General features: G+C 68.6%; 54 protein-coding genes and 2 tRNA genes. 34 read left to right on the top strand and 22 right to left on the bottom strand.

Going from position 1 to position 53,235, the window contains the following annotated elements; all coding sequences use genetic code 11:
- The 4 genes from DK459_RS10720 to DK459_RS10705 form a co-directional block, all read left to right on the top strand.
- Positions 1–640: HesA/MoeB/ThiF family protein (locus tag DK459_RS10720; RefSeq protein WP_053532873.1), on the top strand; the 640-nt coding region annotated here is incomplete at its 5' end.
- A gap of 138 nt (positions 641–778) precedes the next feature.
- Positions 779–1,969 carry a GGDEF domain-containing protein gene (locus tag DK459_RS10715; protein ID WP_070540092.1) on the top strand — a complete coding sequence of 397 codons (1,191 nt, stop codon included), beginning with the start codon at positions 779–781 and terminating at the stop codon, positions 1,967–1,969.
- An 88-nt stretch (positions 1,970–2,057) separates the two neighbouring features.
- A complete protein-coding gene (locus DK459_RS10710; RefSeq protein WP_070540089.1) occupies positions 2,058–2,777 on the top strand; it encodes a FadR/GntR family transcriptional regulator in 720 nt (239 codons plus the stop codon).
- Positions 2,774–4,186: an FAD-binding oxidoreductase gene (locus DK459_RS10705; RefSeq protein ID WP_070540085.1), complete on the top strand. Its 1,413-nt coding sequence runs from the start codon at positions 2,774–2,776 to the stop codon at positions 4,184–4,186. Before DK459_RS10710 ends, DK459_RS10705 begins: the two co-directional genes overlap by 4 nt.
- Positions 4,187–4,379: 193 nt before the next feature.
- On the opposite strand, the gene thiC is transcribed toward DK459_RS10705, so the two are convergent.
- The gene (gene thiC / locus DK459_RS10700; RefSeq protein WP_006389952.1) at positions 4,380–6,293 is read right to left on the bottom strand and encodes a phosphomethylpyrimidine synthase ThiC; all 1,914 of its coding nucleotides are present in this window, start codon (positions 6,291–6,293) and stop codon (positions 4,380–4,382) included.
- Between the two features lie 359 nt (positions 6,294–6,652).
- Here thiC and DK459_RS10695 point away from each other — a divergent pair, with 359 nt between their 5' ends.
- Positions 6,653–7,225 carry a hypothetical protein gene (locus DK459_RS10695; protein ID WP_006389953.1) on the top strand — a complete coding sequence of 191 codons (573 nt, stop codon included), beginning with the start codon at positions 6,653–6,655 and terminating at the stop codon, positions 7,223–7,225.
- A 79-nt stretch (positions 7,226–7,304) separates the two neighbouring features.
- On the opposite strand, the gene DK459_RS10690 is transcribed toward DK459_RS10695, so the two are convergent.
- Positions 7,305–7,754, bottom strand: a complete 450-nt coding sequence (locus DK459_RS10690) for a helix-turn-helix domain-containing protein (protein ID WP_076472060.1) — start codon at positions 7,752–7,754, stop codon at positions 7,305–7,307.
- Positions 7,755–7,832: 78 nt separating this feature from the next.
- On the opposite strand from DK459_RS10690, the gene DK459_RS10685 reads away from it, so the two are divergent.
- On the top strand, positions 7,833–8,522 hold the full coding sequence (locus DK459_RS10685; protein WP_070540083.1) for a response regulator transcription factor: 690 nt from the start codon (positions 7,833–7,835) through the stop codon (positions 8,520–8,522).
- Positions 8,523–8,694: 172 nt separating this feature from the next.
- Here the strand turns inward: DK459_RS10685 and proB are convergent, their stop codons facing one another.
- From proB to rplU, 4 genes are all read right to left on the bottom strand, one after another.
- The gene (gene proB / locus DK459_RS10680; RefSeq protein ID WP_006389957.1) at positions 8,695–9,831 is read right to left on the bottom strand and encodes a glutamate 5-kinase; all 1,137 of its coding nucleotides are present in this window, start codon (positions 9,829–9,831) and stop codon (positions 8,695–8,697) included.
- A 58-nt stretch (positions 9,832–9,889) separates the two neighbouring features.
- The gene (gene obgE / locus DK459_RS10675) at positions 9,890–11,026 is read right to left on the bottom strand and encodes a GTPase ObgE (RefSeq protein WP_024070633.1); all 1,137 of its coding nucleotides are present in this window, start codon (positions 11,024–11,026) and stop codon (positions 9,890–9,892) included.
- Between the two features lie 175 nt (positions 11,027–11,201).
- On the bottom strand, positions 11,202–11,462 hold the full coding sequence (rpmA, locus tag DK459_RS10670) for a 50S ribosomal protein L27 (protein ID WP_006389959.1): 261 nt from the start codon (positions 11,460–11,462) through the stop codon (positions 11,202–11,204).
- A 35-nt stretch (positions 11,463–11,497) separates the two neighbouring features.
- Complete coding sequence (rplU, locus tag DK459_RS10665) at positions 11,498–11,809, bottom strand: 50S ribosomal protein L21 (RefSeq protein WP_006389960.1); 312 nt, start codon at positions 11,807–11,809, stop codon at positions 11,498–11,500.
- A 443-nt stretch (positions 11,810–12,252) separates the two neighbouring features.
- On the opposite strand from rplU, the gene ispB reads away from it, so the two are divergent.
- From ispB to DK459_RS10645, 4 genes are all read left to right on the top strand, one after another.
- Positions 12,253–13,218, top strand: a complete 966-nt coding sequence (gene ispB, locus DK459_RS10660) for an octaprenyl diphosphate synthase (RefSeq protein WP_006389961.1) — start codon at positions 12,253–12,255, stop codon at positions 13,216–13,218.
- 160 nt (positions 13,219–13,378) lie between these two features.
- Positions 13,379–13,455, top strand: a tRNA-Pro gene (locus DK459_RS10655).
- 115 nt (positions 13,456–13,570) lie between these two features.
- Positions 13,571–14,701, top strand: a complete 1,131-nt coding sequence (locus DK459_RS10650; protein ID WP_070540079.1) for a DUF3182 family protein — start codon at positions 13,571–13,573, stop codon at positions 14,699–14,701.
- Complete coding sequence (locus DK459_RS10645; RefSeq protein ID WP_006389963.1) at positions 14,688–15,446, top strand: S9 family peptidase; 759 nt, start codon at positions 14,688–14,690, stop codon at positions 15,444–15,446. Before DK459_RS10650 ends, DK459_RS10645 begins: the two co-directional genes overlap by 14 nt.
- A gap of 75 nt (positions 15,447–15,521) precedes the next feature.
- On the opposite strand, the gene DK459_RS10640 is transcribed toward DK459_RS10645, so the two are convergent.
- From DK459_RS10640 to DK459_RS10625, 4 genes are all read right to left on the bottom strand, one after another.
- Positions 15,522–16,337 carry a carbon-nitrogen hydrolase family protein gene (locus DK459_RS10640; RefSeq protein ID WP_110134711.1) on the bottom strand — a complete coding sequence of 272 codons (816 nt, stop codon included), beginning with the start codon at positions 16,335–16,337 and terminating at the stop codon, positions 15,522–15,524.
- 12 nt (positions 16,338–16,349) lie between these two features.
- Positions 16,350–17,213, bottom strand: coding sequence for a serine hydrolase (locus tag DK459_RS10635; RefSeq protein ID WP_024070630.1), 864 nt, complete (start codon positions 17,211–17,213; stop codon positions 16,350–16,352).
- Positions 17,214–17,224: 11 nt separating this feature from the next.
- The gene (locus tag DK459_RS10630; RefSeq protein WP_110134710.1) at positions 17,225–18,670 is read right to left on the bottom strand and encodes a gluconate:proton symporter; all 1,446 of its coding nucleotides are present in this window, start codon (positions 18,668–18,670) and stop codon (positions 17,225–17,227) included.
- Positions 18,671–18,901: 231 nt separating this feature from the next.
- Positions 18,902–19,909, bottom strand: a complete 1,008-nt coding sequence (locus DK459_RS10625; RefSeq protein WP_110134709.1) for a quinone oxidoreductase — start codon at positions 19,907–19,909, stop codon at positions 18,902–18,904.
- 309 nt (positions 19,910–20,218) lie between these two features.
- Here DK459_RS10625 and DK459_RS10620 point away from each other — a divergent pair, with 309 nt between their 5' ends.
- The gene (locus tag DK459_RS10620; protein ID WP_070540073.1) at positions 20,219–21,190 is read left to right on the top strand and encodes an alpha/beta hydrolase; all 972 of its coding nucleotides are present in this window, start codon (positions 20,219–20,221) and stop codon (positions 21,188–21,190) included.
- 113 nt (positions 21,191–21,303) lie between these two features.
- Positions 21,304–22,167: a LysR family transcriptional regulator gene (locus tag DK459_RS10615; RefSeq protein WP_020926031.1), complete on the top strand. Its 864-nt coding sequence runs from the start codon at positions 21,304–21,306 to the stop codon at positions 22,165–22,167.
- 15 nt (positions 22,168–22,182) lie between these two features.
- Here the strand turns inward: DK459_RS10615 and DK459_RS10610 are convergent, their stop codons facing one another.
- Complete coding sequence (locus DK459_RS10610) at positions 22,183–22,569, bottom strand: MerR family transcriptional regulator (protein ID WP_020926032.1); 387 nt, start codon at positions 22,567–22,569, stop codon at positions 22,183–22,185.
- Positions 22,570–22,659: 90 nt separating this feature from the next.
- Here DK459_RS10610 and DK459_RS10605 point away from each other — a divergent pair, with 90 nt between their 5' ends.
- Positions 22,660–23,568, top strand: coding sequence for an alpha/beta fold hydrolase (locus tag DK459_RS10605; RefSeq protein ID WP_070540062.1), 909 nt, complete (start codon positions 22,660–22,662; stop codon positions 23,566–23,568).
- Positions 23,569–23,596: 28 nt separating this feature from the next.
- Here the strand turns inward: DK459_RS10605 and DK459_RS10600 are convergent, their stop codons facing one another.
- Positions 23,597–24,031 carry a hypothetical protein gene (locus DK459_RS10600; protein ID WP_054471234.1) on the bottom strand — a complete coding sequence of 145 codons (435 nt, stop codon included), beginning with the start codon at positions 24,029–24,031 and terminating at the stop codon, positions 23,597–23,599.
- 188 nt (positions 24,032–24,219) lie between these two features.
- Between DK459_RS10600 and DK459_RS10595 the strand changes: the two genes are divergently transcribed.
- The 6 genes from DK459_RS10595 to otnK all read left to right on the top strand — a co-directional run bounded on the left by DK459_RS10595 (position 24,220) and on the right by otnK (position 29,470).
- A complete protein-coding gene (locus tag DK459_RS10595; RefSeq protein WP_024070622.1) occupies positions 24,220–24,666 on the top strand; it encodes a hypothetical protein in 447 nt (148 codons plus the stop codon).
- A gap of 187 nt (positions 24,667–24,853) precedes the next feature.
- Positions 24,854–25,492, top strand: a complete 639-nt coding sequence (locus DK459_RS10590) for an aldolase (RefSeq protein WP_047992051.1) — start codon at positions 24,854–24,856, stop codon at positions 25,490–25,492.
- A 51-nt stretch (positions 25,493–25,543) separates the two neighbouring features.
- Entirely contained in the window at positions 25,544–26,335 is a 792-nt protein-coding gene (gene otnI / locus DK459_RS10585) for a 2-oxo-tetronate isomerase (RefSeq protein WP_049050810.1), read from the top strand.
- Positions 26,332–27,309 carry a D-erythronate dehydrogenase gene (gene denD / locus DK459_RS10580; protein WP_054438991.1) on the top strand — a complete coding sequence of 326 codons (978 nt, stop codon included), beginning with the start codon at positions 26,332–26,334 and terminating at the stop codon, positions 27,307–27,309. Before otnI (DK459_RS10585) ends, denD begins: the two co-directional genes overlap by 4 nt.
- On the top strand, positions 27,306–28,211 hold the full coding sequence (ltnD, locus tag DK459_RS10575; RefSeq protein WP_054443580.1) for an L-threonate dehydrogenase: 906 nt from the start codon (positions 27,306–27,308) through the stop codon (positions 28,209–28,211). The genes denD and ltnD overlap by 4 nt, the downstream gene beginning before the upstream one ends.
- Positions 28,208–29,470: a 3-oxo-tetronate kinase gene (gene otnK, locus DK459_RS10570; protein WP_054443579.1), complete on the top strand. Its 1,263-nt coding sequence runs from the start codon at positions 28,208–28,210 to the stop codon at positions 29,468–29,470. Before ltnD ends, otnK begins: the two co-directional genes overlap by 4 nt.
- A gap of 46 nt (positions 29,471–29,516) precedes the next feature.
- Here otnK and DK459_RS10565 read toward each other — a convergent pair whose 3' ends face one another.
- Complete coding sequence (locus DK459_RS10565; protein ID WP_006389979.1) at positions 29,517–30,224, bottom strand: FadR/GntR family transcriptional regulator; 708 nt, start codon at positions 30,222–30,224, stop codon at positions 29,517–29,519.
- A gap of 67 nt (positions 30,225–30,291) precedes the next feature.
- Complete coding sequence (locus DK459_RS10560; RefSeq protein WP_223203263.1) at positions 30,292–31,194, bottom strand: LysR substrate-binding domain-containing protein; 903 nt, start codon at positions 31,192–31,194, stop codon at positions 30,292–30,294.
- A gap of 133 nt (positions 31,195–31,327) precedes the next feature.
- Here DK459_RS10560 and DK459_RS10555 point away from each other — a divergent pair, with 133 nt between their 5' ends.
- From DK459_RS10555 to DK459_RS10535, 5 genes are all read left to right on the top strand, one after another.
- Positions 31,328–32,659: an MFS transporter gene (locus DK459_RS10555; RefSeq protein WP_024070615.1), complete on the top strand. Its 1,332-nt coding sequence runs from the start codon at positions 31,328–31,330 to the stop codon at positions 32,657–32,659.
- The gene (locus DK459_RS10550) at positions 32,659–33,750 is read left to right on the top strand and encodes a M14 family metallopeptidase (protein WP_110134708.1); all 1,092 of its coding nucleotides are present in this window, start codon (positions 32,659–32,661) and stop codon (positions 33,748–33,750) included. The genes DK459_RS10555 and DK459_RS10550 overlap by 1 nt, the downstream gene beginning before the upstream one ends.
- Positions 33,751–33,962: 212 nt before the next feature.
- Positions 33,963–35,984 (top strand): TonB-dependent receptor domain-containing protein, encoded by a 2,022-nt coding sequence (locus DK459_RS10545; protein ID WP_233256811.1) that lies wholly within the window; start codon positions 33,963–33,965, stop codon positions 35,982–35,984.
- 74 nt (positions 35,985–36,058) lie between these two features.
- Positions 36,059–36,844, top strand: coding sequence for a 2-oxo-tetronate isomerase (otnI, locus tag DK459_RS10540; protein WP_024070612.1), 786 nt, complete (start codon positions 36,059–36,061; stop codon positions 36,842–36,844).
- A 120-nt stretch (positions 36,845–36,964) separates the two neighbouring features.
- Entirely contained in the window at positions 36,965–37,948 is a 984-nt protein-coding gene (locus DK459_RS10535; RefSeq protein WP_054482057.1) for a tripartite tricarboxylate transporter substrate binding protein, read from the top strand.
- 50 nt (positions 37,949–37,998) lie between these two features.
- Here DK459_RS10535 and DK459_RS10530 read toward each other — a convergent pair whose 3' ends face one another.
- Entirely contained in the window at positions 37,999–38,898 is a 900-nt protein-coding gene (locus DK459_RS10530; RefSeq protein ID WP_024070610.1) for an EamA family transporter, read from the bottom strand.
- Positions 38,899–38,919: 21 nt separating this feature from the next.
- Positions 38,920–39,564: a LysE family translocator gene (locus tag DK459_RS10525; protein WP_110134707.1), complete on the bottom strand. Its 645-nt coding sequence runs from the start codon at positions 39,562–39,564 to the stop codon at positions 38,920–38,922.
- A 193-nt stretch (positions 39,565–39,757) separates the two neighbouring features.
- Here DK459_RS10525 and DK459_RS10520 point away from each other — a divergent pair, with 193 nt between their 5' ends.
- Together DK459_RS10520 and DK459_RS10515 are read left to right on the top strand one after the other, a co-directional pair.
- On the top strand, positions 39,758–40,234 hold the full coding sequence (locus DK459_RS10520) for an Lrp/AsnC family transcriptional regulator (protein WP_054499684.1): 477 nt from the start codon (positions 39,758–39,760) through the stop codon (positions 40,232–40,234).
- A 77-nt stretch (positions 40,235–40,311) separates the two neighbouring features.
- Complete coding sequence (locus DK459_RS10515) at positions 40,312–40,920, top strand: LysE family translocator (RefSeq protein WP_006389989.1); 609 nt, start codon at positions 40,312–40,314, stop codon at positions 40,918–40,920.
- A 67-nt stretch (positions 40,921–40,987) separates the two neighbouring features.
- Here the strand turns inward: DK459_RS10515 and DK459_RS10510 are convergent.
- Positions 40,988–41,063: transfer RNA gene (locus DK459_RS10510), tRNA-Phe, on the bottom strand.
- A gap of 283 nt (positions 41,064–41,346) precedes the next feature.
- Here DK459_RS10510 and hemA point away from each other — a divergent pair.
- The 5 genes from hemA (at position 41,347) to DK459_RS10485 (ending at position 45,685) form a co-directional block, all read left to right on the top strand.
- On the top strand, positions 41,347–42,621 hold the full coding sequence (gene hemA, locus DK459_RS10505) for a glutamyl-tRNA reductase (RefSeq protein WP_006389995.1): 1,275 nt from the start codon (positions 41,347–41,349) through the stop codon (positions 42,619–42,621).
- A gap of 82 nt (positions 42,622–42,703) precedes the next feature.
- A complete protein-coding gene (gene prfA, locus DK459_RS10500; RefSeq protein WP_006389996.1) occupies positions 42,704–43,786 on the top strand; it encodes a peptide chain release factor 1 in 1,083 nt (360 codons plus the stop codon).
- Positions 43,787–43,823: 37 nt separating this feature from the next.
- Positions 43,824–44,651: a peptide chain release factor N(5)-glutamine methyltransferase gene (prmC, locus tag DK459_RS10495; protein WP_006389997.1), complete on the top strand. Its 828-nt coding sequence runs from the start codon at positions 43,824–43,826 to the stop codon at positions 44,649–44,651.
- A 139-nt stretch (positions 44,652–44,790) separates the two neighbouring features.
- A complete protein-coding gene (gene grxD / locus DK459_RS10490; protein ID WP_006389998.1) occupies positions 44,791–45,117 on the top strand; it encodes a Grx4 family monothiol glutaredoxin in 327 nt (108 codons plus the stop codon).
- A 4-nt stretch (positions 45,118–45,121) separates the two neighbouring features.
- Positions 45,122–45,685, top strand: a complete 564-nt coding sequence (locus tag DK459_RS10485; protein WP_006389999.1) for a UbiX family flavin prenyltransferase — start codon at positions 45,122–45,124, stop codon at positions 45,683–45,685.
- 111 nt (positions 45,686–45,796) lie between these two features.
- On the opposite strand, the gene DK459_RS10480 is transcribed toward DK459_RS10485, so the two are convergent.
- Positions 45,797–46,870, bottom strand: coding sequence for a DUF6817 domain-containing protein (locus DK459_RS10480; protein ID WP_054482058.1), 1,074 nt, complete (start codon positions 46,868–46,870; stop codon positions 45,797–45,799).
- A gap of 181 nt (positions 46,871–47,051) precedes the next feature.
- Here DK459_RS10480 and DK459_RS10475 point away from each other — a divergent pair, with 181 nt between their 5' ends.
- Both DK459_RS10475 and DK459_RS10470 read left to right on the top strand, forming a co-directional pair.
- Positions 47,052–47,849 (top strand): MetQ/NlpA family ABC transporter substrate-binding protein, encoded by a 798-nt coding sequence (locus DK459_RS10475; RefSeq protein ID WP_024070602.1) that lies wholly within the window; start codon positions 47,052–47,054, stop codon positions 47,847–47,849.
- A gap of 3 nt (positions 47,850–47,852) precedes the next feature.
- Positions 47,853–48,392, top strand: a complete 540-nt coding sequence (locus tag DK459_RS10470) for an acireductone dioxygenase (protein WP_047992041.1) — start codon at positions 47,853–47,855, stop codon at positions 48,390–48,392.
- Between the two features lie 96 nt (positions 48,393–48,488).
- On the opposite strand, the gene DK459_RS10465 is transcribed toward DK459_RS10470, so the two are convergent.
- The 4 genes from DK459_RS10465 to DK459_RS10450 are packed head-to-tail and all read right to left on the bottom strand — an operon-like array spanning position 48,489 to position 52,592.
- Positions 48,489–49,304 (bottom strand): SDR family NAD(P)-dependent oxidoreductase, encoded by an 816-nt coding sequence (locus DK459_RS10465; RefSeq protein WP_024070600.1) that lies wholly within the window; start codon positions 49,302–49,304, stop codon positions 48,489–48,491.
- The gene (locus DK459_RS10460) at positions 49,301–50,089 is read right to left on the bottom strand and encodes a citryl-CoA lyase (RefSeq protein ID WP_047992040.1); all 789 of its coding nucleotides are present in this window, start codon (positions 50,087–50,089) and stop codon (positions 49,301–49,303) included. Before DK459_RS10460 ends, DK459_RS10465 begins: the two co-directional genes overlap by 4 nt.
- Entirely contained in the window at positions 50,086–51,591 is a 1,506-nt protein-coding gene (locus tag DK459_RS10455) for a class I adenylate-forming enzyme family protein (RefSeq protein ID WP_110134706.1), read from the bottom strand. Before DK459_RS10455 ends, DK459_RS10460 begins: the two co-directional genes overlap by 4 nt.
- Before the next feature lie 11 nt (positions 51,592–51,602).
- The gene (locus DK459_RS10450; protein ID WP_006390006.1) at positions 51,603–52,592 is read right to left on the bottom strand and encodes a tripartite tricarboxylate transporter substrate binding protein; all 990 of its coding nucleotides are present in this window, start codon (positions 52,590–52,592) and stop codon (positions 51,603–51,605) included.
- 102 nt (positions 52,593–52,694) lie between these two features.
- Between DK459_RS10450 and DK459_RS10445 the strand changes: the two genes are divergently transcribed.
- On the top strand, positions 52,695–53,235 hold a 541-nt coding region (locus DK459_RS10445; RefSeq protein WP_110134869.1), incomplete at its 3' end, for a helix-turn-helix domain-containing protein.

The following is a 53,235-nucleotide window of genomic DNA, read 5'->3' as shown; positions in this document are numbered from 1 at the left end:
GGGTTCGCCCGCCGCGCTCTACCTGGCCACCGCTGGCGTCGGCGAGATCACGCTGGCCGACGACGACGTCGTCGAGCTCAGCAACCTGCAGCGCCAGATCCTCCACACCACTGCGAGCGTGGGCCGGCCCAAGGCCGAGTCCGGGCGCGACATGCTGGCGGCTTTCAATCCCCAGACCCGCGTGCATGCCCGCGTCGAGCGGCTGCAGGGCCAGGCCCTGTCCGACGCCGTGGCGCAGGCCGACCTGGTGCTGGACTGCACCGACAACTTCACCACCCGCCACGCCATCAACCGCGCCTGTGTGCAGCACCGCAAGCCGCTGGTGTCTGGCGCCGCCATCCGTTTCGACGGCCAGGTCAGCGTCTACGACCTGCGCGATCCGGACGCGCCGTGCTACCACTGCCTGTTTCCCGAGGCGGACGACGTCGAAGAGGCCAACTGCGCCACCATGGGCGTGTTTGCGCCGGTGGTTGGCATCATCGGCAGCATGCAGGCGGCCGAGGCCCTCAAGCTGCTGTCCGGCGTGGGCGAGAGCCTGTCGGGGCGCCTGCTATGGCTGGACGTGCGCACCATGCAGTGGCGCAGCGTCAATGTCCAGCGTGATCCCGAGTGCGCGGTCTGTGGCGCGCGTGGGCACTGATCCGGCCATCATCGGCACATCCCGACCCCTTTAAAGCGGCCCGCCATTGCCCTCGCGGACAATATTAAAGGCTTGAAATACCTGCTATAACGCCAGCCAGCCTGCCGCTCCGTGGCAGCCAGCTTTGGACGTAACGGTGTGGACACAGGATTGAGCTTCAGCCTGCCCAAGTGGCGGCTGACCCGTTGGTTGACGCATTCCGGGCAGGACACGCCCGCGGACATCCGCGCCGCCTTGATCGCCAGTCTGTTCGGCACGTTGCCGATCTTTGCCGGCGGCGTCATCAATACCCTGATGATCTCCGGCGTGGTCGCCTGGCGCCGGCCCGAGCCGCTCTATATTTCCTGGCTGATCCTGGAGATCCTGCTGGCCGTGGTGCGCGTCACCGTCCTGCGCTCGGCGTTGCGCAATGCCGCCCGCGGCGGCAGCACCCATACCGACGTCTACATCGTGCTGGCGCTGCTGTGGGCGTTCAGCGTCGGCTATGGGGTCTTCGTCACGTTCCTCAACCATGACTGGCTGGCCGCCACGCTGGCCGGCGTGTCCTGCGGCGCCATGGCGGGCGGCATCTGTTTTCGCAACTACGGCGCGCCGCGGCTGGTGGCGGCGATGATATTCCTGAGCCTGGGGCCGATGTGCCTGGGCGCGCTGTTCGCCGGCGAATACGTCACCGCCATCGTCTTCATCCAGATCCCGTTCTACCTGGTCAGCATGAGCATCGCCTCGCAACGGCTGCGGCGCATCCTGGTGTCCACCATGCTGGCCGAGCGCGAGAACGAGCGCCGCGCCAGCCAGGACGCGCTGACCGGCCTTGCCAACCGCGCCGGCCTGGAAGCGGCGCTCGAGCGCATCTGCACCAGCGCGCGCGAGCATGACAGCGCCGCCGCGCTGTTCTACATGGACATGGACGACTTCAAGATCATCAACGACACCCACGGCCATGCCGCCGGCGACCACGTGCTCAAGACCATCGCACAGCGCATGCGCGCCATGTTGCGGGTGGACGACGTGGCCGCCCGCATCGGCGGCGACGAATTCATCGTGCTGGCCACCGGCATCGACGCCACCGCCGCGCTGCGGCTGGGCAACCACTTGCTGCATGATGCCAGCCAGCCCATCGTGCTGGCCGACGGCACGCGCGTCAGCGTCGGGCTGTCGATCGGCATTTCGATCATCTCCGGCGCCAACCGCAAGGCGCAGGCGGTGCTGGATTCCGCCGATGCCGCGCTGTACCGCGCCAAGGCCCGCGGCGGCCGCCGCTGTTCCGTCGCCGGCCTGCCGGATGCCGAGGACGCGCTGCGGCCCGGTGACGCCGCCGCGGCCGCCTGAAGCGCGGCGGGTCCGCACCGACCGGACACGGAAGGGACTGCCAAAAGTTATCAGATAACCTGAAAAGTACGGGTTATACTTCGCCCCTATGCTGACCAAGAGCCTGACCCTCACCGAACAGGTCGCCCGCCAGATCGCGGACGACATCGCCCATGGCGTCTATCCCGTGGGCGCCAAGCTGCCGTCCGGCCGCATCCTGGCCGAGCAGTACGGCGTCAGCGCCGCCGTCATTCGCGAAGTCACCGAGCGCCTGCGCGCCCAGGGCCTGATCCAGAGCCGCCAGGGCTCGGGTTGCGTGGTGTTGGCGCGCACCGGTGCGCAGGGCTTCCAGGTGCCGGTCGACATCGCCGTCAGCCGCGAACAACTTGCCAGCGTCTACGAACTGCGCATGGAACTCGAAGGCGGCGCCGCCGCGCTGGCGGCCGAGCGCCGCAACGCCGCCGACCTGGACGCCCTGGCTCGCGCCCTGGCCGACCTGGAACGGCACCAGCACCATCCTGAACATGGAGTCGAACACGACATCGCCTTCCACCTGGCGATCGCGGCCGCGACCCACAATCCGTTCTACCAGGACCTGCTGCAGTACTTGAATCTGCAATTGCGCCTGGCTGTCAGCACCGCGCGCGCCAACAGCCGCCAACTGGCCGGCATGACGGATGCCGTGCACCACGAACACGTCGCCGTGTTCGAGGCCATCCGCGACCGCGATGCGGCGCGCGCGCGGCTGACGGCCGAACGCCACCTGCGCCAGGCTGCCGGCCGCCTGCGCCTCGATTCCCTCTTTCCCGCCTCCAGGCAGACATCATGACCACAACCGACATCGCCCAGCGCCTGGTCCAGGCTTTGGGCCCCGACACCGTCTTCACCGCCAGCGACGACATCGCGCCCTGGCTGTCCGACTGGCGTGGCTTGTACAACGGCCACGCCCAGGCGGTGGTCCGCCCGCGCACCACCGCCGAGGTCGCCACCTGCCTGGCGCTCTGCAACGAGGCCGGCGTGCCGGTGGTGCCGCGCGGCGGCAACACCGGCCTGTGTGGCGGCGCCACGCCTGATGCCGCGCCCATCAACGTGGTCCTCAGCCTGGACCGCATGAGCGCCGTGCGCGCCATCGACACCGTCGCCAACACGATGGTCGCCGAAGCCGGCTGCATCCTCGGCAACCTGCGCCGCGCGGCGCAGGACGCCGGCCGGCTGCTGCCCTTGAGCCTGGCCGCCGAGGACTCCAGCCAGATCGGCGGCAACGTTGCCACCAATGCCGGCGGCGTCAACGTGGTGCGCTACGGCATGGCGCGCGAACTGGTGCTGGGCCTGGAAGCGGTGCTGCCCAACGGCGAGATCTTCAACGGCCTGCGCACCCTGCGCAAGGACAACACCGGCTACGACCTCAAGCAGCTGCTGATCGGCTCCGAAGGCACGCTCGGCGTCATCACCGCCGTGGCGCTGCGCCTGTTCCCGCGCACCGACGTGCGTTCCGTGGTGCTGGCCGCTGTCGAATCCCCGGCCCAGGCCCTGCAATTGTTCGAAATCCTGTTCGAACAATGCGGCGCCCGCTTGCAGGCTTTCGAGTATTTTTCCGGCGACTGCCTCGACCTGGTCCTGGCCCATGCCGCGGGCGTGCAGGAGCCGTTCGACCAACGTTATCCGGCCTACGTGCTGGTCGAACTGGCCGACACGGCCGACGAAGCCGCCCTGACCGCGCTGCTGGAAAACGTGATCGGCACCGCGCTCGAACGCGGCCTGTGCCTGGATGCCGCCGTCTCGGCCTCGCTGGCCCAGTTGCAGGCGCTGTGGAAACTGCGCGAGGAAATCTCCGAAGCGCAGCGCGCCGACGGTCCGCATCTCAAGCATGACGTGTCGCTGCCGATCGAACGCATCCCCGACTTCATGGTTTCCGCCGAAGCGCGCGTACGCGCGCTGTACCCGGACATCCGCCCCTTCATCTTCGGGCACTTCGGCGACGGCAACCTGCATTACAACCTCTCGCGTCCCGCCGACGCCGAGCGCGGCTGGGTGGCCGAACACGGCGCCGCGATCACCGACGCGGTGCTCGACGAGGTCAACCGGTACGGCGGCAGCATCAGCGCGGAACACGGCATCGGGCAGCTCAAGCGCGACCACTTCCTGCATAGCAAGGATGCGGTGGAGTTGCGGTTGATGCGGGAGATCAAGCGGGTGCTGGATCCCAAGGGGATCATGAATCCCGGAAAGCTGCTGTAGTTTTTCTTGCGCTTGTCGGCGGGCGTTTCAAGGACCTCACCGCGCGCAATCAAAGATCGGACCAACTCCGCAAAAAAACCGCGGATAACAAAAAAGGCCTGGAGCAGCGCTTCCAGGCCTTTTTCATCTTCCCCGTGTCCGCCGGACCACCGCCATCAGCGGCCAGTCCGGCAAGGGGGATCGGTTCGGAACCTCACTGCCGGTGGTAAACCTCGGCGCCTTTCTTCACGAACTCGATCGACTTCTCCTGCATGCCTTTCTGCAGGGCGTCTTTTTCGCTCACGCCCTGCGACGCCGCGTAATCGCGCACATCCTGGGTGATCTTCATGCTGCAGAAGTGCGGCCCGCACATCGAGCAGAAGTGCGCCACCTTCATCGAGTCCTTCGGCAGCGTTTCGTCGTGGAACTCCTTGGCCGTGTCCGGATCCAGGCCCAGGTTGAACTGGTCGTCCCAACGGAACTCGAAGCGCGCCTTGGACAGCGCGTTGTCGCGGATCGCCGCGCCCGGATGGCCCTTGGCCAGGTCCGCCGCATGCGCCGCGATCTTGTACGTGATGATGCCGTCCTTCACGTCCTTCTTGTTCGGCAGCCCCAGGTGTTCCTTGGGCGTCACGTAACAGAGCATCGCCGTGCCGTACCAGCCGATCAGCGCCGCGCCGATGCCCGAGGTGATGTGGTCGTAGCCCGGCGCGATGTCGGTCGTCAGGGGGCCCAGCGTGTAGAACGGCGCCTCGTGGCAGTGTTCCAGCTGCAGCTCCATGTTTTCCTTGATCATCTGCATCGGCACGTGGCCGGGGCCTTCGATCATCACCTGCACGTCGTGCTTCCAGGCGACCTGCGTCAGCTCGCCCAGCGTCTTCAGTTCCGCGAACTGGGCTTCGTCGTTGGCGTCGTAGCCTGAGCCCGGGCGCAGGCCGTCGCCCAGCGAGAAGCTGACGTCGTAGGCCTTCATGATTTCGCAGATTTCCTCGAAGCGCTCGTACAGGAAGCTTTCCTTGTGGTGCGCCAGACACCACTTGGCCATGATCGAGCCGCCGCGCGAAACGATGCCCGTCATGCGGTCCGCCGTCATCGGAATGAACGGCAGGCGCACGCCGGCGTGGATCGTGAAGTAATCCACGCCCTGTTCGGCCTGCTCGATCAGCGTGTCGCGGAAGATCTCCCAGGTCAGTTCCTCGGCCTTGCCGTCCACCTTCTCCAGCGCCTGGTAGATCGGCACCGTGCCGATCGGCACCGGCGAATTGCGGATGATCCATTCACGCGTTTCGTGGATGTGCTTGCCCGTCGACAGGTCCATGACCGTGTCGCCGCCCCAGCGGATCGCCCAGGTCATCTTCTCGACTTCCTCGCCGATGCCCGAACTGACGGCCGAGTTGCCAATGTTGGCGTTGATCTTGACCAGGAAATTACGGCCGATCGCCATCGGCTCGACTTCCGGGTGGTTGATGTTGGCGGGAATGATGGCGCGGCCGCGCGCGATCTCGTCGCGCACGAATTCCGGCGTGATGGCGGCGGGGATGGCGGCGCCGAACGACTGGCCCGGGTGCTGGCGCAGCAGGCGCTTGACCATCTTCTCGCCGTCCGGACCGCTGTCGCGCAGCGTCTGCAGGTAGTGCTCGCGGCGCAGGCTTTCGCGGATCGCCACGTATTCCATCTCGGGCGTGATGATGCCGCGGCGCGCGTAGTGCATCTGCGAGACGTTGGCGCCGGCCACCGCGCGGCGCGGCGGGCGTTGCAGGTCGAAGCGCATGGCCGTCAGCTTGGGATCGGTCAGGCGCTGCTTGCCGTACTCGCTGGTCGGACCCGACAGCACTTCGGTGTCGCCGCGCTCGTCGATCCAGGCGCGGCGCACTTCCGGCAGGCCGCGGCGGATGTCGATCTTGACGTCGGGGTCGGTGTAGGGGCCGCTGCAATCGTAGACGGTCAGCGGCGGGTTCTTTTCGCCACCGAACATGGTGGGCGTGTCGTCCTGCTCGATCTCGCGGAACGGGACGCGGATGTCGGGACGGGAGCCGACCTCGTAGACCCGGCGGGATTTGGGCAACGGGGCGACCGCGGCCGCGTCGACTTCGGCGGTGGCGGCCAGGAATTTGGGATTGGCGTTCATGGAAAGCTCCAAGCGAATGGTTTGGAGCCGATCGGGAATGGACTCCCGCCATGCGGGCATGGCGGGAATACGGCTCCCAGCATCGGCATTATCCGTACTGGTACGAAGGGACTCTCTCAACACGTCGGGCCGTTCTGGCGCGACGAGTACCCCTGCGCGAAAGCGAAGTATAGAGCCTGCCCGGCCGGCAGGCGAATAGCGGCCATGCTGCGCCGCCGCAGTGGGGCGGCGCACGCTGGTAGTACCGGTTTACATTTGGAATCAGTCTGCGGAGACAGTGCCATACAGGTTCTGTACACTTTTTCACGTCAGCCGGCGGTCCGCCCACCGGCCCCAGTCCACTCAAGAAGGAAACGAGCATGCAACTGACCCTACGCAAACTGGCGCCCGCCCTGGTTGTCATGACCCTTGCGCTTGCGGGTTGCAAGACCGCCCCGACCAAATCCGGCGCCGCCGCCACGCCCGACGCGGCCGGACAGCAGCAATCGTCCACGCAACCGGCCACCGCCGCGGTGGTCGAGTTCTACGTCGCCCAGACCCAATCGGGCCCCGGCCTGGTCGAGGTGAACCTGCCCGACGGCAAGATCTACATGCAGCAGCAACCGGTGCTGACCCGCGCCGACCTGACCGAAGCGGCCGCCCTGGTCGATCGCCAGGGCGCCAACTTCGTCGGCCTGCGCTTCTCCGACGCCGGCGCGCGCAAGCTCAATGACGTCAGCAGCAAGAACGTCGGCAACATGCTGGCGCTGGTGATCGACCGTGAACTGATCGCGGCGCCGCGCATCGGCGAACCCCTGAACCGTGGCGTGCTGGCTTTCGGCGTGCCGTCGGCCCAGGCCGCTTCCGACATCGCCGCCAAGATCCGTGGCGAAAGCGCCCCGGCCGCGGGCGGCGCCGCCCCGGCCACCGCACCGGCTCCCGCCAAGCCCTGAGCGGCGATTCACGGCCATGAAAAAAGCCCGGCATCGCCGGGCTTTTTTCATCCTGCCATCGCAATCGCGGCGGCCATCCTCAACTCTTGCGGCCGCGCGGTTTGATGCCGCGGCGCGCCTGGGAGGCTTCGATAAAGGTCTGGTTCAGCGCTTCGAGCACCAACCGGTCGTCCGCCGTCAGCGTATCGAACTGCGCCGGCGCAATATTGGGGAAGGGCCACGGCGCCAGGGGACGCCCGCGGCGGGCAATGGCGCGCGGCAACGGCTCGGACACGCCGGTCGCCGGCAATGTGTCGCTCAGGTCATAGCCTTCCATGGGCAATTCCATGGGGCCCTTGCCCGTCTCCAGCCATTCGAGTTCCACCTTCAATACCTGCGCCAGTTTGCGCAGTGAACGGCTCGAATGCCTCAGCCCGCTCTCATAACTGCCGATCGCGCTTTGCGACAGTCGGGCCATGCGAGCGAGGGCTTTCTGCGTGTGGCCACGCAAAAGACGGGCGTGCTTCAGTCGGTCTGAAAAAGTTTTCACGCGTCGATTGAAGCTTGCACTGTAGGCACTTTGGTAGATATAAATATTACTTAGGTGATAAGTTCGGAGAGGCAGCACATGCAGGAAAGAGGTTACGTCCTCGTCGTGCAACTTGGTGGAATGGCGTGCAACAAGTTTGTGCACACCTTGCGTCAACTTCAGTGGGAGGTCGGCCTGTGCCGGTCCCCAGACAGCCTGTTGGCACGGCTGCGCAGCGAACCGGCCGACATCGTCGTGTTGCGCGGCACGAGCGACAATCTGTCGCAACTGATTGCCGAACTGCGTCGGGCCGCATCTGGTAGCGCAGTCGTGTGGCAATCCTCCGAAGATTCCCCCACGGCCCGCATCGCGGCGCTCGACGCCGGCGCCCATGCCTGCGTGCCGTTGCAGGCGAACATCGCGGAATGGGATGCGGTGCTGCGCAACCTGATCCGTTGCCGGCGCGCAGAGACCGACACATTGCCGCGCTGGCGTGTCGATGGCCGCGGCCGGATGCTGGCCGGCCCCGCGGGCGAACGATTGCCGCTGACCAACACTGAACGCGCCTTCTTTGTCAGCCTGCTGAACGCCCCGCATCAGTGCCTGCCCCGCGAAGGCTTCTTCCCCGAGGCCACACGCGACCCCATGGACGGCGCGCGGCGCGTGGATGTGCTGGTGTCGCGCCTGCGCAGCAAGGCCCGCCGCCTCAACATCGACCTGCCGGTGCTGGCGGTGCGCGGGTGGGGGTACATGTTGATGCCGCAAGGCGTGCCGGCGCCCCACGACTAGGACGCGGTCCCGCGCGTGCTCCAACACCATGCCGCGGAAATTCCTACTAATGTGATATTCGAATTACATAGGTAGGGGAGCATCGCGCCGGTACAGGCGCGCATTCGATTGCGCCAACGGGCGGCGGATGCCGCCTTGTTCGGGAAGAGGGAGGGGCGCCGCCCGCGCGCTGTCAGAGCACGACCAGGTTGTCGCGGTGCATCAGCTCGGGGTCGGTCATGCTGCCCAGGATGCGGGCGATCTGCGATGACGGCTGGCGCAGGATGCGTCGGGTGTCCACGGAGGAATAGTTGATCAGGCCGCGCGCGCATTCGCGGCCCTGGCTGTCGACGCAGGCGACCACGTCGCCGCGGCCGAATTCGCCTTCCACGTCCACCACGCCGATTGGCAGCAGGCTCTTGCCTTCACGCAGCAGGGCCTGCACGGCGCCGTCATCGAGCACCACGCGGCCGCGCAGCCGCAGGTGATCGGCCAGCCACTGCTTGCGCGCCGACCACACCGGCAGCACGGCGCGCAGTTCGCTGCCGATGCATTCGCCTTGCGCCAGGCGCGTCAGCACGTTGCGTTCGCGGCCGGAGGCGATCACGGTGTGCGCGCCGCTGTGCGCGGCGCGCTTGGCCGCCAGCACCTTGGTCAGCATGCCGCCGGTGCCGATGCCGCTGCCGGCGCCGCCAGCCATGGCTTCCAGCGCCGGATCGCCGGCCTGGACGTGCGCCATGAATTTGGCGTCGGGATTCTTGCGGGGGTCGGAGTCGTACAGGCCGCGCTGGTCGGTCAGGATGATCAGCGTGTCGGCTTCGATCAGGTTGGTGACCAGCGCGCCCAGCGTGTCGTTGTCGCCCAGCCGGATCTCGTCGGTGACCACCGTGTCGTTTTCATTCACGATCGGCACCACGCCCAGGCGCAGCAGCGCGAACAGCGTGCTGCGCGCGTTCAGGTAGCGGTGGCGGTCTGCCAGGTCTTCGTGGGTCAGCAGGATCTGCGCGGTGCGCAGGCCGTATTCGGCGAAGGCTGCCTCGTAGGCCTGGCACAGGCCCATCTGGCCCACCGCCGCCGCGGCCTGCAGTTCGTGCATCACCGACGGGCGTTTGCGCCAGCCCAGGCGGGCCATGCCTTCGGCGATGGCGCCGCTGGAGACCAGCACGACCTGCTTGCCCTGCTTGTGCAGCGCGGCGATCTGGGCCGCCCAGTGCGCCACGGCGGCGCGATCCAGGCCTCGGCCTTCATTGGTGACCAGCGATGAGCCGACCTTGGCGACGAGGCGCTGGGCATTGGCGACGACGGAAACGGCGGGTGATTCGGCAGACATGATGGCGGCGGGCTGCGGCGCGAAAAAAGGCGTAATCGAACGAGATTGCGATTATGGCTTATTCGTCGCCGCGCGGCGCGGCAGTCTTGTTGTCGGCGTCGCTGCGGGTGTCGTCGAAACGCGGATCTTCGGCCACGTAGGTGCCATCGGCCTGGTCCTGCGCCAGTTGTTCCTTTTCGCGTTCGGCGTCAAGGTAGTCCTGCAGCGCGTAGATCAGGTCCTGGGTGCCGTCGCCGGACAGGCCGGAGATGCCGAACACCGGACCCTTCCAGTCGTACAGCTCGATGAAGCGGCGCTTGGTGTCCTCGGGATCGGCCACCATGTCCAGTTTGTTCAGCACCAGCCAGCGCGGCTTGGCGGCCAGCTCGGGATCGTAGCGGCGCAGTTCCTCGACGATGGCGCGGGCGTCAACCACGGCCTGCTCCACCGGATCGGCATCGGGATCGGGCGTGGACACGTCCACCAGGTGCAGCAGCACGCGGGTGCGCGCCAGGTGGCGCAGGAACAGGTGGCCCAGGCCGGCGCCTTCGGAGGCGCCTTCGATCAGGCCGGGAATGTCGGCCACGACGAAGCTGCGCGACGGCGAGGTGCGCACCACGCCCAGGTTCGGGTGCAGCGTTGTGAACGGGTAGTCGGCGATCTTCGGCTTGGCGTTCGAGATGCGGGTGATCAGCGTGGACTTGCCGGCGTTGGGCAGGCCCAGCAAGCCGACGTCGGCCAGCACCTTCAGTTCCATGCGCAGGTAGCGGTGTTCGCCTTCCTTGCCGGGCGTCCACTGGCGCGGGGCGCGGTTGACGCTGGACTTGAAATGCATGTTGCCCATGCCGCCCTGGCCGCCGGCGGCCAGCACGACCTTCTGGTCGTGGCGGTTCAGGTCGAACAGGACTTCGCCGGTCTCGGCGTCATGGATGATGGTGCCGACGGGCACGCGCAGCGTGATGTCCGGGGCGGCGGCGCCGTACTGGTCCGAGCCGCGGCCGTTTTCGCCGTTCTTGGCGCGGTGCAGGCGCGCGTAGCGGAAGTCGATCAGCGTGTTGATGTTGCGATCAGCCACGGCGAAGATGCTGCCGCCGCGTCCGCCGTCGCCGCCGTCCGGGCCGCCCTTGGGAATGAATTTCTCGCGGCGAAAGCTCGCCACGCCATTGCCGCCTTTGCCGGCGACGACTTCGATGGTGGCTTCGTCTACGAATTTCATGATGTCTGCGCGTGTATGAGATAGGGAGTCGCCGCAGCGCGGCGAGGGCCGCCACGCATTTGCGGTGGCCCGAAGGAAAAAAAGCCCTGCCGCGTGCGACAGGGCTTTGCCGTTCTGGCTGGCGGCGGATCGCTGAGGCGACCGCGCCGCGTGCCGGACCGTGCTGCGTCGAGGATTACTCGGCGGCGACGATCGAAACGGTTTGCTTGTTCAACGCGCCCTTGAAGCCGAATTGAACCTTGCCGTCGACCAGCGCGAACAGGGTGTGGTCCTTGCCCATGCCGACGTTCACGCCAGCGTGGAAACGGGTACCGCGCTGACGCACGATGATCGAACCAGCGGGAATCAGTTCACCGCCGAAAGCCTTGACGCCCAGACGCTTCGATTCTGAGTCGCGTCCGTTTCGCGTAGAGCCGCCGCCCTTTTTCTGTGCCATGTTTAGCTCCTGCTAATGTGGTGCCGAGTCGCGTCTTAGGCCGTGATGGCTTCGATGCGGATTTCGGTGTAGTTCTGACGGTGGCCCTGACGCTTCTGATAGTGCTTGCGACGGCGCATCTTGAAGATCTTGACCTTGTCGTGGCGGCCTTGCGCAAGAACCGTTGCCTTGATCACGGCGCCGGCGACGAGGGGCGTACCAACTTTCAGTTGGTCGCCTTCGCCCACGGACAGCACTTGATCCAGGGTGATTTCTTGCCCAATGTCAGCCGGTATCTGTTCTACCTTGAGTTTTTCGCCAATGGCAACACGGTACTGCTTGCCACCGGTTTTTACGACCGCGTACATGGGGTATTCCTTAAATAGGTAAATGGGTTCATTCGCTTGCCGGCCCTGCTGGGCTGGCAGTGCTTGCCTGGGGTTGCCAAGATTGGGGTTGCCAATATGGGGTTGCCAAGACCAAGCGCGCGTAATTCACCGACGTAATTCGGCCATCTCTGACCGAATCCGGGATATTAGCCCGCGGCTGGGGAAAAGTCAAAAAGCGCTTGCAGGCTAAGGGCTTAGCTGTGGCCGGGGCGCCGCGTCGGGGTGGCGCGCAGCCGAAAAAACGGGGGCGGGGCGGTTCGGATGGGATGGCGGAGGGGGATTCCGCGCCCCGGGCAGGGGCGTCGCTACGTCCGGCTCCGGTTCCTGGCAGCCCGTATAATCGCTGGTCGAATCCCCCGCCATCCCGGCGGCCCAGCGGTAAGAGCTGTTACATATAGCTCGTTTCACTCTCCGGATACGTCTTGAATCTCCCCGCGCTCATTGCTCCCATAGTTGACGATATGAAAGCCGTCGATGCGGTTATCCGCGAGCGGCTGAATTCCGATGTGGTGCTCATCCGTACGATCGGCGACTACATCATTGGCGCGGGCGGCAAGCGCATGCGCCCGGCGATGGTGCTGATGGTGGCGCGCGCGCTGGGGTATCAAGGGACGCACCACCAGTTGCTGGCCGCCGTGGTGGAGTTCATCCATACCGCGACGCTGCTGCATGACGACGTGGTCGACGAGTCCGACCTGCGCCGCGGGCGCGAAACCGCCAACGCGGTGTTCGGCAACGCGGCCAGCGTGCTGGTGGGCGACTATCTGTATTCGCGCTCGTTCGAGATGATGGTCGAGGCCGACTCGATGCGCATCATGAGCATCCTGTCCGAAGCCACCACGGTCATCGCCGAGGGCGAGGTGCTGCAGTTGCTGAACGTGCACGATCCGGACGTCTCCCAGGAGCGCTACCTGCAGGTCGTGCGCTACAAGACCGCCAAGCTGTTCGAGGCCGCTGCCCAGGTCGGCGCGGTGCTGGCGGGCGCCACGCCCGAGCAGGAAGCCGCGGCCGCCGCCTATGGCCGCCACGTGGGCACGGCCTTCCAGTTGGTCGACGACGTGCTGGACTACAGCGGCGACGCCGCCGCGCTGGGCAAGAACGTGGGCGACGATCTGCGCGAGGGCAAGCCCACGCTGCCGCTGATCCGCGTAATGGAAGTGGGAACGCCGCAGCAGCAGCAATTGATCCGCGACGCCATCAAGACGGGCGACGCCGACTTTGCCGCCGTGGCCGCCGCCATCCAGGCGACGGACGCGTTGGAACACGCCCGCCAGGCCGCCGTGGCCGAGGCGGATCGGGCCCGCGAAGCACTTTCCGCATATCCCGTTTCCCCTTTTCTAAATTCTCTGTTAGAATTCTGCGCTTTCGCGGTGAATCGAGATCGCTAGTTGAAAACAGCACTGCAAGCGCTGCTTTGAGCAAGGTTGGAATTCACGAGGCGGGAAGGGCAAAACCTTCAAGCCGAAGCGGGAGTTGATTTGGTTGCACTGAGCGCAACGAAGTCAGTAGCTGTAGGGTGTGGGAGATGTATAAGCCCATGCCCAGACTCGGGGCGTAGCTCAGCCTGGTAGAGTACTGCGTTCGGGACGCAGGAGTCGGAGGTTCGAATCCTCTCGCCCCGACCACTTATCTGTGGTCGAATTCTTGAAGGTGTTTCCCGACGCCTTTGGCTGAAAGCCGGTACCGCGCAAGCGTTGCCGGCTTTTTTGCGTGGGCACGCCGTTTGCTGGCGTGGCGCCCATGAACTCGTTTTCTCTCGCAGACGGCCCGCTCGTGGTCGCTTATCCTCGCCGCGCCCGGGCGTCCGAGCACGAAGTGGCGTCGCATGATGCCCTGGCGGCGCGCCTGGCCGCGCTGTTGGGCGGGCGCCATGTTCGCGATTACCGGCCCAGTCGCCATCGCGGCGGCCCGGTTCCGTATTACGTGCCCGACCGCAGCATCGCCGGGGCGGCGCGCGCGAGCATCCTGGGTATCTCGGGCATCGCCGACCTCTATGGTGGCGTCGTGCCGCATGCCTTCGTCGCCACCAAATCCATCAGCCATGGCCTGGCGCGGCCGGATGCACCGGCGCCAGCGGGTTGGGTCGCCTCGCTGGCGGATGCATTGGGTGACGCGGTGCTCGCCGGCTACACGGCGTTCCGCCCGGAAGACGCGCTGGCCGGTGGCCTGCGGCTGTTGCAACGCGGGCCGGTGCGGTTGAAACCTGCCGATGCGACCGCTGGGCGCGGGCAGGAGGTCGCCTCGGATGCGGATGCGCTGCGGCAGGCCTTGGAGCGCCAATGCGCGCGGACGATGGGACGGCTCGGCCTGGTGATCGAGGAAGACCTGGACGAAGTCGAAACCTGCAGCGTGGGCTGGTCCAAGGTGGGAAAAATGGAGATCGCCTATGTCGGCACGCAGTCGCTGACGCCCGACAATGCGGGCTGCCTCGTGTACGGCGGCTCGGAACTGCGCGTGGCGCGGGGCGGCTTCGATGCCTTGCGCAGGCTGGATCTCGCCGACCGTGAACGCCGCGCGATCGACCTGGCGTGCCAGTATGACGCGGCGGTATCGGCCGCCTATCCCGCGCTGGTCGCCTCACGGCGCAATTACGATGTGGCGTTTGGTCTCGGCGCCGATGGCCGGCCGCGCGCGGGCGTGCTGGAACAATCGTGGCGCGCGGGTGGCGCCAGCATCGCGGAACTGGCCGCCATGCAGGCCTTCGCGCTCTCGCCCGCGCTGCGCGAAGTGCGCGCCGCGACCCGCGAGCGCTATGGCGCCGATGAACCGGCGCCAATCACGCAACGCCTGGTGTTCCACGGCCACGACGCGGCGGTCGGGCCCATCAGCAAGTCGGGCGGCATCCTGGAGGCGGCCGATGGCGGCGCATAGCAGTCCGCTCGCGCTCGACGTGGATGGCGTGTCGCTGGACGCCACGTTCCTTACCCCGGAAGACAAGGTGCCGGGGGTGCTGTTCATTCATGGCTGGGGCGGCAGCCAGCAGTTCGACCTGTCGCGCGCCAAGGGCATTGCCGCGCTGGGTTGCGTCTGCCTGACCTTCGATCTGCGCGGACACGCCGCCACGCAGGCGCGGCAACGCGAGGTGACGCGCGAGGACAATCTGCGCGACGTGGTGGCGGCCTATGACCGGCTGGCGCAGCATCCGTCGCTGGACTCCGGTTCGATCGCCGTGGTGGGCAGCAGCTACGGCGGTTACCTGGCGGCGCTTTTGAGTACGCTGCGTCCGGTGCGTTGGCTGGCGCTGCATGTGCCTGCCTTGTATCGTGACGACGAATGGCTGGTGCCCAAGAACCAGCTCGATCGCGAGACCCTGCGCGCCTATCGCAGCGTCTACGTCGCGCCGGAAGAGAACCGCGCGTTGAAGGCGTGCACGGCGTTCGCCGGCGACGTGCTGTTGGTCGAGGCGGAACACGACAGCTATATCCCGCATTCGACCATCATGAGCTATCGCTCCGCGTTTCGCCGATCGCACTCGTTGACGCACCGGATCATCGACGGCGCCGACCACGCGCTGACGGAAAAACCGGCGCAACGCGCCTATACCTCGATACTGGTGAACTGGGTGACCGAAATGGTCATGGGCGCCCGCATGGGCGAGGGTAGGGCGCGCTACTGAGCGGCCGCGGTCGGGCTGGCGCGTTGCGCGCAAGGCCCGCAACGATGCCGGCCCTGGCGCTTTCCGCCGCGCGGGTCAACCCGGGTAGAGATCGGTGCGGCGATGCTCCCAGGCCGGCAGGCCGGCGCGCAGCGTGGCCACGCGCTGCGGGTCGAGGTCGGCCAGGATGTAGCCGGTGCGGTCCGGCATGCAGGCCAGCACCGTGCCCCAGGGGTCGATGATCATGCTGCGGCCGAGGCAGGGCAGGCCCGGGCCGTCGCCGCCGATCTGGGCGGCGGCGATCACGTAGCACTGGTTCTCGATGGCGCGGGCGCGCAGCAGGGTTTCCCAATGATCGCGCCCGGTGTGCAGGTTGAAGGCCGCGGGCACCACCAGCACGTTGGCGCCGCGTGCGCGCAGCGCGCGGTAGAGTTCGGCGAAGCGCAGGTCGTAGCAGATGCTCAGGCCCAGCGTCAGGCCCGCCGCCTCGACGGTCCGCAGGTGCGCGCCGGGCGCGAAGTCGGCGGATTCGCGGTAGGGGATGCCGTCGACCACCGCGTCGTACAGGTGGACTTTGCGGTAGGAGGCGGCGATGCTGCCGTCCGGGGCGAAGGTGACGCCGGTGTTGCCGAGCCGGTCCTGGTCCGCCAGGCGTTCATGCATCGAGCCCAGGTGGATCCAGCAAGCGTGGCGTTGCGCCAGCGCGGCGATGCGCGCCGTGACCGCGCCGGGGATCGGACTGGCGGCGGCGCGCAGCGTTGGTGTGTCGCCGCGCACATCGCTGTACTCGGGCGTGACGATCAGTTTCGCGCCGTTGTTGGCCGCGGCCGTTATCCAATGTTCCAGCGCCGCCAGGTTGGCATCGCGGTCACGGCGGCTATCGAGCTGGATGGCTGCCACTCTGATGGACATGCGGGCTCCTTGTCAGTGTGTGTGCGCCTGGGCTTTCAGGCCGAGCGCGACCGCGCGCGCGATCTGCCCCAGCAGGGCGGCGCCTTCGCCGCCCTGGAGCGTCTGCGCGGTCTGCCAGTCGGTGAAGCCGTCGGCCAGCACCGCCAGCACCACGCTGCGGTCCGCCACGGTGAGGATGCCGGCGTCATGGCGCAGGCCTGGCAGCTGGCCGGCCTTGCTGGCCAGATGCGCTGGCGCCGGCAGCGCGGCGCCGAAGTGGGCGCGCTCGCGCTGGTCGGCCAGCAGGTCGAGCGCGAAGGTCCGCAAGGGCGGCGGCAGCATGCCGTCGCGCAGCATCCAGCAGAGCGCGGCGGTGGCATCGTCGGCGCTGGTGAAGTTGTCGCGGCCGGCTTCGCGCGCGGCGGCGTCCATCATGCGGCGTTGCAGGCGGCTTGCCGCCAGTCCGGCGCGCTGGCTCCATTGGTTGATCGCGTCAAAGCCCAACAGATCGATCAGCGCGTTGGTGGCGACGTTGTCGCTGAGCACGATCATCAACCGCGCCAGCTCGGCCAGCGACAGGCTGGCGACGCTGGGCAGTTGGGCCAGGATGCCGGTGCCGCCGGCGCGGTCGCCGCAAGCGGGCAGGGCCAGCGGCTGTTCGAGCGCGTAGCGGCCGTTGGCCATCGCTTCGAGCAGCGCCAGCAGGATGGGCACCTTGATGATGCTGGCCGATGGCTGCACGCGGTCGGCGTGGTGCGCCAGCACGATGTTGCCGTCCAGGTCGCGCAGGCTCAGCGAGACCCGCGCGGGCGTGGCGGCCAGCAAGGGCGCCAGCGCCGCGTCGACGTGCTGGCGCAAGGCGTTGCGGTCCAGCGGTTGCGATCCCAAGGGGAACATGGTCGATCTCCTCAGACCAGGAAGAAGAACAGGGACGAGAACAGGCAGAGGTTCACCAGGATCACCGCCCAGCCGTTGTAGAGCATGTATTTGAGCTCGCCCGAGCGCGCCAGGCCCATCTGGCCGAACATGTCCGAGGTGGGGAACGGGCCGAACCAGTCGATCTGCGAACTGCCCAGGATAACCGCCGTGGTGGCCGCGGGGCCGACGCCGGCGGCCGCCAGCAGCGGGCCGAAGATCTTGGCGGTGAAGGTCATCTGCGCCACCGCCGCGCCGGGGATGTGGCCGATCACGTTGAACCACAGCACGATGACGCACAGCATGGCGCCGCTGATGCCGGCCAGGTGCGGCTTCGCCAGTTCCAGCACGGCGTGGTAGGCGTTGAGCTGGTCCACCAGCACCAGCACCGGGTTGAACAGCCAGAACAGGAAGAAGATCCAGATCAGCTTGCCGGTGCCCGCATACATCGCCTGCAGGATCGCGCGCGGGCCCATGCCGCCGGCCAGGCCGGTGGTGGCCGCCAGCGACACCATGACGATGATGGCGAAGGCGTAGCCGGCCTTGGCGAGCACGCCGGCGACCGCCAGGATGATGATGGTCAGGCAGAACGCCCACGCCGCGCGCAGGGCCGTGGGGGACGGCGCGGCGTCCAGGTCGAGGGCGGCCATGCTGGCGCCGGCTTCCTCGTATTGATGAGTCGCCTCGGTCATCTTCTGGATGCGGCCCGACATGAACCAGCCGGCCAGCAGCGTCGCCACGGCCATCGGGATGCCCGCCACCAGCAGGTACTGCGGATAGCTCAAGCCGGTCAGGCCGGTCACGGTGACCACGTTGGGCGTGAAGGGCCCCAGCACCAGTCCGGCCGAGCCGGCGGTCTGGAACAGCGCGGCCACCGCGGGCGGCGACAGGCGCACCGCCGCCGCGATGGGGATCACCACCGCCGCGATGATGGCGTTGCCGCCGGCCAGGGTGCCGAGCGCGCCGCAGATCAGGGTCGAGGTCACCATGATGCCCAGGCGCACGCGCACCTGGTTCGACAGGCCGATGCGGCGCACGATGGCGCGCACCATCTGTTCCGCGGCGCCGGTGCGCGAGGCGACTTCGCCCACGCCGGCGCCGAGCACGATGATCAGGCCGACCACCGCGATGAACGACCCCAGTGATTCCGCCAGCAGTTTGCTCATGGCGATGGGCGTGGTGCCCGTCATGATGGCGCCGAGCACGATGGCGGCGATGGTGGACAGCACGATGTCCACGCCCAGCAGCGCGATGATGGCGAACACCAGCACGGGCGTCAGGCCCCACAGGCTGGTCTGGCCTGGCAGCGCGTAGTGGGTGTAGAGCGCGATGGCCAGCCCGACCAGGAATACCGCGATGGCGGCATTGCGCCGGCGTGGGTGAAACGAGCCGCCGGCGGGCGGGCGTGGCGCCGCCGCCGTTTGTGCCAATGAGGTCATGTCTTCTCCGTCCCTATCCAATCCGTGGCCAGGCCGTGACGCGCGGCGCGTCCGGCGGTTGTCGGCCTATTGTTGTGATCCCGCCTTGTGGGTGTTGCAGGCGTGGATTCCCAGCGGTCCAATGTCCAGGCCGCCGGGCCGCATCGGACGGCCTGGCGCTGGACGGTGAGAGTGTGGGCGTGACGGGCGACAGGTTCAAATGAGTGGTGCGGGTGCGACCATAACCAAAGGTTATGCGTTCGGCGCGGCGCCGATGCGCATGACCGACTTGCCGATCTGTTCGCGCGCTTCCAGCCGCGCATGGATGCGCTGCACGTCTTCCATTTCGTAGCGGCCCTCGATGGCGATGTCCAGCGACCCTTCGAGCAGCGCGCCGAACACGGCGTCGGCGCGGCGCTGCACGGTGACGCCGTCCCGCATGTGGTCGGCCAGCCGCGGCCGCGTCAGGAACAGCGAACCGGCCTCGCCCAGTTCGATCGGATCCAGGTCGGTGACCGAGCCCGAGACATTGCCGTAGTTGATGACCAGGCCGCGCGCGCGGCAGGCGCGCAAGCTGTCGCGCAGGGTAGCCTTGCCGACCGCGTCGAACACCACGTCCACGCCCGCGCCGCCGGTGGCCTCGCGGATGCGGTCGGCGAAGCGGCCGTCGTCGTAGGGCAGGGCGTGGTGGGCGCCGCGCGCGCTGGCGACGGCGCACTTTTGCGCGCTGCTGGCGGTGGCGAACACGGTGGCGCCGCGCCGCGCGGCCATCTGCACCAGCAATTGGCCGATGCTGCCGGAAGCCGCGTGGATCAGGCAGGTGCTGCCCGGGCCCAGCCGGGCGATGTCCTCGATCAGGTAGTGCGCGGTGGCGCCCTGGAAGATCGCGGCGGCGGCCAGGTCGAATGGGATGGCGTCGGGGATCCTGGCGACCTTGGCCGCCGGCACGCTGGCGTACTCGGCGTAGCTGCCCCAGGCGATGCACCAGGCGACGCGGTCGCCGGGCGCCAGGTGCGTGACGCCGGCGCCGACCGCGACGATCTCGCCGGCGCCTTCCATGCCGAGGGTGCAGGGCAGGCGGACGGGATAGGTGGCGGAGGCCGCATACTTGCCCTGGCGGGTGTGCACGTCCATGAAGTTGATGCCGGCGTAGGCGACCCGCGCCACCACGTGGCCGGGCGCGGCATCGGGCATGGGATGGTCCGCGCGCATCTGCAGGACTTCGGGGCCGCCGTAGCGTTCTATCAGGATGGCTTTCACTGCGAAGGATTCCTTGTTGAGGGAGGGACGGCGCGCCGTGGCATCGATCGATGGCGGCCATCGTAGAAGGCGTGAATCGGTCTGGGAATTCCCCAGGAATTCACCGGGGGCGTGAGGAAATTGCCGGAACGGACGCGCCAATGCGCGGCGGCCGCGTGCAATCGCGGCGGGTGTTGGTCTGCAAACAGGATTAAGTCCCATTATGATTTGGGCTATGCTGCGGCAGGCGCCGCCGTTGCAGCGTGCCGAACCGTTTTCCATTCCGCCGGCGGGCTGGCGCCCTGCGGCACGCGCAATCCCGAGAAGCCGATGTCCTCCCGTATCCTGTTCCGCCTTTGCCAAGCCGCCTTGTTCAGCGGCGTTCTCTGGAGCGCCGGTGCGCAGGCGCAGGCTCCGACGCCGAACGATGCGGGCGCGCCGGTCGCGCGTGGCGCGCAGCTTGTCGGCGAGACCGTGGCGGACCGGCCGTCGACGTTCTATCGCTTTGAAACGCACCGGCTCGATTCGGCCGATGGCAAGCGCCACTACCGCATCCAGATCGCCGTGCCGCGCCAGGCCGCGCCGGCCGGCGGCAGCGCGGTGTTGTACATGCTCGACGGCAACGCGGCGCTGGCCACGCTGACCGATGCCGACCTGCTGCGGTTGGGCGCGGGCGGGGCGCCGGTGCTGGTGGCCGTGGGCTACGACGTGCCGACGCGCAACGACGTGGTGGCGCGCGCCTATGACTACACGCCGCCCGTGTTCGAGCAGGGCGCGCGCCAGCCGAATCCGGTGGTGCTGGGCCGCGAGGGAGGCGGCGCGGACGAGTTCCTGGCCCTCTTGCGCGAACGGGTCAAGCCGCTGGTGCGCGGCCGCGCCGCGGTCGACGACAGACGCGAATACCTGTGGGGGCATTCCTATGGCGGCCTGTTCGCGCTGCACGTGCTGTTCACGCGGCCGGACACGTTCGCGCGCTACATCACGGGCGACCCGTCGGCCTGGTGGGCTGATGGCGCCCTGTTGCAGGAGTGGCGGCGCTTCGACGCGCGGCGCGCGGCCGGCAAGCGCGTGCTTGTGCTGGCGGGCACCAAGCCGCGCGATCCGGCGCGCCAGCGGCCCAATGCGCCGTCGACGCGGCCGGATGGCACGCCGATCGACCTGCAGCCTGCCGTGCGCGCGATGGTGGAAGGCCTGCGCGAAGGCGGCGCGGATGCCCGCTACGAGGCGTTTGCGCAGTTCGGCCACGGCGAGATGCTGCGGGTGTCGCTGGAGCGCGCGCTGCAGGTCGCGCTTGAACCCTAGAAGGCCATGGAAGCCGGGACCGGCTCGGCGCCGCGCCGGCGCATGGTAAAAGCGGCATCAGGATCCGGGAGTTTTCTCCCGCACGATCATCCCCGGCGTGAGTGGACAATCCGATGTTCGACTGGCAGGACCTGTATTACTTCACCGTCTTGGCGCGTACCCAATCGTTGTCGGCGGCCGCCCGTGAACTGCGGGTCGAGCATGCCACCGTGGGGCGCCGCATCGACGCGCTGGAAAAATCCCTGGGCCTGCGGCTGGTGGACCGGCTGCCGCGCAGCCGTCCGCTGACCGAGGACGGACGCGCGCTGGCGCGGCTGGCCGGCGCCATGAACGAGATCGCCACGGGAGTCGAACAGTTGTCGCGCATTGCCTCGATCGAGGTCGCCGGCACGGTCCGCGTCAGCGCGCCGCCGTCGCTGGCCAGCCACTGCATCGCGCCGCGGATCGCCGCGCTGCGCGAGCGGCATCCGAAGCTGAACGTGGTCCTGCTGCCGTCGCTGTCGCTGGTGGCGCTGGACCGCGGCGAGGCCGACATCGCCCTGCGTACCGTGCGCCCGGAAGAGGATGCGCTGGTGCGCAGGAAAATCGGCGTGGTGCGATTCGCGCTGTATGGCGGCGCCGGATACGCGGAGCAGCCCGCCGAGCAGTGGCGCTTCATCGCGTATGACGCGAGCGGCGACGCCCTGCCGCAACAGGCCTGGCTGCATCAGGTCCGACGCCACCGGCCGGTGGTCTTTGCCGCCAGTGACCTGGCGGCGCAGCAGATGGCCGCGCGGTCAGGGCTGGGCGCCGTGGTGCTGCCCACGATCGTTGGCGACAGCGACGCCATGCTGCAACGGCTGGCGGTGGCGGGCGAGGCGCCGTCCCGTGATCTGTGGCTGGCGGTGTTTCCGGACTTGCGCCGGTCGCCGTCGGTCAAGGCGGTGATGGATTTCCTGGTGGAGTGCGTGCAGCAGGAACCACGGCTGCGCCCGTGACCGTCCTGGTCGCGGCTATTCGGGGGAGGCCGCGGCGCCCTCGGCCAGCATCTGGCGCAGGCGGGCGCGGCGACGTTCGAGGTCGGCGATCTGCCGTTCGACCGAGGCCAGGCGCTGGCGTTGCACTGCGGAGGTCTGCGGGCAGGCGGCCGCGCCCTCGATCATGCGCATGCAATCGGGAAAGCCCTGGATCTCGGCGAGACTGAAACCGGTTGCGATCAGGCGCTGGATCTGCCGCACCTGGCTGACCGCGGCGGGGGCAAAGTGGCGATAGCCGTTGTCGGCGCGCGAGGAGGCCAGCAGGCCGTGCGCGTCGTAATGGCGAATCGAACGCAGGCTGGCGCCGGTGGCGCGGGCAAGGGCGCCGATCGACATCGGCTTGGCGGCGGGCGGGAGTGTCATGGCGAAGTTTCACGAGCCGGGCGCTTGACTCTAACACCGGTGTGAGGGTCGAGACTGCGATTCCCCTTTTGCCATCCAGGAGTCAGCCCCATGCCCGGCCAGCCTTTGTTCCGTCAATTCCGTCGCCTGCTGGCGATGATCGCCCTGCTGTCGGCGAGCGCCGTGGCGGTGGCCGATGATCGCCAGTACACCGCCGTCGCGCCGGATGGCGTGACGCTTGCCATCCAGGAGTCCGGCGATCCGGCCGGCCCCGCCATCGTCTTCGTCCACGGCCTGCTGGGCAGCCGCCTCAGCTGGGAGGCGCAGTTGTCCAGCCCCCTGTTGCAGCGCTATCGCCTGATCGCCTACGACCTGCGCGGCCACGGCCAGTCGGGCAAACCGATCGCGCCGCAGGCCTACACCGATGGCCGGCGCTGGGCCGATGACCTGGCGGCCGTGATCGCCGCGTCGGGCGCGCGCCAGCCGGTGCTGGTGGGCTGGTCGCTGGGCGCCGCCGTGACGACCAACTACCTGGCCGCGTACGGCGACGGCGATGTCGCCGGCGCGGTCTACGTGGGCGGCGTGATCGAACTGGACGCCAGCCAGATCGCGCCGCATCCCGAGGTGTATCGCGGCATGGCGTCGACCGACCTGAAGAGGCACCTGGACGCCGAACGCGCCTTCCTGGCGCTGTGTTTCGAGACGCAGCCGGACACGGCCACGTTCGAGCGGCTGCTGGCCAACGCCGCCCTGGCGTCGCCCGGGATGCAGGCCGCGGTGCCGCGGATGACGATCGCGGCCCGCCAGGGCCTGGGCGCGATGCGCAAGCCGCTATGGCTGATCTATGGCGCGCGCGATGCGCTGGTGCGCGCCGAGCCGTCGCTGGAACGCGCCAGGCAGTTGAATCCGCGCGTGCGCGGCTCGGTATATGCGGCGTCGGGACACGCGCCGTTCGTGGAAGAGGCCGAGCGGTTCAACCGCGATCTGGCGGCCTTCGTCGACGCGGCGGCGGGGCGCTGACGCCCGCCGGAGGCACGCGGTCGGTGGTTCAGTTGCCCCCGGCCGGGGCGGACCGCTTGCTGGGCCGGGTGCCGATGTCGCCCGGGGTCGAGCCTTCGTCATCCACCGTGAGGCCGCCGCCATGCATGATGCCCTTGGCGATCTCGTCGGCGGACTTGCCGGCGAAGCCATGCTCGCCCGCGACGATGCGGAAGCTGTCGCCTTCGAGCGGGCTTTGCAGCGTGGCCGAGGACAGCAGCACGCCGTTCGAGCGCAGCTGGATGCGCTTGCCGACGCGGTCGCGGGTGAAGTCCGCCAGGGCCTGGCGGCTGTCGGGATGCAGCACCACGTCGACATAGCGCATCGAGGTTTGCGGGTCGACGCCGGCGGTGGCTTTTTCGGCCCGCAGGGCCACGCTTTCGGCGTGGGAGGCGGCGGCCGCCAGCAGCAGCGCGGCGCAGGCGAGGGATCGGACAACGGTCATGGGCGGGCTCCGGGAAGCGGCGGATCGATGACGGCATCCTAGCCTCATCGACGGCGATGCGTATTACGACTTGTATGCGAACGCTGGCATTGCCTGCCGCCGGTGGGCTGGCGGGCATTTGGCCGCTAATATGGCGGCTCGATGATCGCCCCCCGGCCGCGTCCGGCCGCCGCAAGGAATCCCGTCACATGAAGCTGTCCGCCCCCTGGTTTCTGTCCTGCCTGCTGCTGGCCGGCGCGGCCCACGCCGGCTCTGCGCCGGCCGAGCTGTCGTGCGTTTCGGAAAGCGGCAAGGTGGCGCTGCGCGGCGCCATTCCGTCGCCGTCGTCCGAGGAGCTCAACCTGACGCTGACCTATGGAAACGCGACGCAGGGCTTCGACTCGGGCGATGCCCCGGCCTACGTGGTGGCGGATTTTCCGCTGGGCGTCTTCACCCTTGTCGCCTCCGACGACGCCTGGCCGCTGACGCTGTACGCCTTGCCGGGCACCGTCGCGGTCAGGAAGGTTGCCAACGGGGATGTGGCCGGCACCTTCCAGGCCAGGCTGACCGGGCCGCGGCCGGGCGGCCCGACCGCCTCGGGAGCGGGCAATCCGCTCAAGGCGACCTTGAATTGCGACTACCGCTATTCGCTGTGAGGGCCGTCGCTCGCTAACGGGTGGACGGACGAGGGGGCGACGGACGAGGCAAGGCTCGCGCTACCGGGTAATCCCGCTACCGGCTTTTTCGGCAAAATTTGTATGATGACCATATGACTATGCCGAGGGAGGCGCGCATGCCGCAAGACTATTCCGCTGTCCGTCACCGCCCTGCGCGGGGCGCGCCATGAGCCTGGAAACCCGTATCCGCGAGGAGATCTGCACCGTCGGGGCCAGTCTCTACCAACGCGGCTATACCGTCGGCGCGGCCGGCAACATCAGCGCGCGCCTGGATGACGGCTGGCTGATCACGCCCACCGACGCCTGCCTGGGTCGGCTCGATCCGGCCGGGCTGGCCAAGGTGGACCTGGCCGGCAATCCGGTTTCGGGCGGCAAGCCTTCCAAGACCCTGGCGCTGCACCGGGGCATCTACCAGGCCGATCCCGCCGCGCGCGGCGTGGTGCATACGCATTCGACGCACCTGGTGGCGCTGACGCTGGCCGGCGTCTGGCGCCAGGACGAGGTATTGCCGCCGATCACGCCCTACCAGGTGATGAAGGTGGGCCGCATTCCGCTGATCCCCTATCGGCGGCCGGGCGATCCGGTCGCGGCCGCGCAGGTGGCGGCGCTGGCGGCGCAGGTTCGGGGGGTGCTGTTCGAGCGCCTGGGGCCCGTGGTGTGGGAGCGGTCGGTGTCGCACGCATCCCATGCGCTGGAAGAGCTGGAAGAGACCGCGCGCCTGTGGCTGATGTCCGAGCCCCGGCCCGCGCCCCTGTCCGAGACGGCGATCGAGGAATTGCGCGCCGTGTTCGGGGCGCGCTACTGATCCGCGCATCGCGCGGGCCGACGGCGCCCGCCACGACCTGAAGGAGCCGACATGCCGCGCCTGGCCGCGAACCTGAGCATGATGTATGCGGAACACCCGTTCCTGGAGCGCTTCGCCGCCGCCGCGCGCGATGGTTTCCAGGGCGTGGAGTTTCTGTTTCCCTATGACCATCCGGCCGCCGAGATCCGGACGCGGCTGCAGGCGCACGGCCTGACGCAGGCGCTGTTCAACGCGCCGCCGGGCGACTGGGCGGCCGGCGAGCGCGGTATCGCCGCGCTGCCGGGGCGCGAGGACGAGTTTCGCCGCGGCCTGGACCGGGCGCTGGAGTATGCCGCGGCGCTGGGCAACCGCAGCCTGCACGTGATGGCGGGACGGGTCCCGGCCGGGCAGGAGCGCGCCGCGCATCGCCAGGCCTACCTGCGCAACCTGGAAAGCGCCGCGCGCGCGGCCGCCAGCGCTGGCGTGACCATCGTGATCGAGCCGATCAATCCGCGCGACATGCCCGGCTATTTCCTGACGCGCCAGGACGAGGCCCAGGCCATCCGCGCCGAGGTCGGCGCCGACAACCTGCGGGTGCAGTTCGATTGCTACCACTGCCAGATCGTCGAGGGCGACCTGGCGGTGAAGCTGCGGCGCGACATGGCGGGCATCGGCCATATCCAGATCGCCGGCGTGCCGGACCGCCACGAGCCCGACCTGGGCGAACTGAACTACCCGTACCTGCTGGCGCTGGTCGACACGCTGGGCTACGCGGGCTGGATCGGCTGCGAATACCGGCCCAAGGGCGCCACGACGGCGGGGCTCGGCTGGGCCAAACCCTATCTCGCGGGAGGCGAGCGATGAAGATACTGATTACCGGCGGCGCCGGCTTCCTGGGCCAGCGCCTGGCGCGCAAGCTGTTGGAACAGGGGCGATTGGCCCTGGGTGGCGAGCGCGTGCCGATCTCCCAGATCGACCTGCTCGACGTGACCCGGACCGACGCCATCAACGACACGCGCGTGCGTTCGGTCGAGGGCGATGTCGCGGATCCCGATTGCCTGCGATCCCTGATCGGCGCCGATACGGCGGTGATCTTCCACCTGGCCGCCATCGTCAGCGGCCAGGCCGAGGCCGATTTCGACCTGGGCATGCGCATCAACCTGGATGCCTCGCGCGCCTTGCTGGAGGCCTGCCGTCGGCAAGGCCAGCGGCCACGCGTGGTGTTCACCAGCTCGGTCGCGGTCTACGGCGGCGCCCTGCCGGAAACGGTGCGTGACGACACCGCGCTCAATCCGCAATCCTCCTATGGCACGCAGAAGGCCATTGCCGAACTGCTGCTGGCGGACTACACGCGCCGCGGCTTCGTCGACGGCCGCGCGCTGCGCCTGCCCACCATCAGTGTGCGGCCGGGCCGGCCCAACGCGGCGGCCTCGTCGTTCGCCAGCGGCATCATCCGCGAGCCGCTCAATGGCGAGCCGGCGGCATGCCCGGTGGCCGCCGACACTCGCCTGTGGCTGCTGTCGCCGCGCCGGGCGGTGCAGGCCTTGATCGCCGGTTGCGAACTGGACGCCGGGGCGGTGGCGGATCGCCGGCCGATCAACCTGCCGGGCGTCTCGGTGACGGCGGCCGAGATGGTGCGGGCCTTGCGCGAGATCGCGGGCGACGCGGTGGCCGACCGCATCCGCTGGCAGGCGGATGCGCGGGTGCAGGCCATCGTCGGCAGCTGGCCGGGCCGGTGGGACACGGCGCGGGCGGCGCGCCTGGGGCTGGAGGGCGACAGCGATTTCGCCGAGATCATCCGCGCCTACATCGGCGACGACTTGCGGGGGCAGGCATGAGCGACGTCAACGAAATGCGCCCGGTCGGCGTGATCGGCCTGGGCGCGATGGGGGCGGGCATCGCGCAGAGCCTGCGCCGCGCCGGTTGCCGGGTGCATGCCTACGACATCCGGCCGGGCGTCGCGGCGGCGTTCGCCGAAGAAGGCGGCGTGGCCTGCGCGACGCTGGCCGACATGGCCGTCGCCTGCGAGGTGGTGGTCAGCGTGGTGGTGAACGCGCAGCAGACCGAGAGCGTGCTGTTCGGCGAGGGCGGCATCGCGGCGACCATGCGGCCCGGCAGCGTATTCGTGATGTGCTCGACGGTGGACCCGGCCTGGTCTAGCGCGCTGGAGGCGCGCTTGGCGGCGTTGGGCATCCACTACCTGGATGCGCCGATCTCGGGCGGCGCGGCCAAGGCCGCGGCCGGCCAGATGACCATGATGACCGCCGGCACCGCGGCCGCCTATGCCGCCTGCGGCAACGTGCTCGAGTCGATGGCGGGCAAGGTCTACCGGCTGGGCGAGCGCGCCGGGGCGGGCAGCAAGGTCAAGATCATCAACCAGCTGCTGGCCGGCGTGCACATTGCCGTTGCGGCCGAGGCCATGGCGCTGGGCCTGCGCGAAGGCGTCGACGCCGATGCCTTGTACGAGGTCATCACCCACAGCGCCGGCAACAGCTGGATGTTCGAGAACCGCATGGCGCACGTGCTGGCGGGCGACTACACGCCACTGTCGGCGGTGGACATCTTCGTGAAGGACCTGGGGCTGGTGCTGGACACGGCGCGCCACAGCAGCTTTCCCTTGCCGCTGGCGTCCACCGCGCACCAGATGTTCATGCAGGCGTCGGCCGCCGGGCACGGGCGCGAAGACGACAGCGCAGTCATCAAGATCTTCCCCGGAATCACTTTGCCGGAGTCCGCATGACGATCAAACTGGGCTGCATCGCCGACGACTTCACTGGCGCCACCGACCTGGCCAACAACCTGGTGCGCGCCGGCATGCGCACCGTGCAGGCCATCGGCGTGCCGGCCGGACCGCTCGAGACGCCGGCGGACGCGGTGGTGGTGGCGCTCAAGACCCGCACGCTGCCGGCCGCCGAAGCGGTGGCGCAATCGCTGGCGGCGCTGGCCTGGCTGCGGGCGCAGGGCGCCGGGCAGATCTATTTCAAGTACTGCTCGACCTTCGACAGCACGCCCGCGGGCAATATCGGTCCGGTCGCCGATGCGCTGATGACGGCGCTGGATACGGATTTCACCATTGCCACGCCGGCCTTTCCCGACAACCAGCGCACGGTGTTCAAGGGCTATCTGTTCGCCGGCGACGTGCCGCTGAACGAATCGGGCATGCGGGATCATCCCTTGACGCCAATGACCGACGCGAACCTGGTGCGCGTGCTGGCGGCGCAGACGCGGCGCAAGGTCGGCCTGATCGACTACGCGGTGGTGGCGCGTGGCGCCCGCGCGATTCATGATCGCATCGACGAACTGCGGCAGGCGGGGGTGGAGATCGCCATCGTCGATGCCATCTCCAACGACGACCTGCTGGCGCTGGGCTCGGCGGCCAAGGATCTGCCGCTGGTGACCGGGGGATCGGGCGTGGCCATCGGCCTGCCTGGCAATTGGGGGCTGGCGCCGGGCGCCGCCGCCGGGCTGCCGCGCGCAGCGGGCGCGCAGGCCGTGGTGGCGGGCAGCTGCTCGACCGCCACCCAGGGGCAGGTGGCCGCGTTCATCGCGACCGGCCGGCCCGCGCTGGCGCTGGACCCGCTGCGTATCGACGCGGGCGATGACGTCGTGGCGCAGGCGCTGGCCTGGGCCGCGCCGCGCTTGCCCGACGGTCCCATCCTGATCTATTCGACCGCCCGGCCCGACGCGGTGCAGGCGGCGCAGGCCAGCCTGGGCGCGGCCCGCGCCGGCGCCCTGGTCGAGGACGCGATCGCGCGGATCGCGGTGGGCCTGGCGCGGCTCGGGGTGCGGCAGCTGATCGTGGCGGGCGGCGAGACCTCGGGCGCGGTGGTGCGGGCGCTGGGCCTGGCGCAACTGGCCATCGGCGAGCAGATCGATCCCGGGGTGCCGTGGTGCGCCGGGTACGCGCAGGCGGTGCAGGCGCGCATCAGCATCGCTTTGAAGTCGGGCAATTTCGGGGGCGCCGATTTCTTCACGCGGGCGTTCCGCCCGACTGCCTGAGGACCGATCGCCGGCCCTTGCGCCGCGCCTTCGAAGGCGGGCGCGTTCAGCGATGCGCCAGGCGCAGGCGCTTGGCCGCGTTGACCATGTGGATGCGGGCGGCTTCGCGCGCCGCGTCCTCGTCCTGGCGCCGGATGGCCTCGGCGATGGCTTCGTGTTCGCGCAGCACCGCGCGCATCTGGTCGGCGTGGCGCGCCTCGTTGCCGCGCGTGACGCGGGTGGCGGCTTCGAGATACTGGCTGACGAACGCCAGCGTGGCGAGGAAGTACGGATTGCCGGTGGCGCGCGCGATGCTGCGGTGGAAGGCCACGTCTTCCTTGACGCCGTCGCCACCGTTGTCGACCGCGGTGGCGATGGCCGCCAGCGCGTCGTCGATGGCCGCCATGTCGCGCTCGCCGCGCCGGGCGGCGGCTTGTGCCGCGATTTCGGTTTCCAGCGCGCGCCGCAGGTCGACGATGTGCAGCACCGCGTCCAGCGAGGCCAGCTCGGCCGCGTCGATGCGCAGCGCGCGGTTGCCGTCGTGGCCGGTGACGAACACCCCGCTGCCCTGGCGCGCCTCGACGATGCCGTCCTGGCGCAGCCGCGACACCGCTTCGCGGATGACGGTGCGGCTGACGCCGAACTGCTCGGCCAGGCGGGTTTCGGTGGGCAGCTTTTCGCCGGGCAGCACGCGGCCCGCGTCGATCTCGGCGAGCAACTGCTTGGCCACCGTATCGGTCAGCGTGGGGGGCGTGTTGAGTCGGGGAAACGCCATGGCATGGGGCCGCGTAAGCAAGGCGGGTCACCGCCCTGGGAGTGGGGGCTCATGATAACCCGCCGCATCAGGCCGGCGCGCGGGCGCGGTTCAGGCACTCGATGAAAAACTGCGCGGCCGGCGTCGGCGGCGAATCCGCCCGGGTCAGGATCGACACCCGCGCCGCCGGCAGCGGATGCGCCAGAGGCAATATGCACAAGGACGTCGGCGCCAGCACGCGGTGCAGGCCGTTGCGCACGAAAAAGCCCACCGCGTCGCTCTGGTCCAGTATCGCCAGCGCGATGGCGATGGACTGGCACGGAATCACGTCGGTGGGCGGCGGCAGGCCGCGTTCCGCATAGGCCAGGCGCAGCAGATTGGTGGGCGTCTGGGTATTGCCGGGCATCAGCCACAGCAGGTCGCGCAGTTCGGCCAGGTCGGTGGCGTGACGCAGCGGATGATCGGCGCGCGCGCCCACCGCCAGCGGCAGGGTGAACAGCGTGGTGCGGGCAAAGCCGTCGTAGATGTCGCCGTCGTATTCGGTCTGCACCACCAGGTCGTAGCGGCCGGTTTCCAGCTGTTCGTGGCTGTAGGGTGGCGCGACTTCATGGAAGGCCACGGCAACGCGCGCCATGCGGGCGCGAAACGCGGCCAGCGCGGCCGGCAGTATCGGCAAGACCGATGAGCTGATGGCCAGGTTGAGCGTGCCGCCTTCGCCATCGCGCATCTGGTCGATGTCTTCCTGCGCCCGCCGGGCTTCCTGCAGGATCAGCACGGCGCGCTTGTGCAGCGCCTGGCCGTAGGGCGTCAGTTCGACCCCCTTGGCGCTGCGCCGCACCAGCTCGGCGCCCAGGCTCTGTTCCAGTTCGCGCAGGCTGCGCGTGGCCGCCGGCTGGGTCACGCACAGGGCGCGGGCGGCGGCGCGGATGCTGCCGTGTTCGGCGATCAGCACGAAGGCGCGCAACTGGCGCAGGTTCATCGGAGCGGGCACGGCGGGCTATAAGTAAAAGTCATCACTGCGCCAAAAATACTGTCTTTTGCGTTTCGCGGGCCATCCGTATATTCACTAGGCACGGTTACCGGAAACACGGGCCGGCACAGAGATCGGACATCAAGGGGAAAACATGTCTATCGCCATCGCGGCCGGCGCCGGCGCGCGCAGCCTGCATACGCCTTCCATGCGCCGGCGGGTCATCGCCGGCACCACCATCGGCAACGCGCTCGAGTTCTTCGACTTCACTGTATTCACTTTTCTGATGCTGGTCATCGGGCCGCTGTTCTTTCCGGCGGCCTCCAGTTACGGCCAGCTGCTGCTGACCACCGCCACGTTCGGCGTCGGCTTCCTGATGCGGCCGGTGGGCGGCATGCTGATCGGTTCCTACGCCGACCGTCATGGCCGCCGCGCCGCCATGACGCTGACACTGTGGCTGATGGGCCTGGGCTGTGCGTTGATCGCCGCCGCGCCCACGCACGCGCAGATGGGCCTGCTGGGGCCGGTCATGATGGTGCTGGCGCGGCTGATCCAGGGCTTTGCCGCCGGCGGCGAGGTCGGCGCCTCGACCACGCTGCTGGTCGAGCACGCGCCGCCGTCGCGACGCGGCTTCTATTCCAGCTGGCAGTTCGGCAGCCAGTCGCTCGGCGTGGCGCTGGGCGCGGTGGTGGTGGGCACGTTGACCGCCGCGCTCAGCGCCGAGCAGATGCAGGCCTGGGGCTGGCGGGTGCCGTTCGTGATCGGCATCCTGACGGTGCCGGTGGGCGCCTACATCCGCCGCAACCTGGAAGAGACGCTGCATGTCGAGGAGGCCGGGGCGCGCCGGCCGAGCGCCGCTGGCCACCAGCCGCTGCGCCGCGTCTTCGCCGAGCACAAGACCGAAGTGGCCAAGGGCATCTTGCTGATGATCGGCGGCATGGTGTGCGCGCAGATCATCGGCTTCTACATGCCGTCGTACGCCCACCGCGAGCTGGGCCTGCCGGCGACCTCGACCCTGTCGGCCAGCGTGGTGGTGGGCGTGGTCGGCTTTGCGTGCGCGCCGCTGGTCGGCATGCTGGCCGACCGGGTGGGGCGCAAGCGCGTGATCTTCTGGTCGCGGGTGACGACCGTGGCGGTGCTGCTGCCGTGCTTCCAGTGGCTGGTGGCGGCGCCCAGCAGCGCGCGGCTGATGCTGGTGGTGGCGCTGCTCTCGGTGCTGCTGGCGATGCAGTCGGCGCCCGGCATCACCATGCTGCCCGAATTGTTCCCCAAATCCGTGCGCACCACCGGCATGTCGGTGGTGTACGGCCTGGGGATTTCCGTGTTCGGCGGTTTCGCGCAGTTCTTCGTGACCTGGCTGCTGCACGTGACCGGCAATCCCATGGCGCCTGCCTGGTACCTGATGGTGGCGGTGGCGCTTTCCACGGTGGTGCTGTTCTGGATCCGCGACCGCACCGGCGACGATATCGACAACCAGGAGGCCTGATGCAATCCGCTAGCCCTTACTTTTCCCGCAGCTATGCTTTGGCGCGCGAGCGCTTCACCGCCGCAGCCCGGCCGCTGGCCACGCGCTTCGCGTCCTATGCCATCGAGCCCAAGGGGCGCGAAGGCGAGGACCTGGCCACCGACGTCGCCCTGATCGGCGATGCCGACGCCAAGCGGTTGCTGATCATGACCTCCGCCACCCATGGCGTGGAAGGCTTCTGTGGCTCGGGTTGCCAGCTGGCCCTGCTGGACGACGCCGAGATGCTCGAACGCGCGCGCCAGGCCGGCGTGGCGCTGTTGCTGGTGCATGCGGTGAATCCGCATGGTTTCTCGTGGATCGCGCGCACCGACGAAGGCAATGTCGACCTGAACCGCAACGCCCAGCCGTTCGACGGCCAGCCGCTGCCCGCCAATCCCGGCTACGGGCAGATCCATGAACTGCTGCTGCCGGCGCAATGGCCGCCGTCGGACGCCAATCGCGCGCAGATCGCCGCCCATATCGACGAGCACGGCCTGCCGGCCTTCAAGCAGGCCGTGACACGCGGCCAGTACACGCACGCCGACGGCCTGTTCTATGGCGGCGACCGCCCGGCCGCGTCGCTGCTGAACTTGCGCCGCATCCTCCAGGAACATGCCGCCGGCTTTGCGCGGATCGGCTGGATCGATGTGCATACGGGGCTGGGACCGCGCGGACATGGCGAAAAGATCTACGCTGGCCGCCGCGACGATGCCGAGGTGGAGCGCGCCCGCCGCTGGTGGGGGACCGACATCGCCGTGCCCTACCAGGGCACGTCGGCCTCGGTGGACATCACCGGGCACCTGGCGGGCCTGATCTATCAGGCTTGTCCGAATTCAGTGCCCACCCTGATGGCGCTGGAGTACGGCACGCAGCCCTCCGAACAGGTGATCGATGCCCTGCGGGGCCGCAACTGGCTGCGCGCGCATGCCGACGCGGCGCCGACGTTGCGCGACCAGATCCTGCGCACGACGCTGGAGGCCTTTTATTGCGACGCGCCCGACTGGCATGGCGCGGTGCTGGGCCAGAGCCGCGTGGCGGTGCTGCAGGCGGTGCTTGGCTTGGCGTCCGGCTGAGTGTTGCCGGCAGGGCCGATTCCCGGGAATCGGCTTGTCTTGTCTCTGAGATGTTATATCATCCTTAAGTTTTCTGTAATGATATAACATCAATGAGGGTAAAGATGAAAGGCAAGACGCAGGACAAGCAGGCGTTGCGCGGCAGGTGGAACGCGGCCGGGGCGGGCAGGAGCCGGGGCGCGCGGGCGCTCAAGCCGCTGGTTTGCTCGCTGATGCTGGCCGCGCCGGTGGCGCAGGCCGAAACCGAGGCCGACCCGTCGCGCAACCGCACGCTGGCGCCGATCACCGTGTCGGCCAATCCGCTGGGGCTGGACCTGAACAGCACCATGCTGCCGGCTTCCGTGCTGGAAGGCGATGAGCTGGTCGAGCGGCGCGCCGGCACGCTGGGCGAAACCCTGAAAAGCCAGCCGGGCGTGAACAGCGACACCTTCGGCGGCGGCGCCAGCCGCCCCGTGATCCGCGGCCAGACCGCGCCTCGCGTGAAAGTGCTGTCCGACGGTTCCGAGGTGATGGACGCGTCCGGCATCTCGCCGGACCACGCGGTGACGGTGGAACCGCTGCTGGCCGAGCGCATCGAGGTGCTGCGCGGCCCGGCCACGCTGCTGTACGGCGGCGGCGCGATCGGCGGCGTGGTGAACGTGGTGGACAAGAAGATACCCACCGCCGTGCCGGAGAAGGGCGTGGAAATGGAAGCCGAGTTGCGCGGGGCCACCGGCACCAAGGAGCGCGCCGGCGCCGTGGGCATCACCGCCGGCGAGGGCCAGTTCGCCGTGCGGGTGGAAGGCATGAAGCGGCGCACCAGCGATTACGACGTGCCGGACTGGCCCGGCGGCAAGCTGGAGGGTTCGTACAGCGAATCCTCCCAGGGCACGGTCGGCATGTCGTGGATCACGCCGCGCGGTTATGTGGGCCTGGCGTTCACGCACCTGGAAAGCAAGTACGGCCTGCCCGGCCACAACCACGAGTATGAAAGCTGCCATCCGCACGGCACCCATCTGCATTGCGGTGGCCACGACCACGACCATGGCGACGAAGGCGAGGAAGGCCACGACCATGACCACGATCACGAACACGGCGGCGTGCCTTACGTCAAGCTGCGCAGCAACCGCCTGGACCTGCGCGCCGAATACCAGGATCCCTTCGCCGGCTTCGAGAAGATCCGCGTGCGTGGCGGACTGACCGACTACCAGCATGACGAGATCGAGGGCGGCCAGGTCGGCACCCGCTTCAAGAACAAGGGCTACGACCTGCGCGTGGAACTGCAGCACAAGCCCGTGGCCGGCTGGCGCGGGGTGATCGGCCTGCAGAATGCCTACAGCGACTTCCGCGCCGATGGCGAGGAAGCCTTCCTGCCGCGCAGCCGGACCCGTTCGAACGGCCTGTTCGTGCTGGAGGAATACCAGTTGAACGACTGGCGCTTCGAAGTCGGCGCGCGCCAGGACTGGCAGCGCATCGCGCCGTCCGGCGGCGCCTCGCGCAGCAGCCTGTCGGGCACCTCGCTGTCGGCCGCCGCCATCTGGGACTTCGCGCCGCAGTATTCCGTGGCGCTGTCGCTGTCGCGTTCGCAGCGCCTGCCGAGCGCGCAGGAGCTGTACGCCGATGGCGTGCACCTGGCCACCAACACCTACGAACTGGGCAACTCGGGCCTGGGCCGCGAGACCTCGCACAACATCGACCTGACCCTGCGCAAGCACGCCGGCGACACCACCTTCTCGGCCAGCGTGTTCCACAACCGCGTCAAGAACTACATCTACGCCGACACGCTCGACCGCTACGAGGACTTCCGCCTGATCGAGTACACCCAGCGCGACGCCGAATTCACCGGCGTGGAAGGCGAGCTGCGGCACCAGTTCACGCCGGTGTTCTCGGCGGCGGTGTTCGGCGACTATGTGCGCGGCAAGCTGACCGGCGGCGACGGCAACCTGCCGCGCATCCCGGCGGCGCGCGCCGGCCTGCGCGGCAACGTCAAGTGGCAGCAATGGTCGGGCGGCATCGAATACGCCCGCGTGTTTTCGCAGAAGGACATTGCCGCCTACGAAAGCAGCACGCCGGGCTACAACCTGGTCAACGCGGTGGTGGCGTATCGCGGCCGCTACGGCGCGACCGGCTATGAAGTCTATCTGCGCGGCACCAACCTGCTGAACAAACTGGCGTACAACCACGCTTCGTTCATCTCCTCGGTGGCGCCGCTGCCGGGCCGCAGCGTGATGCTGGGCGTGCGCATGACCTATTGAGGCGTGCCGGCGAAGCCGGATTCCGCGGGCGGATATGCTAAGTTCCAGCCATGCCGTCCGCCCCGGAGTCCGCCATGCTGAAGTTCGCCGCCAATCTGTCGATGATGTACCCGGAACATGCGTTCCTGGACCGCTATGCGGCCGCCGCGGCCGACGGTTTCGCGGGCGTGGAATGCATGTTTCCCTACGAGGCGCCTGCCGCCTTCGTGCGCGAGCGCATGGATGACGCGGGCGTGTCGCAGGTCCTGTTCAATGCCCCGCCGGGCGTGAGCGCGCGCGGCGAACGCGGGCTGGCCGCGCTGCCGGACCGCCAGGACGAATTCCGCGCCGGTATCGAGCAGGCGCTGGGCTATGCGACTGTGCTGGCCTGCTCGCAGGTGCACGTGATGGCCGGCGTGGCGCCGGATGGCGTCGCGCGCGACGCCATGCTGGACTGCTACCGCGAGAACCTCGACTGGGCCGCGCGCCAGGCGCGTTCGGCCGGCGTGACGCTGCTGATCGAACCCATCAACACGCGCGACATTCCCGGTTATTTCCTCAATCGGCAGGACGAGGCCCACCAGGTGGTGCAGGCCGTCAACGCGCCCAACCTGAAGGTGCAGATGGACCTGTACCACTGCCAGATCGTCGAGGGCGACGTCACCGCCAAATTGCGCCAGTACCTGCCCACCGGACGCGTTGGGCACCTGCAGATCGCCGGCGTGCCGCTGCGCCAGGAGCCCGACCGTGGCGAGCTGGACTACGGCTGGATCTTCTCGGTGCTGCGCGAACTGGACTATGCCGGCTGGATCGGCTGCGAGTATCGCCCGGCGGCCGCCACATCCGCCGGCCTGCGCTGGCTGGCCGCGGCCCGCGCTTGAGCGGCAACCGGCGTATCGCCATGATGCTGTCCCCATGATCGGCCCCGCATGCCATGCTCGCCGCCTGCCGAAAATATAGTTAATATGTTAATTAAATAAAGAACACCAGGAGACAACCGCATGTCCAGAAGAGGTTTCATCCACCGCGCGCTGGGGACGCTGGCCGCCGCCGCGCTCGCGGCGAGCGCCATGCCCGCGTGGGCCGGCGATTTTCCCGACCATCCGATCCGCTGGCTGGTGCCTTTCAGCGCTGGCGGCGGCAGCGACCTGGCCACCCGCATCGTCGCCAAGCATGTCAGCCAGGCACTGGGCCAGCCGGTGGTGGTGGAGAACCGGCCCGGCGCCGCCACCATCGTGGCGGCCCAGGAAACCGCGCGCGCCGCGCCCGACGGCTATACGGTGATGACCGCGGGCATGAGCACGCTGGCCCTGAATCCGTGGCTGTACAAGCAACTGCCCTATGACCCGTGGAAGGACCTGACGCCGGTCTCCACCCTGGTGGCGTTGCCTATCGTGCTGGTGGCCTCGCCGGCTTCCGACCTGGACAACATGCCCGACGTGATGGACTACCTGTCGCGCAACAAGACGGCCAGCTATGCGTCGCTGGGCGTGGGCAGCCCGCACCATCTGGCGATGGAGTTGTTCCTGTCGATGTTCGGCGCCAAGGCCACCGCGATTCCCTACAAGGGCACGCCGCCTGCCTTGCAGGACGTGGCCGCGGGCGTGGTGCCGCTGATGATGGCGGACCTGGCCGCGGCGCGGCCGTTGATCGAGGCAGGCAAGCTGCGTGCCATCGCGGTGCCGGCGTACGAGCGTTCGGAGCAGTTGCCCGAGGTGCCGACCTTCGGCGAGAGCGGCGGGCCGCCGCTGGAGGCCGCCGCCTGGCAAGGGGTGGTGGCCCCGGCGCGCACGCCGCGCGAGGTGGTGGACAAGCTCAGCGGCGCGATCCAGGCGGCGTTGAAGTCACCCGAGGTGGTCAAGCAGCTCAAGTTGCAAGGCATGGAGCCCATGGGCAGCTCGTCCAACGAATTCTATGACTACGCGCGCCGTCAGTACGACAGCTGGGGCGCGGTGATCCGGCAGAAGAACATTTCGGTGGATTGACGCGGCGCGGCGGCGCGCCCGCCGCGGGCGCCGCTGCCGTGGCCCGCGGCCTACCCGGCCGCGGCGGCGCGGTTCTGGCGGCGCGCGGTGGCGGCGCAGCCCGCCGAGGCGATGATGATGCCGCAGATCGCCAGCCACTGCGTGCCGGACAGGTGCTCGTTCAACACGATGACGCCGGCCAGCGCGCCCATGGCGGGTTCCATGCTCAGCAGCACGCCGAAGGTCTTCTGCGGCAGGCGCCGCAGGGCCACCATTTCCAGCGAATAGGGCAGGGCGCTCGACAGGATGCCGACCGCGACGCCGGCCAGGATCAGCTTCGGGTCCAGCAGCGCCATGCCGGCATGGGCCGCGCCCACCGGCAGCGCCACCATGGTGGCCGCCAGCAGTCCCAGGGAAGTGGCCTGCCCGCCATGCACGTTGCCGGCCATCTTGCCGAAGATGATGTACAGCGCCCAGCAGACAGCCGCGCCCAGCGCATAAGCGATACCGACGGGATCGAGGTCGTGCATCGACTGGCCGGTCGGGATCAGCAGCACCAGCCCGGCCAGCGCGCAGGCGATCCAGACGAAGTCGATGGCGCGCCGCGACAGCACCACCGCCAGCGTCAGCGGGCCGGTGAACTCGATGGCGATGGCCACGCCCAGCGGCAGGGTCCGCAGCGCCATGTAGAACAGCAGGTTCATGCAGGCCAGCGTCACGCCATATAGCGCGATCTTGGCGGCATTGCGAGCGGTCAGCGGAAAGCGCCATGGGCGCCAGAACGCGATCAGGATGATGGCGCCGATGACGATGCGATAGGCCGTCGTGCCCTGCGCGCCAACCTCGGGAAACAGCGATTTGGCGAACGATGTGCCGACGCACAGCGAGGCCATGGCGCCGATCAGCGACAAGGTCGGCATCAGGGTGGAGGCGGAGGCATCGCGTCCGGAGGGAAGAGTGGCGGCGGTCATGGTGCTGCGTCTGCGGAAGAATCAGGGGTTCAAGGTCAGGGCGATGGAGTAGAGCACGTAAAGGGCCAGCGCCAGCATGATCGCGCCCAGCAGTCCCTGCTGCATGCGCAGGAACCACGGGTTGCGGCCCACCCAGCCGCGGATGCGCGATGCGCCGTAGGCGAAGCAGCTGCCATAGGGCAGGCTCAGCGCCTTCATGGTCACGCCCAGCACCAGCATCTGGAGCCACACCGGACCGTTGTCCGGCGTGGTGAACTGCGGCAGGAAGGCGATCATGAACAGCAGCACCTTCGGGTTCAGCAGGTTGGTCATGAAGCCCTGCCAAAAAGCGTCGCGCGCATCGCCGGGACGCGCGGCCAGGGAGATGTCGGCGTCGCGGGCGCAGCGCAGGATGGCCTTGATGCCCAGGTAGCCCAGGTACAAGCCGCCGGCCGCCTTGATCGCCAGGAACAGCGTCGGAAACGCCTGCAGCACCGAGGCCAGCCCCAGCACCACGGCCGGCACCTGGATGAATCCGGCCGCCACGTTCCCCAGCACACTGTGGAAGGCAGGCCGGAAGCCCTGCGTCATGCCTCGCGACAACGTCAGCGCCATATCCGGGCCGGGGGTGAGTTTCAACGCCGCGTCGGCGGCCAGGAAAAGCAGGAAAAGCTGGAGTGACGGCATGGGAATCGGGCTGCGCCTGGCCGCGAGGGCGGCCAGAGGGTTCCCAGTGTAAGCAAGGCGGGTGATTAATTCCTGCAGCCGGCGGTGCGCAAATGAAGTTTCCCGTCGAATTTGGGGGCGGGTCGTGGCGCGCACCCGTTTAGAATCGTCCTACGGGCCCGCGTGGCCTGGATCGCCGCGGCGCCGAGACCCCATGGAACTAGACGATTTCGACCTTCAGATCCTGCAGAGCCTGCAGGAAGACAACCAGCGCACCAGCCAGGAGGTGGCCGAGCGCGTGAACCTGTCGCCGGTATCGTGCCTGCGCCGCATGAAGCGGCTGCGCGAGTCCGGCGCGGTGCTGGGCGACGTCTCGGTGGTGGACCCGGCGGCGGTGGGGCGCGACATCATGATGGTGGTGCTGGTGTCGCTCGAAAGCGAGCGCGCCGACAAGCTCGACACCTTCAAGCGCGCCATGCGCCAGGCGCCGGAGATCATGCAGTGCCTGGCGGTCACGGGCGAAGTGGATTTCGTCGTCACCATGACCGTGCGCGACATGGCGGAATACGACGCCTTCGCGCAGCGCCACTTATGGGGCGATCCCAATGTGAAGCGCTTTTCGACGCTGGTGGTGATGAATCGCGTGAAATACGGATTGGCGGTGCCGACGATGCCGTCGGACGAGGCATAACGTGCCGGCCGGCGATTGCGCGCCCCGAGCCGGCGGCGCTAGACTGGCCGCCTCCCTCCTTTACGCATATCCCCGCCATGGCCTTGCATAGCTGGCTCATCTATCTGGTTGCCGTGATCGGCCTGTCGATCACGCCCGGTCCCAATACCCTGCTGGCGCTGACCCACGGCGCGCTGCATGGCCATCGCAAGGCGCTGTGCACCATCGCCGGCGGCGCGGTCGGCTTCATCGCCCTGATTGCCCTGTCGATGCTGGGCATCAGCGCGCTGCTCAAGGCCTGGGGACCGGCGCTGACGGTATTGAAATGGGCTGGCGGCGCCTACCTGATCTGGCTCGGCATCCAGCTGTGGCGCTCGCCCGGCGTGCAACTGCGCCCGGCGCCCGACATGCCGCGGCTGCGCGGCACGCGCATGTTCAGCCAGGGGTTCCTGTCGGCGATTTCCAACCCCAAGGCGCTGCTGTTCTATGGCGCGTTCCTGCCGCAGTTCATCGATCCGGCGCGCAGCCTGTTCACGCAGTTCGTGATCATGGCCGCCACCTTCGCGGTCATCGAGTTCCTGGTGGAATACGTGCTGGCCCGCCTGGCGCACCGCGTGCGGCCTTGGCTGGAGCGCGCCGGCCGGCGCTTCAACAAGGTGTGCGGGGGATTGTTCGCGGCGATGGGAGTGGCGTTGCCGGGGTCTTGAACGTCGCCCGTCAATGCCAACGCCACAATGCAAAAGCCCGACTCCAAGGAGCCGGGCTTTTTAATTCTGGTGGCCTGGGGCGGAATCGAACCACCGACACGCGGATTTTCAATCCGCTGCTCTACCAACTGAGCTACCAGGCCAACGAAGTCCGCAACTATACACAATTTTTTTGACTTGTGCCAGCCGCCTCGAAAAAAGTGTGAAGAATTTTCGGGCCGCCTTCCAACGCGACAAGCGACAGGGGCGCATGGTATCGCAAACGGCCATTGCATGGGGTGCGACACACGGTCGCGGCCAGGGGCCCGAATGGCGTGGGGATAACCCGCGGGAGTATAATCATGGCCGGTCCGCTGTTACATGCACGCTGCACCGCATGGGCTTTGCGGGGACCACAGCTCTAATACTCACGGCCTTGTCCTTTACATGTCGGTAGCTGTCCTAGCCTTCGGTCTGAATCACACGTCCGCGCCGGTTTCGGTCCGCGAACGCGTGTCCATGCCCGTCGATCTGGTCAAGCCGGCGCTGGAAGGCCTGCGTTCCGCGTTCGGCGGATCGGTGCGCGAAGCCGCCATCCTGTCGACCTGCAACCGCACCGAAATCTATTGCGCCGCCGATGGCCACGTGGCCGACCAGCTGCCCGCGTGGCTGGCCGAGCACAACCGCCTCGATGCCGGCACGCTGCGCCCGCATCTGTACCGCCACCAGCAGGACGACGCCGTGCGCCACGCCTTCCGCGTGGCCAGCGGGCTCGATTCCATGGTGCTGGGCGAAACCCAGATCGTCGGCCAGATGAAGGACGCCGTGCGCGCGGCTGGCGAAGCCGGTTCGCTCGGCACGCTGCTGCACCAGATGTTCCAGCGCACCTTCTCGGTGGCCAAGGAAGTCCGTTCGCAGACCGCCATCGGCGCGCAGTCGGTGTCCATGGCCGCCGCCGCGGTGCGCCTGGCCGAACGCGTGTTCGGCAACCTGGACCAGGCCCGCACGCTGTTCATCGGCGCGGGCGAAATGATCGAGCTGTGCGCCACCCACTTCGCCGCGCAGCGTCCGCGCAGCATGGTGGTGGCCAATCGCACGGCCGAGCGCGCCGAGCTGCTGGCCAACCGGTTCTCGGCCAGCACCATGAAGCTGTCGGACCTGACCGAGCGCCTGTCCGAATTCGACGTGGTGGTCTCCTGTACGGCCAGCTCCCTGCCCATCCTCGGTTTGGGGATGGTGGAACGGGCCACGCGCCTGCGCCGCCACCGTCCCATGGTGATGATCGACCTGGCCGTGCCGCGCGACATCGAACCCGAGGTCGGCCGCCTGGACGACGTCTACCTGTATTCCGTCGATGACCTGGGCCGCCTGGTCCAGACCGGCACCGACGCCCGCCGCGCCGCCGTGGTGCAGGCCGAGGCCATCATCGAAACCCGCGTCCAGGGCTTCATGCACTGGATGCAATCGCGCGAAGTGGTGCCCGTCATCCGCGACCTGCACCAGGCCGCCGAAGACGTCAGCGCCGCCGAACTCGAACGCGCCCGCCGCCTGCTGGCGCGCGGCGAATCGCCGGAGGCCGTGCTCGAGCAACTGGCCCACGGCCTGACCCAGAAATACCTGCATGGCCCGCTGGCGGCGTTGAACCGCAGCGAAGGCGAGGACCGCAAGCAACTGCTTGCCTGGATGCCGCGCCTGTTCCCCGGCCGCGACTCGCGCCGTTAGCGGCGCTGCTTCCGCCCCGCCTTGCGGCGGGCGCTCGTTGCGGGCGCCCGCCATTTCCGTTTTCCCTTGCTGAATCCCCATCATGAAATCTTCCATGCGCAGCCGGCTGGAGCATCTGTGTCACCGCCTTATCGAGGTGGACGCGCTGCTGGCCGAACCGGAAACCGCGTCCGACATGGACCGCTTCCGCAAGCTGTCGCGCGAGCGCGCCGAACTGGAGCCGGTGGTCGAGGCGTTCACCGCCTTCGTGCGCGGCGAGGAAGACCTGGCGACCGCGCAGGAGATGCTGGCCGATCCCGAGCTGAAGGCGATGGCCGAGGACGAGATCAAGAGCGGCCGCGTCAAGCTCGAATCGCTGGAGGCGGCGCTGCAGTTGCTGCTGCTGCCGCGCGACCCCAATGACGGCCGCAGCGTGTTCCTGGAAATCCGCGCCGGCACCGGCGGCGATGAAAGCGCGCTGTTCTCGGGCGACCTGCTGCGCATGTACACGCGCTACGCCGAACAGCGCGGCTGGCGCGTCGAGCTGATGTCGGAAAGCCCGTCGGAACTGGGCGGCTACAAGGAAGTGATCGCGCGCATCGAGGGCGACGGCGCCTACGGCCGCCTGAAATTCGAGTCCGGCGCGCACCGCGTGCAGCGCGTGCCCGCCACCGAGGCGCAGGGCCGCATCCACACCTCGGCCTGCACGGTGGCCATCATGGCCGAAGCCGACGAGATGTCGGAGATCGTCATCAACCCGAGCGACCTGCGCATCGACACCTTTCGCGCCAGCGGCGCCGGCGGCCAGCACATTAACAAGACCGATTCGGCCGTGCGTATCACGCACTTGCCGACCGGGCTGGTGGTGGAATGCCAGGACGACCGCTCGCAGCACCGCAACAAGGACAAGGCCATGCAGGTGCTGGCCGCGCGCCTGAAGGACAAGGAAACGCGCGAGCGCCAGAGCAAGGAAGCGGCCGAGCGCAAGAGCCTGATCGGTTCCGGCGACCGTTCCGAGCGTATCCGCACCTACAACTTCCCGCAGGGCCGCGTCACCGACCACCGCATCAACCTGACGCTGTACAAGCTGCAGCAGATCATGGAAGGCGATCTGGAGGAGCTGACCGGCGCCCTGATCGCCGAGCACCAGGCCGAGCAGTTGGCGGCGCTGGGCGACGATATCTGAGCGGCTGGGCGGCCCCTTCGGCGAGAACGTTCCGACCATGACGACCCAGATCAAGAGCCTGTTGCTGGACACGCGCCTGCCCCGGCTCGAGGTGCGCATGCTGCTCGAGCACGTGCTGGCCAAGCCGCGCGCCTGGCTGCTGGCGCATGACACCGATCCGCTGGCGCCCGAAGTGGCCGCGGCCTACGAGGCGCTGGCGCAGCGCCGCCTGGCCGGCGAGCCAATGGCTTATCTGCTGGGCCAGCGCGAGTTCATGGGGCACATGTTCCGCGTCACGCCCGACGTGCTGATTCCGCGTCCGGACACCGAGGTGCTGGTGGAAACGGCGCTGGAATGCGTCGCCGGCCAAGCGGCGCCGGCGGTGCTGGATCTGGGCACCGGCAGCGGCGCCATCGCCATCTCGATCGCACTGGCGCGTCGCGATGCGCGGGTGATGGCCAGCGACGTCAGCGCCGCCGCGCTGGCGGTGGCCGCGGGCAATGCCTGGGAGCTGACGGCCTCGGTGCGTTTCGTCGAAGGCAGCTGGTACGACGCGGTGCCGGCCGGCGAGGGCTTCGACCTGATCGTGTCCAACCCGCCCTATGTCGCCAGCGACGACCCGCACCTGGGGCAGGGCGACGTGCGCTTCGAGCCGCGCGGCGCGTTGACCGACGGCGCCGACGGCCTGGAAGACCTGCGCCGCATCGTGGCCGGCGCCCATCGCCACTTGAAGGCGGGCGGCGCGCTGTGGATGGAGCACGGCTGGGACCAGGCCGAAGCGGTGCGCGCCTTGCTGGCGGCGACGGGCTTCAGCGATGTCCATAGCCGACGCGACCTGGCCGGCATCGAGCGCATTTCCGGCGGGCGCTGGCCGGGGCGCGGCTGACGCCGGGCCGGCGATTTGTAACCGGCAGCCGCGCCGCAAGCGGCCGATTCCCGGGGGCGGCCCCGGGGTATCCGGGACGAAATCCCGCCTGTACCTATAATTGGCGTATTCCGTTATGCCTCCTGTCCAAGAGACCACCATGAGCGACGTTCAAGAATTCATCCGCGAAACCGTGACCCAGCACCCGGTCGTGCTGTTCATGAAGGGCACCGCCCAATTCCCGCAATGCGGCTTTTCCGGCAAGGCCATCCAGATCCTCAAGAGCTGTGGTGTCAAGAAGCTGGTCACCGTGAATGTGCTGGAGGACGACGAAGTCCGCCAGGGCATCAAGGAATTCTCCAGCTGGCCCACCATTCCGCAGCTGTACGTGGCCGGTGAATTCATCGGCGGTTCGGACATCATGAACGAGATGAACGAGTCCGGCGAACTGAAGACCCTGCTGGAGCAATCCGGCGCCACGGCCTGATTCCATGCGGCGACTGGTCGTCGGCATCACGGGCGCCACCGGCGCCCTGTACGCGGTGCGCATGCTGCAGGCGCTGCGCGGCGTGGACGATGTCGAGACGCACCTGGTGGTGTCGGCCTCGGGCGTGCTCAACATCAAGCACGAACTCGATGTCAGCCGTCATGATGTCTACGCGCTGGCCGACCACGTGCACAGCGTGCGCGATGTGGGCGCCACGCTGGCCAGCGGCGCGTTCCAGACGGCCGGCATGGTCATCGTGCCGTGCTCGATGCGCACGCTGGCGGCCGTGGCCCATGGCCTGTCCGACAACCTCATCACGCGCGCGGCCGACGTCACGCTCAAGGAGCGTCGCCGCCTGGTGATGATGGTGCGCGAAACGCCCTTCAACCTGGCGCACCTGCGCAACATGACCGCCGTCACCGAGATGGGCGGCATCGTGTTTCCGCCGCTGCCGGCGTTCTATCACCGGCCGGCCAGCATCGAGGAAATGGTGGATCACACCGTGGCCCGGGTGCTGGAGCTGTTCGACATCCATGTGCCCGGTCCGCACTGGGAAGGTATGAAATAAGCGCCGCCGCGGCCCCCGGGCCGTGATGGTCAAACGCCCCGGGGATCTACCGATTCCTGGGGCGTTTTCGTTTTACCGTGCGCGTGGGCGCCATGGCTCAGCGCGCTGCGATCACTCCACCAACCCCAGGCCGTTCAAGGCCGCCAGGTTTTCCGGCCAGCGGCGCGCGCGGGCGTTCTGCAGTTCGATGCGGGCCCAGGCCATCCAGCCGGCCCACTCGATGCGCTTGTCCCAGGCGGTGCCCCAGGCTTGCAGCGCGGCCAGGCCGGCGGCGGCGTGGCCTGCGGCGGCCTCGAAGTCGCCGGCGGTCAGCGCCAGTTGCGCCAGCAGCAGGCGCGGCTCGGCGACCCACGGGTTGTGCGCCACCGCGGCTTCCAGCATGTGGCGCGCGGTGTCCATTTCGGTCTGCGGGTGCATGCGGGTGACGACCTGCCAGTAGAGCGCGCTGGCGGCGGCCTCGTCGCGCGGGCTGAGGGTGGCGCGGCAATGGTCGAACGCGGGTGGCACGGGGATGCCGGTATCGGCCGGCAGCGCCGACAGCGGCGCCAGCAGGTGCGACAGCATCGACAGGATGTTCGACGGCGGCTTCAGCGGGCCGGGCCACAGCGACGCGGCCCAATGCGATTTGAGGTCGCGGCGCTGCTGCTGCGGATAGCCGGCGAAGATCTCGTCCTGCCAGCTATGCCATTGCTCGCCAATGTCGGCGGCCGACACCACGATGAAGGCCGCGACCTGGCGCGGCGTGAAGGTGAAGACCTGGCCGTCGGCGCTTTCCAGCGTCAGGCCCTCGGGGCCTTGCCCCTGGCCTTGCAGGATGGCCTGCACGAAGCGGGTGCGCGGCATGGCGCAGAACAGGCTGACCCATTCCTCCGCCTCGATCCCGAGCGCCTCGCGCAGCGTGTTGCGTTCGCGCTCGCGGTCGAACAGGGTGAGATCGACGTACTCGTTGCCATACACGCTGTGGAACAGGCCCAGCAGCCGCACTTCGCGCGGCTGGTCCCACAGCGCCAGGGTGCGGTAGACGCCCAGCAGGTGGTGCTTGAAGGTGCCGGCCTTGTGCCAGTCTTCGCCGGCGCTGCGGGCAAAGAGCAGGTCGAGCAGGGCGGGCAGGTCGGCATCGACGGCGGCATAGTGGTCGGCCAGCAGGGCGCGCGCGTGGGGATGCAGTTCGTTGGGGGTGGACATGGCAATGACGGCAAGGGGTTGGGAATCCAGCCGCTATTGTGTCGTGCGCAAGCGTGCTTGTCATGGCGCGGCGCTTATATGGAAATACGCATATCAATATGAAAATTCATCGCTTCCGGTTTTGAAGGACGCTCACTAGAATCCGTGGCTTCCCTTTCCTTGTTCGATTGCCGAGATTCCCATGCGTCTACGCCACACCCTGGCCGCCCTTGCCACCCTGATCGGATTCGCCGCCGCCGCGCCGGCCATGGCGCAGGACGCCGAATTGAAAGTCGGCGTGACTGTCGGCCCGCATGCCCAGATCGGCGAAGTGGTGCAGCAGGTCGCGGCCAGGCAGGGCCTGAAGGTCAAGCTGGTCGAGTTCAGCGATTTCATCCAGCCCAACGCCGCGCTCGATGCCAAGGAACTGGACCTGAACATCTACCAGCACAAGCCCTTCCTGGAATCGCAGAACAAGGCGCGCGGCTACAAGCTGGTGCCGGTGGCCACGGCCGTGGTGCAGCAGATGGGCATCTATTCCAAGCGCGTGAAGTCGCTGGACGACCTGCAGCCGGGCGCCAAGGTGGCGATCCCCAACGACCCGACCAACGGCGCCCGCGCGCTGCTGGTGTTGCAGGCGGCCAAGCTCATCAAGCTCAAGGACGGCGTGACCGTGACGGCCTCGCTGTTCGACGTGGTCGACAACCCCAGGAAGCTCAAGTTCGTCGAGATCGAGGCCGCGCAACTGCCGCACTCGCTGGCCGACGTGGACGCCGCCGCGGTGAATTCGGCCTACGCCATCCCGGCCGGCCTGTCGCCCGCCAAGGATGCGCTGGTGCTGGAAAGCAAGGAGGCGCCGTTCGCCGCCGTGGTCATCGCCGCGCGCGAGGACAACAAGAACGATCCGCGCATCGCGCGCTTCATCAAGGCCTACCAGTCCGACGAGGTGAAGGCCTTCGTGGCGCAGAAGTTCCCTGGCGCGTACAGCACCTCCTGGTAAGCGATGTCGACGCTGACGATCTATCCGCAGGACGATCCCGCCGCCGGCCGGCGCCTCGATGACGCCGGCGAGATCCGGCGCGAGCTGGCCGCCATCGGCGTGACCTTCGAACGCTGGCGCGCGCAGGCGCCGGTGGCCCCCGGCGCGCCGCAGGCCGAGGTGCTGGCGGCGTATCGTCCCGAGATCGACCGGCTGGTGGCCGAGCGCGGCTATCGCAGCGTCGACGTGGTCAGCCTGGACCCGGCGCATCCCGAGCGCGAGGCCTTGCGCCGCAAGTTCCTGGCCGAGCACACGCACGCCGATGACGAGGTGCGCTTCTTCGTCGCCGGCAGCGGCCTGTTCACGCTGCATGCCGCCGGCCGCGTCTACGCGGTGCTGTGCGAGCAGGACGACCTGATCTCGGTGCCGGCCGGCCTGCCACACTGGTTCGACATGGGCTCGGCGCCCGCGTTCACCTGCATCCGGTTGTTCAATGACCCGGCGGGCTGGGTGGCGCGGTTCACGGGCGACGAGATCGCCACGCGTTTTCCGGTGCTGCCCTGACGACGAGGGCGCGGGGCGGCCTGGTTGCGTCCTCCGCGTCACGCGGTCCGGATACGCGCCCGCGCCGCCCCGCCACGTTCTTCCTTGCGGTTTGCCCTAAGCGTATTTGCCCGTCAGGCCCCCGTCCACCAGCAGTTCCGTGCCGGTGATGTACGAGGCTTCATCCGACGCCAGGAACGCCACCGCGTTCGCCACTTCCCAGGGCGTGCCCATGCGGCCCATCGGCACCTGCCGGTCGCGCGCCTTGCGCGCCGCCTCCAGGTCGTCCTTGGCGAACATGCCGGCCACGTTCCTGGCAACACGCGGCGTATCGATCAGGCCCGGGATCACGGTATTGACGCGGATGCCGTCGGCCGCGTACTGCTGCGCCGCCATGCGCGCGAAATGGATCACGGCGGCCTTGCTGACGCTGTAAGCCAGGTGGGGATAACCGGTGTAGCGGATGCCGGCGATCGACGATACGGTGACGATGGCGCCGCCGCCCTGTGCCCGCATCACGGGCGCCAGCAGGCGCGTGGCGATCAGCAGGCTGGTGACGTTGACGCGCTGGATGCGGTCCCAGTCGGCCAGGTCGATGTCTTCCGGGCCGCCGACCTTGCCGATGCCGGCGTTGGCTTGCAGCACGTCGATGCGGCCGTAGTGGGCCAGTGCCGCGTCCACCGCGGCCCGCATGGCGTCGGCGTCGGCCACGTCGGCCTGCACCGGCAGCGCCTGGCCGCCGGCTCGCTCGACTTCATGGGCCGCGTCCTCGGCCGCCGCCCGGTCGGCGTCCAGCGCGATGATGGCCGCGCCCTGGCGCGCCAGCGTCACGCAACTGGCCTTGCCGATGCTCCAGCCGGCGGCCGAGGAACCGGCGCCGGCCACCAGCGCGATCTTGCCCGCCAGCCGCGCGCCGGGCGCGGGCGGGATCACGACGGTTCTCCGTCGCGCTGGTGCGACTTGCCCTTGCCGACGTAGGGAATGGCGTGGTCGATGGTTTCCCAGATAAAGCGGCCGCTCGGGCTCTGCTGCTCCTCGGCCACGTGCGACACCAGGCCGGCGGCGCGCGAGATGACCGCAAAGCCGCGCATCAGCGCGGTGGGCACGCCGATCTCGCTGAGCAGCGCGGCGACGGCGCCAGTGGCGTTGATGGTGATGTGCTTGCCGTAGGTCTCGTCGATCGCCGCTGCCAGCAGGCGCAGCGCCTTGAGCGAATCGCCGGGCAGGTCCGGCTCGGCCTCGGCCAGCGCCAGCAGCTTGATCGAGCGCGGGTCGTCGGGCTTGTGCAGGTGATGGCCGAAGCCCGGCAGCGGCTGGCGGCTGGCGCGGAATTCCTGCGCGATCGCCAGCGCCTCGGCGCGGCCGTCGGCGGCGTGGCGGATGCGGTCCAGCAGGCGCGAGCAGTTCTCCATGGTGCCGACGAACTGGCTGCCGACCGCCATCAGGCCGGATGCCACCGCGCCCTGCAGGTTTTCGGGCGCGCTCATGTAGATCAGGCGGGTGGCGATGGCGCTGGGCGTGAGGCCATGCTCCATCAGGGTCACCAGCACCGCGTCGACGATGCGCATGTCCACCGGCCGCGCCTCGCGGCCCAGGATCTGCATGATCATGACTTCGGTGAAGGTCTTCTTGCCGATCAGGTCTTCCACCAGGTCGACGTCGCGGTACGACATGCCGGTGAGGTGATGGGCGCAGAGGCGGGTTTCGGGCGTGTTCATGAAGACTCCTTGAGGGCCGCGTCGCGCACGGCGTTCTTGAGCACCTTGCCGACGGGCGAGCGCGGCAGGCTGGCGTGGAGGTGGATCTGCTTGGGCGTGGCGACCGGGCCGAGCAGGGCGCGCACGTGGGCCTTGAGCGCGTCGGCGTCGGCCGCGACGCCGGGATGCAGTTGCACCGCGGCGTGGACGGCCTCGCCCCATTTGTCGTCGGGCAGGCCGAACACCGAGCATTCGTAGACGGCTGGATGCGACGACAGCGCGTTCTCGACGTCCACGGGATACACGTTGAAGCCGCCGCTGATGATGACGTCGCGCAGGCGGTCCTTCAGGAACAGGTAGCCGCGTTCATCGATCAGGCCGCTGTCGCCCGTGTGCAGCCAGCCGTCGACGATGGTCTCGGCGGTCTTCTCGGGCAGGCGCCAGTAGCCCGACATCACCAGGTCGCCGCGCACCACCACTTCGCCGATCGCGCCGCGCGGCAGCAGGGCGCCGGCCGGGTCCATGATGGCGACGTCGGACAGCCAGGTGACGCGGCCGACCGAGGCGCGGTTGTCGGGCGATTCCAGGTCGGCCGGACGCAGCACCGTGACGATCTGCGGCGCCTCGGTCTGGCCGTAGGTGGTGCCCAGCACCGGGCCGAAGAAGGCGCGGGCGCGTTCGACTTTTTCGGGCGGCATGGGCGCGCCGCCGTAGATCAGGTTGCGCAGTCTCGGGAAATCGGCGCGCGACACGCCCGGCTGCGCCATGATCATGTAGATCAGCGTCGGCGGCATGAAGCTGAGCGTGCCGCCGCGTTCGCGGAAGGCGGCGGTGATCGAGGCCGGGGTGGCGCTGTCGAGCAGCACGTGCGCGCCGCCGCGCGCCAGCACCGGCAAGAGGTAGGTGCCGGTGCCATGCGTCACCGGCGCGGCGACCACGTAGCGGTCCTCGTGCGTCAGGCCCCAACTGTGGATCTGGTTGATGATGGCGGCGTTCCAGGCGTGATAGGGCTGCATCACGCCCTTGGGCAGGCCGGTGGTGCCGCCGGTGAACTTGATTGCCTGGGTGGCCTCGCGCGGCAGGGCGTGGCGCAGCGGCTCGCGCCCGGCCCCGCGTTGCAGCAGGGTCTCGAAGGCCAGGCCGGCGATGTCCGGCGTCAGGCTGACGCGATGCGGCGCGCCTGCCGCCACCAGCGCGTCGCCGGCGTCGTCCACCATGACGATGGACGGCTCGGTGGCGTCCAGGATGCGCCCGATCTCGCGCGCCGTGCTGCGGGTATTCAACGGCACCCAGATCTTGCCGCTGGCCAGCACCGCCAGCAGCGCCAGGATGTGGCGGCTGGTGTTGCCCGCGCACAGGGCGACGCGGGTCTGTGGCGCCGGGTCCAGGTCCTGCAGCGCGGCGGCCAGCGCGCGCACGTCCGTGGCCAGCCGCGCATACGTCACCTGGCCCTCGGGCGCGTCCAGCGCCACGCGGTCCGGATACTGCTCGGCGGCGCGAAAAAAGAAATCTATCGGGTACACCCTGGTGCTCCTCAGTTGGCTTTGATGTCGGCGCGCTTGACCACTTCGCCCCATTTGTCGATTTCGCTGGCGATCTTCTTGCCGAAGGTCTCGGGCGTGTTGGGTTGCTGCGGTGCGTAGAAGCCCGATTGTTTGTAGGACGCCACCAGCGCGGGATCGGCCAGCGCCTTGTTCAAGGCCTGGTTCAGGCGCTCGATGACGGGTTGCGGGGTGCCGGCCGGCGCCATCAGGCCGAACCAGGATTCGACGTCGAAGCCGGGCAGGCCGGACTCGGCCAGCGTCGGCACTTCGGGCACGGCCGGAAGCCGCCGCGGCGAGGTGACGCCGATGGCGCGCAGCTTGCCGGCCTGCACGTGCGGCAACGACGAGGGCAGGTTGTCGAACATGGAATCGACCTGGCCGCCCAGCAGGTCGGCCACCGCCGGACCACTGCCACGATAGGGCACGTGCAGGATGTCGGTGCCGGTCTGCATCTTGAACAGTTCGCACGACAGGTGGATGGACGAGCCGCTGCCCGACGAGGCGCAGGTCAACTTGCCGGGGTGGGCCTTGGCGTAGGCCAGGTATTCCGGCACCGTCTTGACCGGCAGCTTGGGGTTGACCACCAGGATGTTGGGGATGGTCGCCAGCAGGCCGATCGGCGCGAAGTCCTTGACGAAGTCGTAGTTCAGCTTGCTGTAGAGCGTGCGGTTGATGGTGTTGGCGATCGAGCCGACGTAGAGCGTATAGCCGTCGGGCGCGGCGCGCGCGACGATTTCGGCGCCGATGTTGCTGTTGGCGCCGGTCTTGTTCTCCACCACGATGGTCTGGCCCAGTTCCTCGTTCAGGGCCTTGGCGACCAGGCGCGCCACGATGTCGGTGGCGCCGCCCGCGGCGTAACCGACCACCAGGGTCACCGGGCGTTCGGGATAGGGCTTGGCAGCCTGGCTCGGCGCGCTGAATGCGATGGCGCCCGCCAGGGCCGCGACGCTGGCGGCCAGCCGCCTGCTGAATGTCTGCATGGTTGTCTCCGTCCTGTTTGTCTAATATCTGGACAGATCTTTGCCTGCCCGACTTCATATTGGGCTTTGATAGGCGCCTCATCAACGCAAGGTGTCCAAAAAATGAACAAACCGGAAAACGACGACGGCGGCCCGCGGGTGTTGCGGCGTGGGCTGCGGGTGCTGGGCGTGCTGCGCCAGGCGGGCGCGGCCGGCATGCACGTGACCGATATTGCGCGCGCCGCCGGCATGCAGCGCTCCACCGTGTACCGCTACCTGGATGTGCTGGCGCAGGAGGGCTACGCGCTGCGCGAGCTGGATGCGCCGCACTGGCGCATGGCGGAACTGGGCGTGATGATGGCCGGCGATCCGCACGCCGAAGCGGTGCGCGGCCTGCGGCCGGTGCTGCGGCAGATCAGCGACGTCAGCGGCGATTCGGCATTCCTGATCTGCCGCGCCGGCGGCGATTCGCTATGCCTGCATCGCGAGGTCGGCAACTATCCGGTGCAGGTGCTGGCGGTGACCATCGGCCATCGCCAGCCGCTGGGCGTGGGCGCGGCCGGCCTGGCGCTGCTGGGCGCCTTGCCGCCGGCCGAGGCCGACGAGGTGATCGCACAGAACGAGCAGGCCTTGCGCGCCTACGGCGGCATGACGGTGGCGCAGA

The organism is Achromobacter sp. RW408 (genome assembly GCF_003184165.1).
Taxonomy (GTDB): domain Bacteria; phylum Pseudomonadota; class Gammaproteobacteria; order Burkholderiales; family Burkholderiaceae_B; genus Achromobacter; species Achromobacter xylosoxidans.
The sequence above is the reverse complement of the archived record's forward strand: the minus strand, read 5'-3'. Positions and strand labels throughout refer to the sequence as shown.

Coding starts and splice junctions, on each gene's coding strand:
- DK459_RS10710 (WP_070540089.1), top strand. CDS start 2,058: ATGCTGACCAAGAGCCTGACCCTCACCGAACAGGTCGCCCGCCAGATC.
- DK459_RS10705 (WP_070540085.1), top strand. CDS start 2,774: ATGACCACAACCGACATCGCCCAGCGCCTGGTCCAGGCTTTGGGCCCC.
- thiC (WP_006389952.1), bottom strand. CDS start 6,293: ATGAACGCCAATCCCAAATTCCTGGCCGCCACCGCCGAAGTCGACGCG.
- DK459_RS10695 (WP_006389953.1), top strand. CDS start 6,653: ATGCAACTGACCCTACGCAAACTGGCGCCCGCCCTGGTTGTCATGACC.
- DK459_RS10685 (WP_070540083.1), top strand. CDS start 7,833: ATGCAGGAAAGAGGTTACGTCCTCGTCGTGCAACTTGGTGGAATGGCG.
- proB (WP_006389957.1), bottom strand. CDS start 9,831: ATGTCTGCCGAATCACCCGCCGTTTCCGTCGTCGCCAATGCCCAGCGC.
- obgE (WP_024070633.1), bottom strand. CDS start 11,026: ATGAAATTCGTAGACGAAGCCACCATCGAAGTCGTCGCCGGCAAAGGC.
- rpmA (WP_006389959.1), bottom strand. CDS start 11,462: ATGGCACAGAAAAAGGGCGGCGGCTCTACGCGAAACGGACGCGACTCA.
- rplU (WP_006389960.1), bottom strand. CDS start 11,809: ATGTACGCGGTCGTAAAAACCGGTGGCAAGCAGTACCGTGTTGCCATT.
- DK459_RS10650 (WP_070540079.1), top strand. CDS start 13,571: ATGAACTCGTTTTCTCTCGCAGACGGCCCGCTCGTGGTCGCTTATCCT.
- DK459_RS10645 (WP_006389963.1), top strand. CDS start 14,688: ATGGCGGCGCATAGCAGTCCGCTCGCGCTCGACGTGGATGGCGTGTCG.
- DK459_RS10640 (WP_110134711.1), bottom strand. CDS start 16,337: ATGTCCATCAGAGTGGCAGCCATCCAGCTCGATAGCCGCCGTGACCGC.
- DK459_RS10635 (WP_024070630.1), bottom strand. CDS start 17,213: ATGTTCCCCTTGGGATCGCAACCGCTGGACCGCAACGCCTTGCGCCAG.
- DK459_RS10630 (WP_110134710.1), bottom strand. CDS start 18,670: ATGACCTCATTGGCACAAACGGCGGCGGCGCCACGCCCGCCCGCCGGC.
- DK459_RS10620 (WP_070540073.1), top strand. CDS start 20,219: ATGTCCTCCCGTATCCTGTTCCGCCTTTGCCAAGCCGCCTTGTTCAGC.
- DK459_RS10615 (WP_020926031.1), top strand. CDS start 21,304: ATGTTCGACTGGCAGGACCTGTATTACTTCACCGTCTTGGCGCGTACC.
- DK459_RS10610 (WP_020926032.1), bottom strand. CDS start 22,569: ATGACACTCCCGCCCGCCGCCAAGCCGATGTCGATCGGCGCCCTTGCC.
- DK459_RS10605 (WP_070540062.1), top strand. CDS start 22,660: ATGCCCGGCCAGCCTTTGTTCCGTCAATTCCGTCGCCTGCTGGCGATG.
- DK459_RS10600 (WP_054471234.1), bottom strand. CDS start 24,031: ATGACCGTTGTCCGATCCCTCGCCTGCGCCGCGCTGCTGCTGGCGGCC.
- DK459_RS10595 (WP_024070622.1), top strand. CDS start 24,220: ATGAAGCTGTCCGCCCCCTGGTTTCTGTCCTGCCTGCTGCTGGCCGGC.
- DK459_RS10590 (WP_047992051.1), top strand. CDS start 24,854: ATGAGCCTGGAAACCCGTATCCGCGAGGAGATCTGCACCGTCGGGGCC.
- otnI (WP_049050810.1), top strand. CDS start 25,544: ATGCCGCGCCTGGCCGCGAACCTGAGCATGATGTATGCGGAACACCCG.
- denD (WP_054438991.1), top strand. CDS start 26,332: ATGAAGATACTGATTACCGGCGGCGCCGGCTTCCTGGGCCAGCGCCTG.
- ltnD (WP_054443580.1), top strand. CDS start 27,306: ATGAGCGACGTCAACGAAATGCGCCCGGTCGGCGTGATCGGCCTGGGC.
- otnK (WP_054443579.1), top strand. CDS start 28,208: ATGACGATCAAACTGGGCTGCATCGCCGACGACTTCACTGGCGCCACC.
- DK459_RS10565 (WP_006389979.1), bottom strand. CDS start 30,224: ATGGCGTTTCCCCGACTCAACACGCCCCCCACGCTGACCGATACGGTG.
- DK459_RS10555 (WP_024070615.1), top strand. CDS start 31,328: ATGTCTATCGCCATCGCGGCCGGCGCCGGCGCGCGCAGCCTGCATACG.
- DK459_RS10550 (WP_110134708.1), top strand. CDS start 32,659: ATGCAATCCGCTAGCCCTTACTTTTCCCGCAGCTATGCTTTGGCGCGC.
- DK459_RS10545 (WP_233256811.1), top strand. CDS start 33,963: ATGCTGGCCGCGCCGGTGGCGCAGGCCGAAACCGAGGCCGACCCGTCG.
- otnI (WP_024070612.1), top strand. CDS start 36,059: ATGCTGAAGTTCGCCGCCAATCTGTCGATGATGTACCCGGAACATGCG.
- DK459_RS10535 (WP_054482057.1), top strand. CDS start 36,965: ATGTCCAGAAGAGGTTTCATCCACCGCGCGCTGGGGACGCTGGCCGCC.
- DK459_RS10530 (WP_024070610.1), bottom strand. CDS start 38,898: ATGACCGCCGCCACTCTTCCCTCCGGACGCGATGCCTCCGCCTCCACC.
- DK459_RS10525 (WP_110134707.1), bottom strand. CDS start 39,564: ATGCCGTCACTCCAGCTTTTCCTGCTTTTCCTGGCCGCCGACGCGGCG.
- DK459_RS10520 (WP_054499684.1), top strand. CDS start 39,758: ATGGAACTAGACGATTTCGACCTTCAGATCCTGCAGAGCCTGCAGGAA.
- DK459_RS10515 (WP_006389989.1), top strand. CDS start 40,312: ATGGCCTTGCATAGCTGGCTCATCTATCTGGTTGCCGTGATCGGCCTG.
- hemA (WP_006389995.1), top strand. CDS start 41,347: ATGTCGGTAGCTGTCCTAGCCTTCGGTCTGAATCACACGTCCGCGCCG.
- prfA (WP_006389996.1), top strand. CDS start 42,704: ATGAAATCTTCCATGCGCAGCCGGCTGGAGCATCTGTGTCACCGCCTT.
- prmC (WP_006389997.1), top strand. CDS start 43,824: ATGACGACCCAGATCAAGAGCCTGTTGCTGGACACGCGCCTGCCCCGG.
- grxD (WP_006389998.1), top strand. CDS start 44,791: ATGAGCGACGTTCAAGAATTCATCCGCGAAACCGTGACCCAGCACCCG.
- DK459_RS10485 (WP_006389999.1), top strand. CDS start 45,122: ATGCGGCGACTGGTCGTCGGCATCACGGGCGCCACCGGCGCCCTGTAC.
- DK459_RS10480 (WP_054482058.1), bottom strand. CDS start 46,870: ATGTCCACCCCCAACGAACTGCATCCCCACGCGCGCGCCCTGCTGGCC.
- DK459_RS10475 (WP_024070602.1), top strand. CDS start 47,052: ATGCGTCTACGCCACACCCTGGCCGCCCTTGCCACCCTGATCGGATTC.
- DK459_RS10470 (WP_047992041.1), top strand. CDS start 47,853: ATGTCGACGCTGACGATCTATCCGCAGGACGATCCCGCCGCCGGCCGG.
- DK459_RS10460 (WP_047992040.1), bottom strand. CDS start 50,089: ATGAACACGCCCGAAACCCGCCTCTGCGCCCATCACCTCACCGGCATG.
- DK459_RS10450 (WP_006390006.1), bottom strand. CDS start 52,592: ATGCAGACATTCAGCAGGCGGCTGGCCGCCAGCGTCGCGGCCCTGGCG.